This window comes from Porphyromonas sp. COT-108 OH1349 (assembly GCF_000768755.1).
Taxonomy (GTDB): domain Bacteria; phylum Bacteroidota; class Bacteroidia; order Bacteroidales; family Porphyromonadaceae; genus Porphyromonas_A; species Porphyromonas_A canoris.
Genome location: NZ_JRAH01000020.1, coordinates 1 through 57671, shown reverse-complemented (window position 1 = coordinate 57671; position 57671 = coordinate 1). Strand labels below are relative to the sequence as shown.

The window sequence follows — 57671 nt, the reverse complement described above, 5'->3', positions numbered from 1 at the left end:
TCTTCGCTTTCTCTACACCATCGGCGTAAATCTTATCAGCCAAAGATTGAACTTTATTGTCTATAGAAGTCATAAACGGATATGTAATAGTTCGTAATGTTTGGTTTTCCCTAAGGCGCAAATTTAGCTTTTTCTTCTTGAAAGTAAAAATATTTTATTCGCTATTTTGAAAAACCTTAAAGAGCCTGTCTCACAAGAGGATTTTAACATCTGTTTTTCCTGTTATTCGTTCTTTTTCCGCTCCTTCTTGCCTGCTTTTTTTATTTTCAAACTCTTAGGATAGAGCCGTTTGTTACTTTGGAAGGTCTCTTTATGTCGTTTTGTCCCGGTGTGCGAAAAGAGGGAATGAAAAGGAGTGAAGTGATAGAAAATCGGGCTGAATCTGTTCGGAAGTTGTACTGAATATGTTCAGAAATTATATTGTTCACGTTCAATGGTTGAAATCGGGTTTTGGTTTGTGGCATTCAAGCCTCGATTTGCAGGGGGCAAACGCCGATCTCTGCCATTCAAGTCTTGAAGCTCATTTTTGAACCTGTTAAGAGTGAGAAATAAACGTGTTTAAGACCTTTCTTATAAGGGTTAATTTCGGGATTCTCTTTCGTTTATGGAGATTTCGCCACAGACTCCATTAAAATTTATTACCTTTGCCTTGCTACAATTGCCCTTGCGCACACATCACACAGGCATAATAAAATAAAAATATAGAGATGTTATCCATAAAATATCTTCACGAAAACAGAGAAGAAGCTATCCGAAGACTTGCCGTTAAAGGCTTTAAGGGAGAGCAGATTATAGACGAACTTTTGGGTCTGGACAACGACCGACGCGACTCTCAACGCCGATTGGATGAAAATCTTGCCGAACAAAACAGGATCTCAAAATCCATAGGCTTGCTCATGAAAGAGGGTAAGCGAGATGAGGCGGAAGCAGCCAAAGCACAGATCGCTTCTCTAAAAGAGGGCAGCAAGCAGATGGAAAGCAGGAAGAAAGAGCTGGAAGACCGGATTCAGAACCTGATCATCCAGATCCCGAACCTGCCTGCGGACATCGTCCCGGAAGGTACAAAGGCAGAAGACAACGTATGCGTGAAAGAGGGTGGACGTATGCCCAACCTTACGGATGAGTGCAAACTGCCTCACTGGGAAGTGGTGAAGAACTACGACTTGATAGACTTCGAGGTGGGTGTAAAGATTACCGGTGCAGGATTTCCTCTCTATAAAGGATATGGCGCAAGGCTGCAAAGGGCTCTTATATCTTTCTTCCTCGACAGCGCAAGAGAGGCAGGATATTTGGAGGTAATGCCTCCTTATGTGGTGAATGAAGATTCTGCTTACGGGACAGGTCAGTTGCCCGACAAAGAGGGACAGATGTACCATGCCCAGACAGACAATCTCTACCTTATCCCTACGGCGGAAGTTCCGGTTACGAACATCTTCAGAGATGTTATCTTGGAAGAAAAGAGTCTGCCCGTATGCCTTACAGCCTATTCGGCATGCTTCCGCAGAGAAGCCGGTAGCTATGGAAAAGATGTGCGCGGACTCAACAGACTGCATCAGTTTGACAAGGTGGAGATCGTTCGGGTAGACAAACCGGAACACTCTTACACCTCTCTTCAAGAGATGGTGGACTATGTTCAGTCTTTGGTGGATAAGCTCGAATTGCCTTGGCGAATCCTTCGTCTGTGTGGCGGAGACATGAGCTTTACATCTGCTCTTACTTATGACTTCGAGGTCTTTTCCGCTGCACAGGAGCGTTGGCTGGAGGTGAGTTCGGTATCGAACTTCGAGAGTTTCCAGGCAAACAGACTCAAGTGCCGGTACAGAGACACCGAAGGCAAGGTGCAAGTGGCACATACACTCAATGGTAGCGCACTGGCTCTGCCACGAATCGTGGCAGCATTGTTGGAGAACAACCAGACTCCGGAAGGTATTCGCATTCCAAAAGCTCTGGTTCCGTACACCGGCTTCGATATTATTCCATTGCCGAAAGAGCCGTCTCCATTTTAACTAAACGGATTTGAATGACAACAAAACTATCACAACGCTTTATACTGCTGTTTATCCTCCTTTTTACCTCTTCTTTCGCCTTGGCGCAGGAGAAGAAGGGAGCGGATCACTACGGATTTTATAAGGGAGAACGCTTGGAGTATGAAGTGAGATTCAAGTGGGGGATCATAAACGGACGTGCCGGTCTTGCCTCTGTTTCTACAAGAGAACTGGGTGGAGGCAAGCAGTGGTTCCGGGAACTGCACTTTCAGACTACGGGCATGATATACTCGGTCTTCCCTATGAAAGATACGCTCTCCACGCTTTATAACTCCAACTATCAACCTCTTCGCTGGGAGAAAAGGGTGAGGGAAAACGGCTACTATCTGATAGATGAGATTCAGTACGACTATTCACCTCGCTTCACATCCATTCGCAGCAAGAGATATACACTCTCCGAAATGAAGGTGGACACACTCTTCAGCGTGCCTAAAGAGCGGATGGCTCTCGATATGGTTGCAGCTTTCGGATTTATTCGTTCGGAGGATATTCCTCTGCCCGATGGTGTTTCGGGAAAGTTCAGAGGCTACAACTTTTATGTCCCGATAGGTAAAGACCTCGTCCCGTGTAGGGTCGTGGTGGTGAGCCGAGAAGTGATCTCCATGCCGTGGTCTCCTAAAGTGCCTGCGATAAAGATGGTGCTCAGCATCAACGATGAAGCGTTCACCGGAAAGAATGATAACGTCGAGCTGTGGATTTCGGAAGATAAGTACCGAATACCGCTCATGGTAAAAGCCAAGCTGAAGCTGGGTGCGGCGCATTGTATATTGCAGAAACATCCTCATCTGTAACTTTATCCTGATAGATATGAATCCGATCCAAATGCCCCTTGTCGTAGCTCCGATATTTGAGCAATACTATCCGGAAGAGACGCTTTGCCGGCAGATCCTTGTGGAACATTCGTATAGAGTGGCACAGAAAGCTCTGGAAATAGCCGGGCTTCATCCGCATTGGGATCTCAACTTGGAGTTCATAGAAGAAGCCGCATGGCTGCACGACATTGGCGTGGATGCCTGTCACGCTCCCAAGATAGGCTGTCATGGCGAAAGACCTTACATTTATCATGGACTGGTTGGGGCGGAACGCCTTAGAGCCGCAGGCTTGGAAGCTCATGCGCTGGTGGCGGAAAGACATACGGGAACAGGCTTGTATTATCACACCATTCGGGAGCGAGGCTGGGAGTTTCCTGCTGATCGGGTTTATGTTCCTCAGAGTCTGGAGGAAATTATTGTCTGTGTGGCGGACAAGTTTTTCTCTAAAACGGAACCGACGGAAGAGAAGTCGTACGAACAGATTTTACATGGACTCTCTCGCTTTGGTGAGGATGATGTGATAAGATTTAAGGCTTGGTATAAGATGTTGTTCGATACCGGAACTTCTGCCGAGGCGGTAGAGGTGTGAGACTGCTGCCGGTAAGATGAACTTCTATCTTCTCGAAAGAGATAGATAATATCCCGAAAGATAAAGTGTTGAGGCTTATCTTTCGGGATATTATTTTTATTTCTTCTGTTCTTGTATAAATCTTTTCTCCCAACGTGAAAACTTTGACATGAAAAAATAGGCAGAAGGAATGCTCAAAATCATTCCAACGAATCCTATGACAGAGTAGATAATGAGTTCTTGCACAGAGAGAAAGTTGCTATCTGAAAATATGATAAATGTATAGATGCAGTATGGAAGAGTGAGTAGGGAAGTAGTGACCACCGGAATATATCGTCGGTAGATAATCCATTGGGCTATGTGGATAAGGATATGGATGAAATATGCCATAAATCCGATAAACCAGAGTTCGGGAAGATTGAAATACAGCCCAAAGAATGTCGTGCAAGAGAGAAATAGAAACTCGTGAAAGACACCCACGGCAAAGGTTGAAGTGGAAAGCTCTGTGTAACCACGTGAATGGAGATAGCGGTAAGGTTTGTTGAAATGTTGCTTTAACACCTCTCTATTCTTATCTATCCATGATCTGAATAGAATTATTTCCTCAAAGTCGTGAATCATAAAGACTATGGGAAGCAGTGCCATGAGTAGTTGGAGTTGAGTGAACATATTTTTTCGCAGTTTATGGAGGCTTAAAAGTCTTGGCTATTAGCTTTGTCTCTCTTGTTTTGATGGTGCTTGTCATGTAAAGTTAGCCTTTATATTTTATACTTTAAGAGCTGTGTCTTAAAAGGTATAAAAGTGCCGTAAGAGGGAGTATATTCTTCTTTTTCTTCGACAGAGTGGGGGTAATGTGTTGCCGAATTAAGGAAAAGTTGTTACCTTTGTCCGGCAATTGAGTGCGGGGTGTAGCTCAGCCCGGTTAGAGTACACGTCTGGGGGGCGTGTGGTCGCTGGTTCGAATCCAGTCACCCCGACATAAAAGCATCGAAGATAGTATCTGCTACTCTTCGATGCTTTGTTTGTATGCAAATCTGTAAGGCGTAGACTTAAGAATATTTGCAATAGCCGTGTCAGCTAACGGCTATTGATATAGAAGCCAAAAGGTAATCCGAAGCAGTGTTCGCACTACTTCGGATTACCTTTTGGCAGAAAATGAGGATGGAAAGAGTTTTGATTACTTGGAGAGTAGCTTATCCACAGCTCTTTTTATCTGCCTCATGGCTTGCTCCAATCTCTTTCTTGTTGTGCCTATATTGAGTCGCATCCAGCCCTCACCGCCTGTCCCGAATGTGATACCGGGGTTGAGCATCACGCCTGCATCTTCAAGAAGGAAGCGGTTAAGCTCCTCGTCCGAAAGGTTCAGTGCCTTAAAGTTGATAAAGATCAGGAATGAAGCCTCCGGTTCGATCATCTCCAGCATCGGGAGTTGGGAGGATAAGAACTCACGGACATAAGCTATATTCTCTTGTATATAGCGTAGTGTGTCGTTGAGCCACTCCTTACCATTATTATAGGCGGAAGCGATTGCCGGAAAAGCACAAGAGTTTCCGATCTGAAGCCCACTATTCTCAAGATAAGGGAACAGACGCTGTCTCAGCTCCGGCTCAAGCACTATAAGCTGAGAGCCAACAACGCCCGGCATGTTGAATGCCTTGGATGGAGCTTGCAGGGTAATAACGCATTGGGCAGCTTCCGGGCAGGAAAGAACCATCGGTTGATGTTTTTTCGGGGCAAATGTAAGGTCTGCATGGATTTCATCGCAGATGATCATGACATTATGCTTACGGCATAGCTTCACGACTTTGGCGCACTCTTCCTGACTCCAGACACGGCCTCCGGGATTGTGCGGATGGCACCAGATCATCACTTTGGCAGATTTCAACTTTTCATCCAACAAGTCAAAATCTACCTCAAATCTGTTGTTCTCAAGCTTTAAAGGTGCTTCCACGAGAGTGCGTTCGGTGTTTCGGATGACTGCCGAAAAGGGAGGATAAACAGGCGGACAGATAAGCACGCCGTCCGTTTTATCTGTCAAGAACTGCAATAGCTTGTATATCCCTGACACAATACCCGGAGTATAGCAAAACTCTTCAGGCGATACCTCCATGTTGTATTGGTTTTTCATCCAGTTGATGATCGCATTTTTATACTCATCTGTCGGGATAGAGTAGCCGAGAACTGGGTGTTCCAGCCTTTTCCTTATAGCATCCAGTACAAAAGGAGGAGTGGCAAAGTCCATGTCCGCAATCCATAGAGGGATCACTTCATGCCCTTTCGGAATGAATGGTGCAATAGTATCATATTTTGTACATCCGCTGTTTTTGCGGCAGATGTCTGCATCTATATTGTAGGTTTTCATTTTTTAGAATATTGAATAGTAAGATTTTTTGGGAAAGTAAAGATACAATAACTCCCTCGCTTTTCCAATTACGGCCCCTCGTAACCCCTTCTCTCTTTGGAAGAATATAAAAAAACATCTATATTTGCACCAAACAACACAAAATGTGCAATATTGAATCATGATTCAGCAGAACTTTATAGAGCTATATGAGAGTAGCTTCAAAAAATACTGGAATCTTCCTGCGATAACCAACTATAATAATGCCACCACATATACTTATGCGAATGTCGCCAAGACCATAGCTAAAGTACATCTGTTGTTAAAGGAGGCAGGCGTTCAGAAAGGAGATAAGATCTCACTGATCGGAAAAGACTCGGCGGAGTGGTGTATGGTATATCTCGGAGTGATTACCTACGGTGCGATCATAGTGCCTATCCTTCAAGACTTTCATGCGAATGATATTCTGCATATCATCGAGCACTCAGACTCCAGAGTGGTATTCGTTTCGCAGTCTCACTACAAGGTTATGGAGCCGTTCCGGATGGGGGCAGTCAGTGTCGTTATAGATATAGACAGCTTGAAACCATTGGAGCAGTTTTCCATCAACAAGAGCTTGGTCTCTCTCGATGTCGAGGCTCTTTTCCAAGCGAGATACCCTAACGACTTTACAAAAGAAGATATAGCGTATCCGCACATCAGCAACGATGAGGTGATGTTGATCAACTATACTTCCGGCACAACGGGTTACAGCAAAGGTGTGATTCTTACTGCGAACAATCTTGCGGGCAATGTAACGTATGCCAACTACCTTAAGCTGATGTTCGAGCAAGAGAGAGTGCTCTGCTTTTTGCCTATGGCTCATGCTTACAGCTGTGCTTTCAACTTTCTTACACCCATGCAATGCGGTACTCACATCTATGTTCTCGGTACGACTCCAACGCCATCCATCCTGGTTAAAGCCCTGAAAGAGGTGAAGCCTCATCTTATTATCAGCGTTCCGCTAATCCTTGAAAAGATATACAAGAACGTTATCACGCCGAAGATCAGTAAGGGAGCAGCAAAATTTCTTATCAAGACTCCGCTGTTGTCCTCTGTCGTTTACAAGAAGGTCAGAGACACGTTGTTTGAAAACATGGGAGGCAATTTCCGCGAGTTTATAGTAGGGGGAGCGGCCTTGAACGAAGAGGTCGTTGATTTCTTGAAAAAGGCTAAGTTTCCATTCACGGTAGGATACGGCATGACGGAGTGCGCTCCTCTTATCTCTTACGAACATCACCAGAAGTACGTGGCAAACTCTTGCGGCAAGCCGTTGAAGGAGATTATGGAGGTGCGTATATTTGAACCGGACTCTACCACAGGCATTGGAGAGATACAGGTAAGAGGTGAGAATGTGTGCAAGGGCTACTACAAAAATGCGGAGGAGACAGAAAAACTCTTTACTGCAGACGGATGGTTGCGTACGGGAGACCTCGGATACATGGACAGACAGAAGAATATCTTTATCAAAGGACGGAGTAAAACGATGCTTTTGGGGCCGAGCGGACAAAACATATACACGGAAGGCATCGAAGCCAAACTCACCATGATGGAGTACGTAGGCGAGACGGTGATCGTGATGAACAGCTCTCAAAAGCTTGTCGCTCTTATCTATCCCGATGTGGAAAGAGTGCAAAAGGAAAAGCTTACCACCGAACAGCTGGAGCAGATCATGAAGCAAAATATCGCTCATCTGAACGAACAGCTTGCTTCATACGAGCAAGTGGCAAGCTTTGTACTGCGTGACGAGGAGTTTGAAAAGACTCCGAAGCGTAGCATCAAGCGATTTCTATACACAGATATACTAACTAACCCATAAACCGTCAAAATCTTTTCTTTTTCGTAGATCGTTCTACGAATTTACATGAACAAATCTATGTTGTTTTTCAAGAGCATCTAACAGGTCTGTGAAGAGTGTTAGGTGCTCTTTTTTGATGGGAGCTTTTATATAAAAACGGGTGATCAGGGTCGGAACTCGACACTCTCATTTTCTTCTCCATTTCCGGATGAAAATCTTGAATTGATGCTGTAATCTTCTTGTTTTCAGACTTATATGGAATATCTCGAATTCAGAAATTTTTCCCTCCCGGACGGATTGAGGGGCTAAATTATGGTTAAAAAACAGCCCTTTTGAGCGGTTTGATTGTTAATGAAAATCAATGCAAAAATCTGCCTGAAAACAGCCAAAAATAGAGAAGAATGGGTAATATACTAATATTCAGCGTTATAAGTGAAAATTCTAAACACGTTAATCGAATCCGGTAAACGTGTTCAATGAAATCGGTAAACGTGTTCATTGAAAAATTAAACACGTTAAGCCGAAACAATATGCTCGTTTAGCGTTTTGAGTGAACCTGTATCGAAATTAGTGTTAATGAAATGGGGCTGTTTTAACACTCTGTCCACCCTCTGAAAGCAAGGGGTCTGATCAAAATAGAGAGCGGAAATTTTGGAGTGGTCGGACGGGATGAAATATATAAAAACAGAGCTTTGTCCGAAGCGATATTCCGAGCAGTTTTACCTCCGAACTTTAAGGCGGGAATGGGCGAAAGCGAAGATCACCATGAAGCAGACCGCCGGCACCACAAAAGATACCCTTACAGCCCACTCTCCGATGCTGTTTTGGAGATCTATTATGGCGGCTTGGAGTGGAGGGATTAAAGCACCACCCCCTATTGCCATCACCAAAAGAGCTCCGGCTAAGCTTTTATCTCTATTCACCTCTTCCATGGAGACGGAGAAGATTGTGGGGTACATCAGAGACATACAAGGCGATATGGCTACGATCGCAAACAGCCCGAATGGGAATGGCAGAAGCATTGCTCCGATGAGCAGAGGGATGGCAAGAGCCGCATAGAAACGGAGTAGAGCCGGGGCGGAATACCTTTTCATCAGAGAGGTATTGACAAACCGGAACAGGCAGAAAAGGATCATTGCTCCGATGTTGTAGCCTTGCGCCCGTTGCTCTGCCACGGATCGTGGAAGACCTTCTTCCATAAAGAAGAAGCTGCCGTAGTGAATGATGTAGGTCCAGACCATTATCTGTGCTCCCACGTAGAAGAATTGAGCCACAACGCCTCTCCTGTAACTTGGGATGGATAGCAGTGTCCGGATGCGTTTGAAGAGCGGTTCACCCCTCTCTCTGCTCCTTGTTTGCCCCTCTATCTTAGGGAGTTTGGCTACATAAAAGAGTAGCAGCATCACCAGCACGGCAACGGTAACACCCAGGTAAGGCTTCACTACAATCCACAGCTCCGGATGGGTCAAGGTCTCGGTGGAAGTGCTTACTTCTGCCAGCCTGCCCTGAATAAAGTAGATTGCCACAAACATTCCCGTCAGCGAACCTACGGGATTGAAGCTCTGAGCGAGGTTGAGTCTTCGGGACGCACTACGGCTCTCTCCCAACAAAAGGATGTACGGATTGCACGAGGTTTCCAGAAAGGAGAGTCCGCAGGTGAGAACAAAGTAGGCAAGTAAAAAGATATAGAAGTTTTCCGAAAAGGCGGCAGGCAGGAAGAGAAGTCCGCCGAGAAGATATATCCAAAGCCCCATCCGTATGCCGGAAGCGAAGTCCCGCTTGCGGATATAAAAGGCTGCCGGAAGTGCCGCCACCATATAGCCCATGTAGAAAGCTACCTGAATGAGCGAGCCATGCAGGGTGGAGATGGAGAAGATATTGGAAAAGACCTTCACCATAGGGTGGGTAAGGTCATTGGCAAATCCCCATAAGGCAAAGCAGAGAGTAACGATGAGAAAAGGGATGAAATAGGATTGTCCCTCTTTTCGGAAGATAGAGCCTGCTTTCATGACCGCTTACATTTCGGAGAGCTTAAAGAATAGCTCCGTCATTTTCCACTTTTCGGCAGATGAGCTGCCGGGGTTGCACTCTTGGAACTGTCCCATCAGAGCCTCCCACTCTTCCTGTCTCGGCATGGTGGCAAGCGTGGCAAAAGCCTCGTCCCAACAGAATCCTTCTTCGGCTTCTACTATCATCACGAGCCGATTGTCGGCTATGTATATCTCCATCTCCTCTATCCCGATGGCTCTAAGCCCCTCCACCACTTCGGGGAATATCTTTCCCTTGGTGTGCCACTGCTTATAGGTGCGGATGAGGTCGGGATCGGGCTTTAATGTTAATATCTGTACGTATCTCCGGGTATGCTTCATGGTGGTTTCGGGATTCAGAATAGTTTTAGAATGATCAGCTCGTAAGGAGAGATCGTAAGGTTTTTCAGAGCGGAGTCGGCATATAGAGAGGTTTCACTCTCTATCTCATACACTTCAAACTGCGGGGTTTGCGGGACGGACTCCGGGTGTTTGTGCCGAAATCTTGTGATGTGCAGATGCTTGTACTCTCGCTTTGTGTTCTTGAGGTTGATCTTATAGATGAGTTCGTGACGAGTGGTATTCACCGCCTTTATATAGCACTCTCCATCATCGGCAGAGGATGTACAGGAGAGATGGAGGTCGTCTATGGTGTCGGGTATCACCTTTTTCTTGGCAGAGGGATGCAGTTTGCTTCCGCTGTTTGTGCTTGTCCGGAGAAGCAGTTCATACAGACTGCTGCCCTTGGAAACCCCTCCGTGCGTGTAGAATAACGGAAGCGTATCCCAGCGAAATCTGTCCGCAAAGAGAGGAGAAAAGGCTATTCCTTTGACCTGCTCTCTTCTTTTTTCAAGCTCGATTATCAACAACATTCTGTCTACAAGCTGAGGCCACCGAACCTGTTCGTTTTCCAGAACGGAGGGAAAGGAGATCTCTCCGTAAAGTTCCGGCTGTCTCATATAGACCAAAGAGTCTCGTTCCGGAGGGAGAGAGGCTATAAAGCTGTCGGTATGCTGTATCTCCTGTGTGGTGTGGGCGAATGAGAAGTTGGGTGTAGGCCATATCTCCAACACTCCACCCGGTATAAGCTCCACGCCGGTCGAGTCCGGTGAGAAAGCATTGTGCATCAAAAGGAATCTTCGAGTGTACTCCTCTCCCCGCATACCGCTACCAAAAACGATCTTCGGCAGTAGTGTTTTGGAGAAAAGGGTGGTGTCGGACGGAGTGGGAAGAGTGGTATTCTTGGAAATATACCCTATTGCTTTCCTCAGCTTTTCGGTTCTGTTGGGCAGTTCGGATACACTCTCATGTCGGGGTAATGCCTTTATGGAGGTGATACCGGAGTTGGCAACGTACAGAGGCATGCTCTTTATTTCCTTGCTTAAAGAGAGGAAGTGAGGGAGCAGAAACTGTTGGGTGAACTCGTTGCCCTGCAATGTCCAAAGAGAACGGGATGAAGAGTCGGACGCCCAATCGTAATAAGTCTCTTCATAATAGCCGTCTGCCAAACCTCCTCCGGGGAATGAAGTGAAAGAGGGATTGAGTTGCTTGAGCAGCTCTAACGAGCCTTTCGGGAGAGCGTACTCCTGCTCTTTGTTGTACCCGAAGGCAAAGAGAGATACATCATCAAGCTCTACCGCACCGGTTGTCTCTATTACAAGGTATGCACTATCTGCCGAAAGATCTGCTTTAAGCTCTTTGGAGAACGTGCCGAACTTATCCCCCCCTTCGCACATAGCTTCTATGGGAGAAGAGATGCGCAGTGAGTCTCTATGCTCTATGTAGCAACGCAGTGTCACGGGGCTGTTCAACCCACGAGCTTTGAACCGAAGTGTCATCCGGTCATCAGCGGCAACGGAAAACTTTGTATCGGCTCTGTTGGAGAGGATACGGCAAACACTCTTAACGGAATCAGAGGCTATCGGAACCGCTCTCATAAGATGATTTTGCTCTTTATCCGATACAAGGTCGAGCCTGCCCTTTTCTACTTCCCAGCCCGTACACACTCCCTGCTCCGGGTAGGGCAGTGTGTAGCCGTTGGGAGTAGTCAAACTCTTTTCCACCGAGCTGTATCGGCAAAGGGGAGGAACGTATGCTCCGAGATTGAAAGAGGAGTTGTAGATGAGATTGTAATCCAGTGCCGCTCTCTCTCCATTGCCTTCATTGGTAAATACAACACCGTAAGAAAGTGCTGTGGCAGCGGCAATGGGGGAGTTGAAGTCTATTTCGATTTCTCCCGTAACCTTTGGAGAGGTTTTACAAGAGATGAGCAGAGCACAACAAATAAAGAGAACCGCCGATCCCTTTACGGCTATGGTCTTCAGAGCCATAACCAAAGATTGTCGGCGGTTCTCTTTTATCTTCATTGTCAGAAGAGATAGGTCGGATTATATAGCGAGTTCGGACTTTATCCTTTCCACCTTGGCACGAGCCTCTTGGCGGATAACTTCAAGATCTGATCCTTCTTTTACCTTCAAGTGTACCTCTATGTAGTACTTGATCTTCGGTTCTGTTCCGGAAGGACGTATGGATAGCTTTGTGCCGTCAGCCGTTCTATATTGTAGAACATTGCTTGTGGTCGGCATATCGAGAGTGAATTCCTCGTTTTGTTGGAGCAGTCTTCCTTTCAGATCGACATAGTCCAGCATTTCGGTTACAGGCGATCCGTCTATGGTGTTCATAGGTCTCTCTCTGTATCCCTTCATCATTCCTTCTATCTCCTCAGCACCGGATTTACCTTTGCGGACAATGGAAACGCCCACTTCGTAAGAGAATCCGTAAGTGGTATAGATGTGATCCAGAAGTTGGTAGACAGTCATACCTTTCTCCTTTGCCCACGCTGCTATTTCGGCAAGGATGGCACAAGCAGAGACGGAGTTCTTGTCCCGGCAGAAGTCTTCCCACAGATAGCCGTAGCTCTCTTCGCCTCCGCCGAGGTACTCTTTCTTGCCCTCGTTTTGTCTTATGATGTCTGCTATCCACTTGAAACCGGTATAGCTGTCGTACAGTTCCACATTATTTGCTTCGGCAATAGTGCGGATAAGATCGGTTGTAACTATCGTCTTTACGATGTATTGGTCATCCTTGAGCTGTCCGCTCTCTCTTCGTTTCTCTATTGCATAGTAAGCATAGAGCAGACAAGTCTGGTTACCATTGACCAGTATCCACTCTCCGTTGTTGTCCTTAATAGCGGAGCCTATGCGGTCTGCATCCGGATCCGATGCCAAAACAAGCTCGGCATCCACCTCTCTTGCTTTGTCCAATGCCATCTTCAAAGCGGCAGGCTCTTCCGGATTGGGAGATACAACGGTAGGGAAATCTCCGCTGATAACTTCTTGTTCAGGTACCGAGATGATGTTTTTGAAGCCGAAAGCACGAAGCGCAGCCGGTACAAGTTTCTGTCCGCAACCATGGATAGGAGTGTAGACAATCTTCATGTCGCTGTGCGCTCTTACCGCATCGGGAGAGAGAGAAAGAGATGCGATGGCATTCAGGAACTGCTTGTCCATATCTTCTCCCAATATCTCTATCATGTCGGCAGGACCATCAAACTTTATCCCTTTCACGTCTCGTATCTGATTGACCTCTGCTATCGTGTTCTTGTCATGCGGAGGAATCATCTGCGCACCATCGCTCCAGTATGCCTTGTAGCCGTTGTACTCTTTCGGGTTGTGCGATGCCGTGATCATCACGCCGCTTTGACAGCCGAGTGTGCGAATGGCAAAAGAGACCTCCGGAGTAGGACGAAGATTTTCAAACAGGTAAACCCTTATGCCGTTTGCCGCAAATACCCCTGCCGCTATCTCTGCAAACTTACGAGAGTTGTTGCGGCAGTCGTGTCCTATGACCACCTTAATTTCGGGAAGAGATGCAAACTCTTTTTTCAGGTAGTTGGATAGCCCTTGTGTGGCAGCACCTACCGTATATCTGTTCATGCGATTGGAGCCTACGCCCATTATGCCTCGCAGCCCTCCCGTACCAAATTCGAGGTCTTTATAGAACGACTCTATGAGCAATGTTTTATCTTCTGACTCCATCATGCGGCGCACTTCTGCTTGTGTTACCGCATCGTATCCGTCCGTGAGCCATTGCTGAGCTTTACTCGTGACGAGTTGGAGTAGCTGTTCTGTTGCCATAATCTAAAGAAATTATTGTATGTGTTTCATGTTATGTCCGTCCTGCAAAGATAACGAAATAGAGAGAGCGTACCAAAATGAAGGTAGAGGATAGCCTCTCTTGTTGTCTATATTATCTGTTGGCTTGGATGAGTCTCTCCGGTGAAAGGAACCATTTCTTTAAGTCTTCCCAAAACTATGATAAAAAAGAGGCACCACTTCAATTCCGTTTGAAAAACAAGTCTCTCCAAAAAGAAGAATATTTCGGAAAAACAACGGCTGGTTTTCTCTCTTTTGGGGAACTCGAAAATGGGGAAACGGAGAGGCTATTTTTATATATTCCATCCCGTTGAAAACAGCTCTCTAATGGTCGCTCTCTATTTTGATCGGAGGGGTTGTTTTTAGAGCACGATCGAATTGTTAAATTCGCCTCATTTTATTAACTCTATTTTCGATACAGGTTCACTCAAAACGATAAAGCAGTATATTTTGTCGGCTTAAAGTATTTAACGAAACCGGTAAACGTATTTACCGATTTCATTTAATACGTTTACCGGATTCAATTAAAGTGTTTAGAAAATTTGGTTAGTTTGCTGATTATTAGTGATTTATCTGTTTTCTATGCTTTTTGGGCACTTTTTGAGTCATTTTGTCTTTATAGAATGTTTACAATGAATACTCCGAAAATTAAACTCTATTAACGCAAAAAAGGGGCTTGAATGAGACCAAGAGGAGGGTTGACTCCGTTTTTGAGATTTTCTGTATTAGTTTGTCTTTCAGATTATTGCTTTCAGAATAGAGATCTTTATCCTTATATTGCTCCTGGCATCGCTCTCTTTTTTTTCTCTTCCACGAGGTTGAAAATGAGGAGAAACGGCACTCCGTTTTTATATAAAAGTGCACGCTGAAATGACTCTGTTTTTTGCCGTTTCGAGATGAAAAATAAGGGCAAAAAATAGCTCTGTATGATGGGGTGGAGGAGTGTCCTCTTTTCCCAAAATCATACAGAGCCTTATCTCCGAAAATCCTATAAACCGGATCTTCTGATGCTATTTTATGTCTGCACTCTGACCGTTATAGATGGCGCTGATCTCCTTTTCGTACTTCTCTTGTACCACACGGCGTTTTACTTTGAGTGTATTGGTCAGCTCGCCTGTCTCTATCGAGAACGGCTGCGAAAGGATATGGAAGCGTTTGATACGCTCGAATGATGCAAGACCTTGTTGGGCTTGCTCTATGCGACCTTCGATAAGAGTGTGTACCTCTTCCATCTTTGCAAGATCTGTTTCTGACAGATCTTTGTTCGGCACTTGGCGCTTGTCCAGTGCCGTGCGTACCGCACTCCAGTTGGGATACACCAATGCGCTCACATAGGGTCGGTTATCCGCAATCACGGTTATCTGCTCTATGTATCTGTCCGATGATAGCAAGCCCTCTATCTGTTGAGGGGATATGTACTTGCCATTGGCAGTCTTGAAGAGGTCTTTGAGCCGTTCTTCAAAGAATATGGTCTGCCCTTCCATGCGTCCTTTATCTCCTGTTTTGAACCATCCGTCGGCTGTAAAGGCGGCTTCTGTTGCTTCCGGGTTTTTATAATATCCGGGTGTTATGGTGCCTCCCTTTACTAAGATTTCTCCCGTATCGGGGTCTATCTTTACCGAAACACCGGGCAGTGTCTCGCCGATAGAGTCCAGAATGTATCTCTTTTGAGGGTAGAAGCAGACGGTAGCCGAGGTCTCACTGAGCCCGTAACCCACTACGATCGGAATGCCCATGGATTGAAGATATTCGTTGATCTTGATAGGGAGAGCCGCTCCCGCCGTTGGGAAAAGTTTTCCATGCGAGAGACCTATTGCTTTTCTTACTGCACTAAAGCCGGTTTTATTGAAGAAAGCATACTTGATGGCAAGCAATGGAGGAGGAGTGAGCCCGTGTATCTTGTATTTCAGATTGTACTCTTTACCTATCTCAAGCCCTCTTCTCAAGATTTTTTGGACAAATGGAGAGGCAGTCTCTATCTTTTCCTGTACTCCCATATACACCTTTTCCCAGAATCGTGGAACGTTGCAGAGAAAGTGCGGTTCTACTTCTTTGAGGTAGGTCAGAATCTCTTTCGGTTTGTCGCAAATGGCTATGCGTACTCCACGTTGCAGGCAGAGATAACTCCAGAGCTTCTCGAAGATGTGAGACATCGGTAAAAAGTTGATAGACCAATGAGAGTGTCCCATATCCGGTATGCGGATGATGTGCCCTTCGAGAGCTATTATGATGTTGTTGTGAGTAATGATTACTCCTTTGCTTAGTCCGGTTGTTCCGGAGGTGTATATAAGGGTCGCAATATCCGATCGAAGTGCTTTGGATCTTCTTACCTTGACTTCAGCAGCTGCATTGATGGTATCTCCGAGCTTCAGGAAGTCCGAAAAATAGAGTGATGAACTATCTTCCGGATGAAGGCGCACACTGGTTTCAAACACCACAATCTGCTTTAGAGAGTCTATCTCTTTCAGCATCTTGTAAGCAATGTTATACTGCATTTGGTCACCGACAAAGAGTATCTTGACTCCGGTTTGGTCAAGTATAAACCGAAGTTGCTCCGGAGCGGATGTAGCATATACGGGTACACATATTCCACGTATGCTGTATATTGCCAAATCTGCGTAGACAACCTTGTCTTTGTTCTCGGAAAAGACTCCCACGCAATCTTGAGGAGCGACTCCAAACTCTATGAGACTTTGTGCCGTTCTCTGTACATAATCGCTAAGAGTAACCCAGCTGATCTTGCTCCATTTCCCATCTTCCGAACGTACTTTTAGGGCTGCATCCGAACCATATTTCTGTGCCTGTATGGGAGCTAACTCTGCTAAATGGTGTATCTTTTCCTGTGCCATGTTTCTTATTTCTTGTCTTTATTGGGAGGTCTCTTTTCTGTTTTTAGTCCGAAAAGCCTTTATTTCTTACGAAAGATATTGGCTACAATCAGAATGATGCAAGCTCCGATGAAAGACATAACGAACTGTCCCCAATTGCTATCGCCCACTTGAATATCCAACAGACTGTAAACCAAACTTCCGACAGCTCCACCCACGAGGCCGAGCAGAGTGTTTATAAATACTCCGAAAGAACGATCACGGAACAACTTGCCTGCTAAAAATCCGGCAACACAACCAATAATAAGTGATAAAATAAAACTCATAACCTGTAATGTTTTTGTGTGTTTTTAATAATAAGATAGCTCCAATCGGAGACCTCTACTATACAAATATAATATAAAATAGTGAGATATCGGGGATTATTTAAGGATTGCAGAGATCGTTCCTTGCGATGTATCCACAATCTTGAACCCGAATTTTTCTGAAATTGTCTCCAATTTTTTTAGGTTGTCAGGCGTACCATTCCAATGGATGGGTGCAAAATATCGGGTGGTGGTTACCGTTTGGAGAAACTCTTCCAACCCTTGAAGATAGTTGGGACCCAGGCGAAGATCGGTAGGGAACAGGAGCAGATCCATAGGATAAAGCTTATCGGCAGAGAGGTTTGCAAGCTCTTCTTTATATGCAGCCGCATACAGAGAGCGATAGTATTCGTTGGCTTCTTGATCCCAATGCCAATGGTTGAGATCGCCGGCGTAGAAAATTGTAAATCCATCCCGTAATCGGAGGTAAAAAGAGCCACCTTCGTCTGTCGATCCATACACCTTCAGGGATAATCCAACCCTTTTCAATGCATACTCTTCAAGGATAGAAAGGAATATCACATCGTCTATCCGATCTGCAGGAACACTCTCTCGTACCTGTTCGCAAAAGATATAAGTGGGATGAAAAGGCGTTAGCAGATCGAATATATCCCGGCTATAATGGTCGTGATGCGAGTGTGTGCAGAAAACAACAAGAGGCTTCTCATGAGAGAGAAGCCTCATTAGCGTGGGAGTTGTTTGGGATGAGCTGTAGAAGTCGAAGAGCAGAAAGCTCTCGTCTGTCTCTATCAAACAGGTGCTGTGAGCTATAAAGTGAAGAGTCTTCATCTTAAAAATGTGTTGTTACTTCTCGTTTGCCACTTTCCATGCACCGTCTATGTCCAAAGGATAAGGCGCGGTAATCGCTACCTCCTTGCCGGATATCGGATGCGTGAATGAGATTGTGCGTGCATGGAGACCGATACTCCCTTTTGGTCCGGATCGCTTCGCTCCATACTTCAGATCGCCTCTTATGGAAGATCCGATGGATGAAAGCTGGCAGCGGATCTGGTGATGTCTGCCGGTGAATAACTTTACTTCCAACAGCGTAAAGTGTGTACCCTGCTTCAATGTCCGGTAAGCAAGAACAGCTTCCCTGGCTCCGGGGCTGTTCTTACTTACGACATAGGATTTGTTTTGCTCTTCGTTCTTTTTGAGATAATGTACAAGCTTGGGATTCTCTTCCTGAACGGGAGGTTGCTCTACCAGTGCATGGTAAACTTTGCAAACCTTATCCTCTCTGAAAAGTTGATTGAAACGAGAAAGTCCTTTAGAGGTTTTGGCAAACAGCACAACACCGGAAGTGGGTCTGTCCAATCTGTGAATCACCCCCAAGAAAACGTTTCCCGGCTTATTGTCTCTCTTTTTGATGAAGTCCATTATGATATCCGGAAGAGTGGTATCTCCCGTTTTGTCGCCCTGAGTAATATCTCCGGGCTTTTTGTTTACCGCAATGATATGGTTGTCTTCGTAGAGAATCTCAAGCTTCATTACACTTATCTTTTAGATCAGATCTCCATCCCTCCGCAAACGGGAAGCACTTGACCTGTAACGTATGAGGATAGATCGGACGCGAAGAATACTACTGCGCCTGCAATATCTTCGGGTTGACCGGCTCTCTTAAGAGGCAATCCTGCAACCCATTGCTTCTTTGATTCTTCCGGAAGTTCGGCTGTCATGTCTGTCTCTATAAAGCCTGGTGCGATGACATTGACGCGGATGCCTCTTGAGCCCAACTCTTTTGCCACACTCTTGGAAAAGCCTATCAAGCCTGCTTTAGAGGCTGCATAGTTGGCTTGTCCTGTATTCCCGGAAATTCCCACTACGGATCCGAGGTTGATGATACTGCCTTGACGCGCTCTCATCATAATGGGAGTAACGGCATGGGTAAGGTTGAAAGCGGATTTCAGGTTCACATTCAGAACATCGTCCCACTGAGATTCTGTCATTCTCATGAGCAGTCCGTCTTGAGTGATGCCGGCATTATTGACCAGAATATCTATCTTACCGAAGTCTTTCATAACCTCTTCCACCAGCTGGTGAGCCGCTGTAAAGTCTGCTGCATCCGAGGCATAAGCTTTTCCTTTTACGCCAAGATTTGCTATTTCTTGCTCTACCGCTTCGGTATTGGCGTTAAGGCTTCTACCTGTAAAAGCGACACTTGCTCCATGTTTAGCCAGTTCGATTGCAATACCTTTACCTATACCTCTACTGCCACCGGTAACTAAAGCTACTTTTCCTTCTAAAAGTTTCATCTGTTTATTGGTTTTATTGTTGTGTTATTTCTGTTACTTGTAGTTGCCACACAGCCCATTCATGAAGAGTTTGCGTAGATCGATGAGATGGTTTTTCATCTCTTCGTTGTCCAGACTAATGAATCCTTTTATAAAAGGAACCTCTAACCCCTTGAAAGCACCCTGTATAATGTATGCCATGTACTTTACATCCCGTACCACATATATCTTTTTATCCACACCCTCTTGCAGGATCTTCTCTATCAGTCTGCGCTCTTTGATGTCGAACTTCAAGCGAGTACGCTCCACAAGCATGATGTCACGAAAGAAGTCTGCATCCAAAGAGCCGTTTCGCTTGACGATATTATCTATCGCCTGAAAGCGACGAAGAGCAAACCGGACCAGCTTATCTTGGGGAGGAAGATCTATCTCCGAAAACTCTCTAAGCTCTTCGTAAAGGGTGTCCAACTCTGTCTGCACCACAGCTGCAAATATCTCCTCCTTACTTCTAAAGTAGGTATAGAGAGTTCTTCTTCCTTTTTTTGCCGCTTGAGCTATGTCGTTCATGGTCGTTGCCTCTACTCCAATCTTCGCAAAAAGCTGGCGAGCTGTTTCTACAAATATCTTTCGTGTCTTTGATAATGCCATATCGGGAGCTGTTTAAGATAGATTAGAATTGTTGCATTTTGCATAATCTTGAGTAATGACCCTCAAGAGCAAGAAGCTGTTGATGCGTGCCCTGCTCCACGATTTTTCCTTCACTCAAAACGCATATAATATCGGCTTTCACAATTGTAGAGAGACGGTGAGCGATCACTACGGCTGTACGTCCTTTCATTAAGTTTTCCAATGCTTCCTGCACCTGCTTTTCGGAGGCGGTGTCAAGGGCGGAAGTGGCTTCATCCAGTATCAGCAGTTGCGGATTTTGAAGCACCGCTCTGGCTATGCTCAAGCGTTGCCGCTGCCCGCCGGACAGCTTTCCTCCTCTGTCGCCGATATTGGTGTGATACCCTTCTGCCATTTGAGAGATAAACTCATGGGCATTGGCAATCTTTGCAGCCCGCTCCACCTCTTCCTGTGTCGCATTAGGCACACCGAACGAAATGTTATTGAAGACGGTATCATTGAACAGAATAGCCTCCTGATTCACATTCCCCATTATCGAACGCAGGTCTGCCACCCGGAGCTGACGTATATCCTTGCCATCTATCTTTATGGAGCCTTCCGTTACATCGTAAAAGCGTGGTAGAAGATCCACGAGCGTACTCTTTCCGGAGCCGCTTTCGCCGACGAGGGCTATGGTTTTCCCTTTCGGTATCTCCAGGTTTATGTCTTGAAGCACCCACGATTGCCCGTAGCGGAACCAGACCTTATCAAACTTGATACTCCTGTCAAACGTAATCTCTTCCGGAGTTGCAGGGTCTTGTATAGGGTTTTCTGCGTTGAGGATAGAGTCTATCCGCTCTAAGGATGCCATGCCTCGCTGTACGGCATAAGCTCCTTTTGAAAGTTCTTTTGCCGGATTGATAAGATTATAGAAGATGATAAGATAGTAGATGAATGTCGCTGCTTCAAGAGAGTCGCTGCCTTCAAGAATAAGCGTACCACCATACCACAATACGATGGCTATCGTTGCCGTGCCGAGAAATTCGCTCATCGGATGAGCCAATATCTGGCGACGAGTAATGCGTATAGAGGTTCTCCGGAAAGTGTTATTAAATTCACCGAAACGTCTGTCCATCTTATCTTCTGCACGGAAAGCCTTAATAATGCGTAAGCCGCTCAGCATTTCTTCAACCATGCTCATGAGGAGTCCCCACTGTTGTTGTCCTAATAGGGAGGTGCGTTTCAGCTTCTTGCCTATTCGTCCCATGATATATCCGGCAATGGGAAGAAGTATGAACACGAAGAGGGTAAGCTGAGGAGAGATCACGATCATGCCTACGAGGAATATCGTGATCATTATCGGGTTCTTCAGCAACATATCCAAAGAGCTCATCACAGACACTTCCACTTCGTTCACATCACCTGCCACGCGTGCAATGATGTCTCCTTTGCGCTCTTCGCTGAAAAAGGAGAGCGGAAGAGAGAGCATCTTTCGGTAGAGTTGGTTTCTGATGTCCCGTACCACACCGGTGCGGATTGGAAGAAGTGCATACCCTGCAAGATAGGAGGTGCCAACCTTTAGAGCCGTCATTACCACAAGAGCCACTCCGAGAACTATCAGCGTATAGGAGCCGCCTTGGGTCTCTATCATTTGGGTCAGATAGTAGTTGAAGTTGTGTTTAAGTATTTCTGCCCCCTCTTTCAGACCACTCATAGAGCCAAGGCTAAGCTCGCTCCATGATCTCATGTCATACACTCCGGCGTCCAGCTTAAAGAGTATGCGCAGGATGGGCATGATGAGTGCAAAGGTGAAAAGATTGAGGATGGCGGATATGATATTAAGAAGAATACTCATCACCAAGTACCACTTATAGGGTGGCACAAAGCGTTTTATGAGTCCGATAAATTTCTTCATCTCTGCTGTTTTGTGGATATGAATAACAAAGATAACGATTTTTATCGTTAGGGATGTCCCTACACAGGACCATTTCAAAAGGATAGAATACGAAAAAAACTCAATCTCCTTGATGCGGAAATTGAGCTTCTCGATTTGTCGGGGTACCAGGATTCGAACCTGGGACCCCCTGCTCCCAAAGCAGGTGCGCTAACCGGACTGCGCTACACCCCGATAAGACAAGATCGTGAGACCCTTTTGTCTTTTGCTCTGCAAAGGTAAGACAACTTTTTTATTCTCGCAAGAGTCGGAGCGAAAAATCTCTTCTTCTCTCTCCGCTTTCTTCAATATCGCTATCTTTGAAGCGTAAGAAGAGGCAATTTCCCCTTGATAAACAGAAATTAAACGGCAATTATCATGAATACGATAGGCACACATTTTCGTCTTACGACCTTTGGAGAGAGTCACGGCGCAGCCATTGGAGGCGTTATAGATGGCTGTCCGGCAGGAGTGGCACTGCGCTTGGATGAAGTGCAGGAAGCTTTGGACAGGAGAAGACCGGGCAGTTCGGATCTTACCACGCCCCGTAAAGAAGAGGATCGGATAGAGTTTCTTTCCGGACTCATGGACGGCATCACCACAGGAGCGCCTATCGCTTTTCTTATCAGAAATTCGGATCAACGTTCCGGTGACTACTCTTCTCTCGAACAGGTTTACCGCCCTTCTCATGCCGACTATACCTACACAGCCAAGTATGGTGTACGGGATCATCGTGGCGGAGGACGCTCTTCCGCACGAGAGACAGCCGTTCGGGTTGCTGCCGGAGCCATTGCAATGCAGATCCTTAACGATATGGGGATAGAGATAGTAGCCTATACAGCTTCTGTCGGAAAGGTCTCCATGCCTCAGATTTACTTGGATTTTGTGATGAAAGAAGAGGTGGAGGCTCATGCCGTGAGAACGCCCCTCTCCCAAACTGCCCGTGAAATGGAAGAGGAGATAAAGGCTGCAAGAGAGGAGGGAGACAGCGTTGGAGGTACTATTGTCTGCATTATTCGGGGAGTTCCTCCCGGATGGGGAGCACCTTTGTATGATAAATTGAGTGCAAAACTCTCTTCTGCGATGCTCAGCATAAACGCTTGCAAGGCATTCGAGCTGGGAGACGGCTTTGCCGGATGCCATGCCAGAGGAAGCGAGCAGAACGACTCCTTTGTGCCGTGTCCGCACTCTCCTCGTGGCATAGCCACGCTTTCCAATCACTCCGGAGGTATTCAGGGAGGTATTTCCAATGGAGAAGTGATCCGTTTCAGAGTAGGATTCAAACCGGTTTCAAGTATTTCAAAGAAACAGCAGAGCGTGAATAAGGCCGGAGAACAGGTGGAGATCGAAATTGCCGGACGGCACGATCCGTGCGTCTTGCCTCGTGCCGTCCCTATCGTGGAGGCTATGGCTGCTCTGGTTTTGGCGGATTCTTATCTCGCTTCTTTGGGAGACAGACGAGGGGGATAACGTCTTGATGCACCTTTTTCCCACTTTAACTCTTTTGGGGAGGATATTAGTAGCAGCATGGTCTCAAGGTAAAAAAGAGTGAGGAATAGGTCGTCAATACAGAACCGTCTGTATCGTAACGGATGCGGAACAGGCAGAGATTCAAATTCTAAACATTGCCGTAAATGACAGATCACTTCTCGAATATGGCTGTTGCAGAGAAAAAATAGGGAATTGGTGTTGTGAGTTCAAATCTTTTGACTTATCTTTGCACAGCAAACGGCGAGATAGCTCAGATGGTTAGAGCGCATGATTCATAATCATGAGGTCCCGAGTTCAATTCTCGGTCTCGCTACTTCTTTAGAAGGTGTCGGAGAACATCCCGGTGGATGACGCTTCGACACCTTTTTTGTTACCCTCTTTCTGCTCCTCCGAATAGGTCGTCCGAATGCGATAAACAGCTCTTACGGAGGGTTTTGAAGTGTCTGGCTTCTCCTGATTTCTGTTTCCTTTTTTCTCTTTACGGCAAGAGGGTCGGGTATGATGCTTGATGAGAAAAGAGGTAAAAGGGTTCGGAAGTTTTGCCGATAAGGTTCAATAAAAGGTGTAAAGAGGTTAAAATTTTCAGATCAAGGTTCGAGTTCTACAAAACAAGGCTTGGTCTCCAAAAATTGTGGTTTGGTTTTTGGAGACCAAGCCTTGTTTTTATCCCTTGTATCTGTTTAGCGAAACTTTTGAACGGGTTTAGCCCTTTTCCAAAAAAGGATAAAAGAAGTTTGCATACAGCTTTGATGCCTATCGTCTCTGCTTATCCACTATCATGGTTTCGCCTTTCACGTTTTGGCAGACGGGAACGACGTCCCAAATGCTCTGCTTCAGGCAGTAGGCGGCATCTTCTTCCAGTCCGATAGCTTCGAGCCGAGCGTAGTGGTCGGTAGTGGAGAGATAGAGAGCCAACTCCTCATTGTGGTCGTTCCAAATGGTGTTCATGGATCTTATGGAGTCCGATAGCGGAGTGAGGTCGGCAAGTCTGCTCAGAGAGCTGTACAGCGCACCGGCAAACAGGGAGTCTTCCAAGCTCATCTTGTCTCGCCATCCGGCTGCAAGGATCAGTACCGTTCCGGTGTGCCGGGCAAGGTAGCGGGCGAGGGCTTCGATGTTGATAAATGCTCCGACCAGTACTTCTTCTTTTGCTATCTTCATCGCTTCCGCCAAGGCGTGAGTGCCATTGGTGGTCGTGAAATATATGAATCTGCCTGCCACCCAATGGGGCTGATACTCGCAGGGAGAGTTGCCGCACCGGGCAAAAGAGCATCTGCGTGCGTCTCTCTCCGCGCCTACAATCTCTCCCATTGCGGCTTTGGCTTCTGCCTTTTCAAGAGAGTCGAGCGGATAGACCGCTTTTGCACCATTACCCAGCATCGTTACGATGGTGCTGCTTGCACGCCAAACATCCACGACAACCACTCTATCCACACCTTCCGAGTAGGGAGGGAGTAGAAGGGGAGAGATGCAGAGGTCTATTTTGATTTTGTTTCTCATCATTGGTTTTTGCAAGAAAAAGCCCGAAGCAACTCCATGGGAGAGTCTTCGGGCTTTGAATATAAGATCGGATCAGACCGATTTTAGTCGTTATCAATAGAGACAATCTCCACACGTCTGGCTTGTGCCGGAGAGGATGTTACACTGTCTATACCACCCATGTAAGCATCTATGCGAGACGGTGCTATGCCTTTATCCATGAGGTAGCGCTTTACGGCTTCCACTCTCTTTGCGGAGAGAGCATTGTTCTTAGCCAGATTTCCCTCAGGGGAAGCATATCCGTTGAGACGGATGCGTTGGTCGGGATAGGTTTCCAGGTAGACAATCACTTGCTTCAGAGCTGTCTCGTACTCTCCGGAAATCTTGTCCGAACCTACGGGGAAGAAGATCTTGTGAGAGATGCGAGGCGTTCTTGCCTGTGCCACTTGGATATACTCCACGATGGTATCCTTAGGAAGATTTTTGGCATCAATCGTAAGCTCTACCTTTGCGGCTCTCTGATCTTGAGGTGATGCAGGAGCAGAAACCCTCTCTTCCACCAACGGAAGAGCTGTTTGGGGTTTCATCCGGCTCTCTTCTCTGAGTATCGGAGGCTCCACTACCGAACGAGGAGGTTGCGGAGCAGTGTTTACGATAACAGGTGCCGATGACGGCAACACAGCAGGAGCAGCACCGGACTCCGGTAAGATAAGTGTCTGGAGGACTTGCGGAGGCAGCTTGCTGTTGTTGGCTACCATTAGAAGTAAGAGCCTTTCAAGGCGATCCAGGCGAGCCTCAAGGTGTCCGCTGTAACTCTTTGCCAACGCTTCGTCTATCATCTTGCGCTTGAGAGCCTCTATTTTGGTGCGCATCACAAGAGCATCCAACTCTCTTTGAGATTCGATGGAGTCTCTTTTGAGGGCGGCGGTTACAAGCTCCGTAACCAGGATTTCTGCCTGTTGGCGTGAGATCGGGATAAGCTTTTCTCCCTCTCCCGGACGTAGTACACTGGTCTTGCGAACCTTCTCTTTAGACTCTTTTTTGTGTACAACCTCCTTCTTCTGTGCCCATACAAAGCCGGGCACAGAGAGAAGAAGAATAGCTGTTATAAGTATTTTTCTCATAATCTAACATCGAATTTTGGGGTTAGAATACGAAGCGATATCCTACTGTAATCTGGTTGTTTTGGAATAAGTTGCGTGTAGAATAGTCCACGAAGATAGAGTTATCACCTACCTTAAGGTTGGTTCCGAGTATGATGTTACTACCGGCTCTCATCGTGTCGTATTGCTTAAACAGTCCCAATCCAAAGCCAATGTAAGGTTGGATAGGCGAATCTGCAGGAAGCGATATATTGTATATCACATTACCGGAAAGACCATAACCGGTCTTTTTGCCCAATGCTATGAACAGTTCGGGAACGAAGTCAAAGTTGGTATCGCTCACTTGCAAGTAAGCACGGAGACCAATATTGGCTGAAAGTTGTTCACCGAAGTTTACTCCGACGATAGGTGCCAAAGTGTTGTATCTGAGGAATGCGGTTTTGGTGGAAGTCTGATAAGCGTCTCCCTCCATCGACTTTGAAATCACTCGGCGTCCCTCTTTGGCATTTGGTTGTGTCGCATGTTCCGGATTGATGATCACCGGTTGGGCAGGAGCAACAAGCGGTGTGGACTGTCTTGGTTGTGTAGGCATGATAACCGTTGTAGAGGGTTGCGGCTGCACGTTGGAGCGGAGAAGTGTGTCGTAGTTTCTGTCCATCTTTTCTATGAGAGCCTTAAGCTCGGCTACCAAAGCATCGTTGGAAGATGGTGCCACACCTCTTTGATCTTGACGGAGAGCCGATAGAACCAAAGCAAAATCTGCGTCCGAAACAGCGTGGCTTCTACGTGATTTTCTTTGTGTAAGCACTTTCTCTACTACTCTGTCCACAAGCTCTTCAAACTCGCGAGCTGTCATTGTTTCACTGCTTCTCGGTTGAGATACGGTTTCTATCTTCTTGCTTGTAACGCTCTTTTCTTCCAAGACCTCTTTGCGTTGCTCCATAAGTGTTTCCACTTGTGCGTCATCTCCTGCCTTTAGAGCTTCTGCAAGCTGTCGGTTGATAGCGGCAAGCTTGTCTTCATACTCGGCACGAAGTGCATTGATCTCAGCATTGCTTCTCACTCTCTCTCTTTCCAAAGCAGAGCCGTAAAGCGTAGAAGCACTCTTGACAGGAGCACCAAGATTGATGCGTAAACCTGCTGTGTACATCATGTTGGCTTTTACTTGAGAAGGCGTAACGATCTTTTCGGGAGAAACATCCTGCTTGGACATCAAGATGGCATTGGCTGTACCGTAAAGAGCAAAGTAGCGAGAAAGAGGGATTTCTATACCTGCTCCTGCCTGTGCAAAGAGATTGTTTTTGTTGAAATCGGTTTGATTGATTTCCTTTTCATCTTTTCTTGCATCGAGATAGCCGGCACCAAACTGCAAGTAAGGTACAACGCCGCGAGGCTGATTGAGGCGTGCAATCACGTTAGCCCCGTACATGCGCAACTCTTTATTGAACTTCGTGGAGAGTTTGCCCGGTTCTTCTGTCGCCTGATAGTAGTAACCACGTATGCCGACAAGGGAAGAGAAGTCTATTCCGGCAGAACCTCCCACAAACCATTGGTCTTTATACGGGAAGTTTTCATTGAAGTCCATGAAGGCTACACCCGGTTCAAGAACAAATTTGAGTCCGCGTGCAAAACCTCCTGTATAACTGTCACGGACACGTCTGTCCAAGGATGTGTTCAATCTTGGATTGGATCCGCCAAGGTATATATCCAGAGATGCAAGAGCAGAATAGTTCTTCAAAAACTCGTTCTTGTTCTGTGTATGCGGATTCAGATACGCATTCGTCGGGTCCATATTGAACAGTAGCTGCTTCGCTTCTAAAGAGAAGACCACGCGCGGAGAGATATTCATCTTGAGACCTGCACCCAAAGAGGCATAGATCTGTTGCTCTTTATGCGCTCTGGCGTCCGTGCCTTCTGTCAATGGATTATAGTCGAAATACTGAATACCGGTCCCTGCCAATATATAAGGAGAGAACGATACGCCGGAGAATATATTGAGCTTGGCTTCTCCTCCAATGCGTGTGATATCCAACGAGTGATTAGGTAACTTTTCTGCAAGATTGTCTGCAACATTCCAGTTGAGACTTTTAAGTTTTCCTTTGAGGTCGAAAGATTTTTCGGCAATAGCTCTCAGCTCGAAATGCGGACCAAATCCAAATCCGGCACGAAGCCCATAGAACATATTGTTTTCAAGATTGATATTTTTATTCCACCATTGGTACTCGATCAAGGGAGAAACGGTTACGCTGACGTCTCTTACCTGAGCATTTGTAATTCCAAAAGCGGAAGCCCCAATCAGAAGGGCGGTCAGTAGATGTTTTCTTTTCATGGTTATAAAATTTAGAACATTACGAATGTGTTTATCGTAGTAGATAACTCCTTCAGTGTAGTACAAAGATAGTAAAAATATATAAAAGGAAAGCGGTATTCTGAAATTGAATACCGCTTTTCCTTCTTTTATATACAAAAACCACTCTCGGTTTTGAGCGTTTTATCAGATTCTTTCCAACACAATCCGGATAAGGTTTTGTAAAGATTGTTTATAGTCGACATTCATTTTTTGAGCCTTTCTTCCTGCTATTATACAACAGACTGTGAGGACATTGTGTCCCAGTACAGCCCCTATGCCGGCAAGGGCAGAAGACTCCATTTCAAAGTTTGTGATGATCCGGTTATTCCATGAAAATGCCTGAATCTTCCTGTTTAGATCCGGGTCTGCAAGTTCAAAGCGTAACTTTCTACCCTGTGGAGCATAAAATCCGTTTGCGGCAATGGTAACGCCTTTTAGTATATCATCTTTACAGATTCTGTCTACAAGCGGATCCGGAGCCTCTACAACGTATGGAAGAAGTCCTTTTATTTTCCAGTCCAACTGCTTCAGAAGCTCTTCCTCAAATGCCAAATCGCAAACCTGATCCCGACCTGCGTAGAAGTTCAATACGCCATCAAAACCTATTGCATACTTTGCCGCTACGTATGTCCCTATCGGAGAGATGTCCTGAAGCCCTCCGGATGTTCCGATACGTATAATATCGAGCTTGCGAAATTCCTCTTTAACCAAACGGGTATCAAAGTCCACATTAGCCAACATATCGAGTTCGTTCACTACGATCTCTATATTGTCTCCACCGATTCCATGGGACAAGACCGTGATGCGCTTGCCTTGATACTTTCCGGTAATCGAATGAAACTCCCGGCTGCTAATATTACACTCAATATCTGTAAGGAATGAAGCGATGTTGTCTACACGTGCCGGATCTCCGCAGACAATGACTTTATCTGCAAGATGTTCGGGTTTCATATGCAGATGGAATATGGATCCATCGCTGTTTATGATCAGTTCCGACGGCGGAATAGGCTGCTTACTGTTGTTAAGCATCTTTTTCGTGATTTTTGGGTTTAACATCAAGCGGTTTCGCTATACTCTCTCTCATGGAAGTGTCGGCCTGAATATTTTTCAAGTGATAATAGTCCATGATACCGAGATTTCCGCTTCTGAATGCTTCGGCGATAGCTTTAGGCACTTCTGCTTCTGCTTCTATCACCTTCGCTCTGGCTTGTTGGGCAAGAGCTTTCATCTCTTGTTCGCTTGCCACAGCCATGGCTCTGCGCTCTTCTGCCTTTGCTTGTGCGATGTTCTTGTCCGCTTGAGCTTGGTCCATTTGCAGTACCGCACCGATGTTTCGACCTATATCTATATCCGCTATATCTATGGAGAGGATTTCAAAAGCCGTTCCGGCATCGAGACCTTTACGAAGAACCAGTTTTGAGATAGAGTCCGGATTTTCGAGGACACTCTTATGGCTTTCGGATGAACCGATAGAAGAGACGATACCTTCGCCTACACGAGCCAAAACGGTCTCTTCTCCTGCTCCCCCTACAAGTTGTTTGATGCTTGCACGAACGGTTACACGAGCTTTGGCAATGAGTTGGATACCATCTTTAGCCACGGCTGTTACCGGAGGAGTATCTATCACTTTCGGATTTACAGACATCTGAACCGCTTGGAAGACATCTCTACCGGCAAGGTCTATTGCGGTAGCCATTTGGAACGGAAGGTCTATGTTTGCTTTGGAAGCAGATACCAGAGCATGTACCACCTGCTCTACGTGTCCTCCTGCAAGGTAGTGGGCTTCGAGTTCATCGCGTGTGAGTTGGAGGTCTGCCTTGTGCGACTCGATCATCGCTCTCGTTATCACATGAGGAGGAACATTTCTGATGCGCATCAGAAAGAGTTGCAACAGAGAAATTCTCACTCCCGACACACGTGCGGATATCCATAGCAGCACAGGGAAATAGATAAGAAAAATGGAAAGGAGGATGATAGCCACAAAGGCAACCCCTATCCAGAGATAAAATGTTTCTTGCATAGTTATATGATTTATATGTTGAGTTTTTAATGTTGATCGGCTATTCTCCTGACGAGGATCTTACCACTTTCGAGGCGAACAATCTCCACTCTTTCGTTTTCATCTATCAAACCTTCGAGCGATGTAGCCTCCACAATCTTTTCCGTATTGTCTAAGAGAATGTTTCCGGAGAGAGCAAGTCGGCTTGTGGTCTTGCCTGTCATTCCCACTGCAACGCTTCCTGCTTCATTCGGACTCTTACCTTCTATTTTAGAGCTAAGCCCTATCTTATCCAATGTTTTCGTTTTCGATATCCAGTATGCACCGATGAAGAAGAGCAGCAGGCTGAGAAACAGCAGCGATAAAGCCACTATCGGAGAGATGGTATAGGAAAAATAGAGCAACCATATAAGCAGTGCCACAGAGAGTGTCCCGGCAATGCCCCAGCCCGGAATAAAGAACAATTCTGCCAAAGCCAGTGCCACAGCAAGCAGTGCGAACAGTAGCAGAATAAGAATAGTGGTTACAGGAAGTATCATGATCTTTATATTTTGATATGGTGTTTATATTACGATTCTATGGAAGATATTATCATGTTCTTCAGGGATTTGAGTCTCTTTTGCAGCTCTTCCCTTTTCCCCTCCAGATGGAGGATGGATTGGCTCACGCTCTTATATCGGGGACTCTCTTTGGAGATCGTTTTATACTCGTCCCTCAAACGCTTTAGCCGTTCGGCATCGCTCTGCATCTCTCTCAATGTCCTGCTGTATTCTTGTGTCAGCTTAGAGTGTGAAATATATACCGCTCTTCCGGATGCAGTGTAAAACAGAGGTTGTTCGGACTTTGAAGTATCATCATAGCTCTCCCTCTTTTTGCCCGAAGCCTCTCTTAGCGATACTCTCCGGTCGCTCCAAGATATACGCTCCATCATTCGGTGTTCTCGGAGTGTTGCAAAATCTGTATCCGGAGAAGCCGACTTTGTTTCGGATGGTCTGAAAGCATATAATATATATGATGGTTCTCCTTCATCCTTCAAGGTGTTTCTGTTGGAGAGGAAGAATGCGAAGTCGTTCTCTTCATCATTCATGTAGGCAATGTCATCCGCATAGCTGCTAAACGGCATCGGGAGCTTTTGGGAGCGCAGGAAGCTGTTATCGCTTTCGCGGAACATGGTTACATACAGATTGCTTCTGCTCCCCGGAATGGTATCCTTATAGGAGTAGTAGAGTGTCTGTCCGTCAGGCATCAGGCACAGCCAGGAGATCTCTCCATCGGTAGGAAGACCTTCGGGTACAGAGCTGTATCCGGTGTCTCCACTCTCTTTGTCGGGAGACTCAAACCAGACCACCACTCGGTCTGTCCCCGTTTCGGGATTTCTTTCCACTTTCCAGGTCCGGTAGTCTCCGCGTATGTGGAAAGACTTTTCTCTGAACGAAACACTCTTTGCCCCTGTTTGGACAGCCGGTATTTCCGGCAAAACGTCTCCTATCTCCGAGGCAGAAAGATGCAGCGTGTCTATCAAAGAGAGTATCTTGATGCTTTGCAGCGCTCTCTTTTCCTGTTCGATCATCCGTTCTGTCTCTTGAATTTTCTTTTTGATGGCGTCGGAAGCTCTTCTGTTCTTCTTTATATCGGTCAGCTGAGCTTCTGCCTGTGCGAACAGATGACTTTTCACAAGAATCTGCACCACATCCAGACGCTCCATCGGTTTCCTTTTCAAGGAGGGCAGAAGCTTTAACCCTGCCTCTGCGGCTTCGTCTACCCGCCCTTGTTGGGCAAGAGAGCCGACCTGGTCAAGCGTTTGAGCATTCATGCTCATCGGAGTAAGAAATAGCAGCCCCGACAGCAAGAGCAATGCCCAAGCCTTTATACCTGTTTTGGCTGAAGCATTGCCTATGATATTTGTTTCTATATTTTGTCCTTTCATAGCATTCCAAAGTTAATTAAATCTTTTGAAGAATAGAGCTATTTTGCCTCTTCATTCGGATAGGTAAAAGCTCATGTCTGCTTTCTCTATCTCGTGCCTCCATATAGAGGAACGGGTACCGAAGACTGCTCTTCGATACCCGTTCCGGTTGTTTATGAGGGAAAAATCTTTTTCTTATCCCAAATAAGACTTCAGAAGGACACTTCTATTGCCCTGTCTTAGTCTGCGGATGGCTTTCTCTTTAATCTGCCTTACGCGTTCTCTTGTAAGCCCGAAACGAACACCGATTTCCTCCAATGTCATTTCCGGACAACCGCCTATTCCGAAGAACATCTTGATTATATCGCTCTCTCTTGGAGTGAGTGTCGAAAGAGCTCGTTCTATTTCCAACGATAGAGAGTCATTGATCAGAGTTCGGTCTGCATTAGGAGCATCATCATTCACAAGTACGTCCAGCAGGCTGTTATCCTCTCCTTCCACGAAAGGCGCATCTACAGAAAGCTGTCGTCCGTTTATTTTCATTGTCTCGTTTACCTTGTCTTCCGACATCTCCAGTGCTGCTGCAAGCTCTTCGGATGATGGTTTGCGCTCGTGCTCTTGCTCGAACTTCATCACCGCTTTCTGGATCTTGGAGATATTGCCGACCTGATTGAGAGGCAGACGAACTATTCTCGACTGTTCTGCCAATGCTTGAAGAATGGATTGGCGAATCCACCACACGGCATAAGATATAAACTTAAAACCTCTGGTTTCATCGAACTTCTCTGCTGCTTTGATCAAGCCTAAGTTCCCTTCGTTGATAAGGTCGGGAAGGCTCAATCCCTGGTTTTGGTACTGTTTTGCCACAGACACAACAAAACGAAGATTCGCTCTCGTTAGTTTTTCCAATGCGGCTTGGGAGTTTTCATCATTGCGATGAATGGCTTGCGCCAACTTTACCTCCTCTTCCACCGTGATAAGTTCTTCGCGTCCGATCTCTTGCAGATACTTATCCAAAGAAGCACTTTCACGATTGGTTATAGACTTCTGAATCTTGAGTTGTCTCATTATCTAATGATAGTTATACGTAGTAGGGGAAAATTACTGCAAAGGTAGTAAATAACGAACAATTAACCAAAAGCAAAATGGCAGTATGGATAAACCTCTTTTTCTACCGAACCGGAGCTTCGGATCATTGTGGAAAAAACATTCCGAACATTGGTTTCAAGCTCTTGCAATGAGGAAGAAGAGCCTTTTTGCACTCCTGAAAAAGATAAGCATGAACGGGGAAAACGCCTGTTTGAAGGGTGGCAAATTTCTGCCTGTGCCGTTTAAGAAAAGCTTTTATATCCGTTCGGAAACTGTTTTTAATCCGTTTACAAATCTGTCCGAACAGCTAAAGATCTTCTTTTCAAGGTTTGACTTGCAGAGGTCGTGTCTCTGTTTTTGGAAGTCAAGTCTTGTCTTGTGGAAACCAAGGCTCAATTTTCACGAATTTCGACGAGATTTCCGGAAAACAGCAGAAGATGGCAACATTTTGAAGCGTTTGGCAGAACCTCCGAACAGGGCAAACTACTTTTGTGATCGCATTAACCATAACTTCAAAAACAGAACAATCATGGCAGAGTACAGAATGAGAGAGATGCCCGACCTGGGCAAGACCGGCAAGCAAGTGAAATATCCCAAGATGGTCATCATACAACAGCTTGGATTGGAACATCTTGCAAAAGAGATCAGTGAGAGTTCGAGCTTCACTCCGGGAGATGTGAAAGGAATCGTTACCGCTCTTTCACAGAGCATTGCCCGCCTTATAGCGCAAGGCTTTTCCGTAAAGGTGGATGGTCTGGGTACATTTTCCGCTTCTTTGGGACTGAAAGAGGGAACAGAGCCGGAGAGTGTTGCCGGTAAACGAAATGCGACAAGCATAGAGATGAGGGGTGTTAATTATCGGGCAGATAAGGAACTTATACGGAGAGGAAACAATATCTGCTCCTTGAAACGAGGGCATAGCCGCATCTATACGGATGCTTCCACCGGAGAGGCAGAGCGTCTTGCGGTTGCTCTGAAACATATTCGGGAGGAGGGTTTTCTGAAAGTAAAAGTCTATGCCGTCCTTACCGGACTTTCGGCTTCTACCGCAGGACGGGAGCTGAAAGCCTTTGCGCTCTCCGGCAGACTGCGATGCCGAGGACAGGGGTCGCATATCTACTACCTCTCTCCTGCGGAAGAATAGGCCTCTAAGATGCGGATGCTTCTACATTTGTGCGTATAAAAAAGCTCTCTCACAAAGCCGGTGTCTACCATGGAGGTGGACAAACTTTGTGAGAGAGCCGTCTGTCTTGTCAAGGATCTCTCTTTCCTGAACCTCTAAAGGTTTAGGAGAGATCTATTGCAAAGTATTTTCTTTCGCCATTAGGCTGCAACCCTTTGATGAACAGTACTTTGTCCGAAGAAGATGAAGCGATTACCTCGTTCACGATACGCTCCATGTCTTCCGGTGTCTGCACTGCAACATTGTTCACGGAAAGGATGATGAAGCCTTTGCGAATGCCTGCCTTGCTGAGTCTGCCGTCGTCCACGCCGGCAACTTCCACGCCGAAATCTATGCCGAGGCTCTTTCTCTTTTCGGCAGAAAGTGCTCTGAACGCAGCACCAAGCGAGTCGAAAGAGGCTTTTCTTACCACTTCCGTGTTGCCTTTGCTGTTTTTAAGGGCAACATTCAGCTCCATACCCTTACCTTTTCTATCTATTCGGAGCTTCACCTGATCGCCCGGACGATATTTGGAGATCTGCTCTTGCAGTTCGGAGATACTGCGAATCTTGGCACCATTAACCTCTGTGATGACGTCCCCGACCTGAACACCTGCCGCTTTGGCCGGGCTGAAATCGGCAAACTCCTGCACTACCGCTCCCTCGGAAACCTTGAGACCGAACTTCTCTTTAGAGTCCGAATCTATATTGCTTCCGACCACTCCGAGTATCGCACGCTGTACCGCTCCATACTGCTTGAGGTCTGTAACCACCTTGGAGGCAATGGATACGGGAATAGCAAAGGAGTAGCCGGCAAACTGTCCGTTTTGAGAGTAAATCATGGTATTGATTCCTACCAATTCTCCTCGTGTATTGACGAGAGCGCCACCACTGTTACCGGAGTTTACCGCTGCATCCGTCTGGATGAACGAAGAGATTTGCTGAAGATTGCCGGAAGGCATACCGTTTCGTCCCTTCGCACTCACGATGCCGGCAGTTACCGTAGAGGTCAGATTGAAAGGGTTTCCGACAGCCAATACCCACTCTCCCACTTTCAGTGCTTCGGAGTCTCCGAACGGGATTACAGGCAGATCTTTGGCTTCTATCTTGAGAAGAGCCAAATCGGTAGCCTTGTCCGTTCCGATGATCGAAGCGTTGTACTCCTTGTTGTCATTGAGTGTGATGGTGAGCTTGTTCGAGCCTTCTACCACATGGTTATTGGTTATGATGTATCCATCGGAAGATATAATCACTCCCGATCCCATGGAATAAGAGGGTTGTGGCTGTATTCGACGAGAACCTTGTCCCGGACCGAAGAAAAACTCGAACGGGTCTATAAACTCTTCTTGTGCTCTGCGACCGGAACGAGAAGTGTTTCTGGAAAGTTCTGCACGGATATGCACTACTCCGTGCACACTCCTTTCTGCCGCTTCCACAAAGTCTTTGGGCAGTCCGGCAGGAGCGAGTGCCACCTGCTGCATATTACCTTCAAAAGCAGCTGAAGGCGTTCGGCTGTTTCCGATAGCGTGAGAGTCTCCCACGTGTGTCCCTCTCAGACCTGTATATCCCGCATATAAGCCCACTGCCAATACCGCACTGAGGCAGGAAGATCCGATGATGGCAAGAACAAATTTGGTGTTTGTCTTCATGATTAAAGCTTTTCTTAGTTATGTGTTTTTGTTGTATGTTATAGATTTCAACTCTTTCTTTTGATCGATTGGATGCAAAGTAAGCAAATAAAATGATAGATTTAACATAGTAAAGACCTGTTTTTAGCATTTAATAACTATGTTATCCCCATCTTTATGGTTGTTTAGCAAGGTACCTGATTCGTACCAATGAGATTAACAAAGAATAATATCGGCACTACTTTCAGAGGGGATAAAAGAGGAGTGAAAAGTGGATTCTATTCCATTTTTGTACCTTTGGAGACAAGTATGCTCTCGTAATATATTCTACATATAAGTAAAGATGATTCTCTGTATCGCCGAAAAACCCTCTGCCGCAAGGGATATTGCCGCCGTGCTTGGAGCCACACAAAGGCGTGATGGCTACCTTGAAGGGCAGGGCTATTGCGTTACGTGGACATTCGGACATCTGTGCACTCTCAAAGAACCACACGACTACAAGCCGGAATGGCAGCGGTGGTCTCTGGAGCAGCTGCCGATGATTCCGGAGAAGTTCGGTATCAAGCTGATAGAAGGAAGAGGGATAGAGGCACAGTTCAATGTCATCAAGCATCTTGTCTCACAGGCATCGGAGGTTGTAAACTGCGGTGATGCCGGACAGGAGGGAGAGCTTATACAGAGATGGGTGCTCCAGTTGGCAGAGTGTAAAGTCCCCGTAAAGAGACTTTGGCTTTCGTCCATGACGGAGGAGGCGATAAGGGAAGCGTTCAAAAACCTCAAGCCTGAGAGCGACTACCAGAATCTTTACATGGCAGGGCTAAGCCGGGCAGTGGGCGACTGGATACTGGGTCTCAATGCCACACGCCTGTACACCCAACGGTTCAAACCGGCTCACGAGAAAGGAATACTCTCCGTAGGACGAGTGCAGACGCCTACTCTTGCTCTGCTTGTGGAGCGTCATCTGGAGATTGAGCAGTTTGTCTCGAAGCCTTATTGGGAGATAAAGACAACATACAGAGATACTCTGTTCAACTCCACAAAAGGGAAGTACGAAGAAGCATCCGAGGCTCAGAAAGTGCTCGAACAGATCCTTTCCGAACCGCTTCGCGTAACCAAAGTGGAGAAAAAAGCTGCCAAAGAGGGACCTCCTCGCCTTTTCGACCTTACGTCTCTGCAGATAGAGTGTAACAAGAAATGGGGTTTGACGGCAGACGATACACTGAAATGCGCACAATCTTTGTACGAAAAGAGGCTGCTTACATACCCTCGTGTGGATACGACATACCTTACCGACGACATCTTTTCCAAGTGTCCGAACGTGCTTCAGAACCTTGCAAACATTCCGGATTTGAGAGATATTGTCGCTCCGCTATTGGGTAAAGCACTAAAGAAGAATAAGAAGTTTGTGGATAACAGTAAGGTAACAGACCACCATGCGATAATACCTACCGGAGAGACTCCACGCTTCTTGAATGAAAACGAAGAGCGTGTTTATTATCTTGTATCAAAGCGTTTCATCGCATCTTTTTACCCGGATGCAGAGATCAAAAATACCACTATATCGGCAGAGGTAGCCTCTATCCCATTCCGTGCGACAGGCAAAGAGATCACATCTTTAGGCTGGAGAGCGGTCTTTGCAGACTCTCCGGCAGATAAGGAGGAGTCTGTAAAAGATGAAGAGGAAACAGGTATCCTGCCCGTTTTTACTGAGGGAGAGTCAGGTCCTCATAAGCCGGACTTGCAGGAGAAACAGACTCAACCGCCAAAACCATATACGGAAGCAACTCTGCTGAATGCCATGGAGACAGCCGGAAAGCTGGTTGAAGACGAAGAGCTGAAAGAGGCCATGAAGCAGAAAGGTATCGGAAGACCTTCTACTCGATCTGCTATCATCGAAACCATTCAAAAGCGCGGCTATGTGGAGAAGAAGAGAAAGAATCTGATTCCGACGGCAAAAGGAATAGCCCTCATCCGGATCATCAAGAGCGATCTTCTGAAAAGCGTTCGTCTGACAGGCGAATGGGAGTACAAGCTGCAGCTTATAGACAAAGGGAAATACTCTCCTCATACTTTCATGGAAGAGATGAAAGTATTGGTAAAAGACCTTGTCCAAGAGGTGATCTACGGCTCTTCCATCATGAAGTCCGCCGATAATGCCTATAAAAGCATAGATACTTCGGTGGTCTGTCCGGCTTGTCTTTCCGGGACATTGCTGAGAGGGAATGGAGCTTATGGGTGTTCTCTTTTTCGGGAAGGGTGTTCTTTTCGGATCGGTTATGACTCTCTTCCTGCCACTGCTACCGTAGAGGAGATCCGGGAAGCGGTATCGAAATTGTACAACAAATAAGCCCCTTTCTCTTATGAAACTTATCTATCGGGTTGTTATAAGGCTATCTATCTCTTTGAGTATCATCCTTACGATATGGGCTGGACTCTTCTATGCTGCGATGATAGATGAGTTGAACGATGAGATTGATGACTCTTTGGACGACTATTCGGAGCTTATCATGGCTCGATTTCTCGCAGGAGAGAGTATTCCGACAGTGAGTACAAACTCGAACAATCAGTACTATTTGAAAGAGATTTCAAGGGAGGAAGCACTGAATAGACGGCGTGTGAGATATATAGATACGATGGTCTATCTTCCGCTTAAAAAGGAAACAGAACCTGCCAGAGTGCGTTCGGCTGTTTATCACAAGGGCATGGGAGAGAAATATTATCGTTTGGATGTTTATACCCCAACCGTGGAAAAGCACGACCTTAAAGAGTCCATACTTTCGTGGATCATATTCTTATATATATGTCTTCTGCTTACGATCATTGCCGTAAATATCTGGATCTATGAGCGAATCAATAGACCTTTGTACAGATTGCTCTCTTGGATGGATGGATATAAAGTAGGAGAGGCTAATCCGGCTCTTAACAATCCGACCATTATATTGGAATTTGATAAACTGAATAAGGCAGCAGTGCGTAACATGGAGAGGGCAGAGGAGCTGTTTGAGTCTCAAAAGCTGTTTATCGGAAATGCTTCACATGAGATGCAGACTCCTATTGCCGTTTGCCTTAATCGCATAGACACGCTGATGGAAGACGAGACACTCTCTGAAGAACAGCTGGCTGAACTTGCAAAGACTCAGCAGATGTTGGATTATCTTTCCAAGCTAAACAAAGCTCTTATGCTCTTGTTCAAGATAGACAATCATCAGTTTGTGGAGAAAAAAGAGCTGGACTTCAATACCCTTGTTCATCAAATGCTACCGAACTATTCGGATGCTTATGAACACATGAGTATATCTTTGAAGATTGTGGAGAGCGGTGTGTTTCGAACCGAAATGAATGAAACCTTGGGCTCTATCCTTATCGGCAACTTTATTAAGAACGGCTATGTGCACAACATACAGGCGGGGGAGTTTGTGGTTGAACTTTCGGATAATAAGATTGTGTTCCGTAATAGCGGAGTAGATACACCATTAGATCCTCTTCAGATCTTTAATAAATTCTATCAGGGTAGTAAGAAACAAGGCTCTTTAGGCTTGGGATTGGCTTTGGTTAAATCTATCTGCGAGGTAGAACATCTGCAAGTAATTTACTATTTTGACGCTCAAAGCAGACACTGTTTCGAGCTCTCTCGTCAGAATAAAGTATAGAAAGATCTCTTTCTGATGGGGAACAATGCAGGTGTAATCCTCTATATAGAATGAAAACAATATAAATCTCACTTTTTTATTTCATTCCAGATTCTTTTCAGGTTTCGTTTCGATATTTGCAGTACAATCATCAAAACTATATGCCATGAAGAAAGAAATGAAAAAGATTGGATTTATACTTTTTACTGCAACTCTTGGAGGAGCATTGGTATTCTCTTCTTGTACGAAGAATGAAGACATTAAGCAAGATCTTCCTATAGTTCAAGAAGAAACAGAAAGACTGCCTGAGAGTGCTTCTCAGTTTGTTTCCACTTACTTTGAAGACTATACCGTCGAGAAAGTGGTAAAGAGAGAGAAAGAGAATGAATTCGGTGCTCTTTATGCAGGAGTGTTGAAAAAGAAAAACAACACTATTGTTACAGATAATGTCAAGATCGAATTTGACAGAAATGGTCAGTGGATAGAGATTGAAAGTCTTATAGATGGTCGCCCTATTCCACGTAATCTACTCGGACTTCTACCTGCTGCTATCGTACAGTATGTAGATACAAACTATCCTAACATCGGTTTGCAGGAGATAGAAAGAAAGGCTTACGGCTTCAAGGTTGAGCTTGTGAATGACAAAGAGTTGCTCTTTGACAAAAGCGGAGCATTACTTAACGATAATTCTCAAGGAACGAATCCTAATCCGGGAGAAGGCGATACAAATACTACAATAGAGCAGTTTGTGAGCACTCACTTTCCAGGATACAGAATCGTTTATACCAAGATCGAACGTGAAAAAGGTCAGATCAGAAAGAAAGTTTATCTGAAGCAAGGATACTTCAAGAGCTATAAAGTTGTATTTGATCGACAAGATCGTTGGATCGAAGTAGAGGGAGATGACGATTACTATCTACCGGTTCCGGAGTCTATCATGAGACTTATCCCTGCAAGTATCTCTGAGTATGTCAAGAGAACTTACCCAAGAACTTTCATCGTAGAACTAAAGAAAAAGACTTACGGATTTGAATTGGAATTGGCGAATGATGTTGAACTTCGTTTCGATGTAAACGGTTCTTTGATAGGTCCGGATAATGATCAAGGCGGAAACAATCCGGGTAACGGAGGCGATGCTCCTATTGTAGACGACAGACTCCCTCGTATCGCAAACGACTTCCTTGCTACTCATTTCCCTAACGTACGTATCAAAGAGATCAAGATTAAGCGTCGCAGCAACAATCCTTACGTTACTATGTACGATGTAGATCTTGTAAATGGTGTTGACATTAACTTTAACAGCAATGGCGAGTGGATTGAAGTAGGCGGAGATGAGCGTGCATTGCCAAACTCATTCATCGAAACTCTTCCTGCCAATATCAGAAACTATATCAGTGCAAGGTTTCCAAGAGCTTATATTTCTACTGTTGAAAAGAAATCCAACGGATATAAGGTAGAAATCATGCACAGAGGTGATGATGTTGAAATCTATTTCGACAGAAACGGACAGTTTGTAAGAATCGATGACTAACCTTTAGAATTAAAACCAGAAAACACACAAAACACAGATCCGATATGGAAACCTTCCATATCGGATCTGTGTTTTTATACCATCAGCAAGCTTTTTGCTATTTGTTGCCGTGTCTGCTTTTTACCAGAATCAATATAAAGGCAGCTCCTCCAATGATACCGGTTATCACTCCGATAGGCAATTCATTGGGGGCTATTATCGTTCGGGCAACAACATCAGAGAGTATAAGGAATACGCTTCCTGCCAAATATGATGTCAAGAGCAGTTTACGATAATCCGTACCAACCCATAGTCGGACAATATGAGGAATAACCAATCCGACAAATCCAATCACTCCCGCAACAGCAATACAGGCACCGGTGAGGAGCGAAGTGGTTATAAAGAGAATACGTATAGTGGTATTGGCATTGATGCCGAGGTGCATTGCTTTCTCTTCTCCAAGCCTTAGAGCATTCAGGGGCGTGGTAAAAAGGTAGGTGATACCCAAAGAGAGGATGGACAGAATAAGCATTGAGACCCACAGCATCGCATTGCTTTCATTCAGAGATCCCATAATCCAGAACACTATCCCGTGGATGTTTTCCACATCCGTAACACTCATCAGGAACATCATTAGGGAAGAGGAGATAAAGCTGATCATGACACCGATCAGAAGCATCCTTGTAATGCTGAGGTAACCACGCTGCAAGCTGAGAGTATAGACAAGAAAGATTGTGAGCAGAGCACCGACAAATCCGGCAAGCGGTAAGAATAGTATCGTAACGGCATGCAGTCCGGAGACAATTGCAAAAGTTACTCCCAAAGATGCTCCCCCCGATATTCCTAAAGTGTAAGGCTCTACCAACGGATTCCTGTATATCCCTTGCAGCACCACTCCGGCGAGGGACAGGGCACCACCCACAGCCAATCCCAAGAGAGCGCGGGGCAGTCGGATATAAGTAAGAATGCCATACTCCATACTGTCCGGATCCTGCAATATCTCTTTCCATTTCCAAAAAGGAATGGAGATTTCCCCGATACTCAGAGAGAGTAGCAGTACTCCCACAAGACTTACAATAAGGATCGGGATGGCAAAGGTTGAGCCATACTTCGCTGTTCGCATACGGGTATTCAATATTCTATCCCTTTTCGAGAGCGTATCTTACTATCGAAAGGGTGTTTCACTTTCTTGCAGTAGGTAACATAGTGAGCAAGCTCCATGAGATTTTCCGTAGCACCTCTTCCGGTGAGTATCAGTTCAAGATGTTCGGGTTTAGAATTTATAAAGTCGAGCAGCAACTCTTCTTCTATGTAGTGATCTCGTACCGAAATGAGTATCTCATCCATGATAAGAAGGTCGAATATCTCGTGTCGGACAAGATCCTTAAGGAAGTTCACAGCTTCTTTTGCCTCTTGTGCAACGGCTCCGGGAGATATTGATTTATCCAAGTGTGGGTGTCCTTTGGCAAAGTTATAGACGGATGCTCCCAATTTTTTCAAGCTCTCCATTTCTGTGTATCCATACTTTTCGGGGCGCTTGTGAAAGGAGCAGTAGCACACCTTAAAGCCTCCGCCCAATGCGCGAGTAGCGAGTCCTATCGCTGCTGTTGTCTTACCTTTCCCGTCTCCGGTATATATGTGTATAAGTCCGAAATTGTTTTTCATCTTCTGTTATCTGATATACTTGTCCAAAACTTCGAGTGTCTTTTTGAATGCGATAGGGGATGGCTGACACGCTATTGTAGAGTCCACGATATATATATGTCCGTTTTTCGTGGCGGTCATGGTCTTATGTTTTAGCCATGTATCTCGCTCTTCTTCTCCCACTACTCCCATTGTTACCACTATGATATAGTCCGGATTCTTAGCCACAACAAACTCTCTCGTCAGAGTGCCTTTGGTCTCTTTTTCGGCTATATTCTCCACGCCGAGAAAAGAGAGGTAGTCTGCCATGAATGTATTCGGAAGAACCGCGAAGATCGGATTGGCTCCAATCTGCATGAGAACCTTAGAGCGCCTTGTTTTCTCCCTTTTTCTTTTCTCGCGGATCTCTTGGATCACCTTTTGGCTCTCCTTTACTATTTTTTCCGCCTGCTCCGTGTAGCCCAAGGTGCGTCCCAGTTGGAGAAACTGGCTGCAAATCTCTGCATAACTTTTCGGAGTGGGTTGCATCTGTATCTTTACTCCCATCCGTTTCAGCGTTTCCATATCTTTCGCATTGGTGAGCCCCGACACAAAGACAATGTCAGGCTTAAGACGAAGGATCTTCTCCACATTCATCTTTACGGCGGAAGATACCACTTCAGCCTTTACTCCCTTGGGAACATTGCAGTAAGAAGTGATTCCGACCAGATATTTTTCAGCCTTGAGGTCTACGATACTCTGGGTTACCGATGGGACGAGAGAGACTACTCTCACAGGCTTTTGAGCTATAACCGAGAGGAGAGAGCTGCATATTATGAACAATAGCAGTATCTGTTTGCGAAGCCGAATCATAAGAGTTGAAGTGTGTTAAAGTAGTGTTTATCGTTTTCGGTCTGACCTGTTATCCGGAAAGATAGTGGCTTTTGGAACAGAGGGCCGTCGTAAACAAAAGTGTGGTACTCTCCATTCTCTCCGCACGGATCTATTCCCGGCATGACCTTAAGCGTATCGAGGAGCGGATGAGAAAGATCTTTTCCCAAGAACTCTTCGGGCGAAAGCTTGCCTTTGCGTATGGATACGATGGTGGTTCTGAACTTTTCGTCTATCAGCGAACGCACCACCTCTTCGCTTTTCATCCCCCAAAGAGGGAATATGGGGGTGATGCCGCACTCTTGGCATACTCTTTCCACCCATGAGCGATGGGTTTCCAGATAGATGTCCCCAAAGACACCATGCGTAACGCCCTTGACCATCAGCTCGGCGACACCTTTTTTGAAAGAGGCTTCATACCCTCCGCCATCTCGTTGTACCGCTATTTGCAGAAGATGGAGACCCATTGCTTCTGCTTGCCTTTGCATAAGCAGAGCACTCAATCCATGCGAACGAGACATGGAACCATCCTCATCGCACATATTCAGCAGATAGACTTCCGATGGAGAGTGAGTCTGTATAGCTTTATGGAGAGCCAGCATACAATCTTTACCTCCACTCCAAGAAACCAGTATTTTCATTCTGTAACGTGTTGTCATTTATTACGACAGAAACAGAGTCTGCCACGCTTTGGCAAGAACTCTGTTTCTATTTTTCTTAGATAGGAGAGTACTTACACTTTGGTAACACCCTTTTTGCGCTTGTGATACTTTACGATCATTCTCTTGATGAAGAGGTAATATCCCGTAATAGGTAAGGTGGCACCAATGAGAGCAGCCAAGGCTGTGAGTACTCTTGTTATCGTTCCTCCCCAGCTTCCTACGTGTACGTTGTAGATGATGCTGCGGAACTTGTTCTGTTTGGGTACATCTTTGTAGAGGTTACGTTCCGTTATGGCTCCGCTCTCTCTGTCAAAACTGTATTTGTTGGCTGCGTTAGCATTCCCGAATTCTCCTATTATGGCAGAGACAGAACCATCGGATACGTTGATCTGCTTGTGCTTAGGATTTTCTGCCAATACAGACTTGTAAGCTTTTTCCCATGCAATGAATGGATTTTCCGGAGAGATTTCGGCATCTTTTTTATCACCTCTTGTTCCATGTCTGTTACCGCCCTGTTCCGACGGCTGTTGAGACATACCGAAAACGGCGTAAAATCCTTTCTTATACCACGAGTAGCTCCAATTCAGCCCCGTAAGAGCCATGGCAAGAAGGAAGATAAGGGCATACATCCCTGCTGCATTGTGAAACGAATACCAAAACTTCCATGCACCTTTCCCGACAACTATCTTTAGATTTTTTGCCAGATACTTCCTCGAACGAGGCCACCAGAGAACAATACCCGTAATAAGAGCTATGACAAACACGATGGTACTGATACCTACAAGTTCGTTGCCCCAGAAGATTTCATCTTTGCTCTCTACTTTATCCAGCAGTGTATAGTGAAGCTTCACCATGGTATAGAAGAAGGCCGGACGTTTTATAAGGCCCTTTATCTCTCCCGTATATTGATCTATAAACAGCAGAGTACGGCGAGGCTCCGAAATGGCAAGTTCGTAGCTTCTCTTCGGATTGGATGAGATGCGAAGCGAAGTGATTTTTACTCCTTCGGGCAGACTCTTTTGTGCCAGGTTCATAAGCGAATCCATAGGCAAAGTCTCTGCTTTCACTTCGGCTACTTTGCATATTTGCGGATTCGACCAGTCCGTAATCTCTCTTTCAAATACCAGCATAGCTCCGCTGAAACAAATGATTGAAATGATCACTCCGAACGGTAGCGAAAGCCAAAGGTGGGTCTCTTTGATTAGTTTTTTCAATGTCATGTTAGTCTATGATTTTAATTTTGAGACAAATATACAGAAAAAGTGTTTTCTTCGTTCATATAGCTTTCCAAGTTTGAGGAAGAGAGGTAGAGGAGCCGGTGAGAGTGCTCAAAAAATGGTGTGGATATTTTCTCTTTTCGGAGGAGCCCATACAGCTCTTTTTGAGAAGCCGATTTTTGTATATTCCATCCCGAAAAATGCCCGCTTTTTTTCTGCTCTCTATTTTGATCGGAGGGGGCGTTTTCAGAGCACGACCGAATTGTTAAATTCGAGCTGTTTTATTAACACAAATTCCGATAGCTGTTAAGCGAAAACACTAAACGAGCATATTGTTTCGGCTTAACGTGTTTAATTTTTCAATGAACACGTTTACCGATTTCATTTAATACGTTTACCGGATTCGATTAACGTGTTTAGAATTTTTGCTTATGGTGTTGATATGTAGTGTTTTATGCGTTTTTGGCTCTTTTTTGTCGTTTTTTGTCCCGAAAGTGCATTAGGATTTATTTACGATTGATGGTGTTAAAATTCACAGCTATTAACGCGAAAAAGCCCCATCAAATGGCTTGGAGAAAAATTTTTCCCAAAGATGGGCTGTTTTATATGCGCTTGATGGACAGTGTTTTATCTCTTATTGGAGATCTCTTTCTTTGGATTGGAGGTTTTTTGGGGAGCTGTCCGCTCCGATTTTTGACCATTCGTTTTTATATAAAAATTCCGCTTTGAAGCCGCTTTTTTTCTTTGACCGGGCATCGGGTAAAAACGGCTTTTTCTCCTTTTCGTCCCTCTATTTTCTCTTTTGAAATGGCTTGATCTTCTCCCTTTGGTATAGTGTGAGAAAAGTCGTATTTTTGTAGCCAACTTATTCATAGAATAGATATGATCAATCGTACACTGATACGTATAAAAGCCCTCCAAATACTGTACAGTTTTTACCTTTCCGGAGGCACAAAGGCTTCTGTGGCATCCAACAATCTGACCATGGCGTTGGACAAATCTTATCACTTATACAAGCTGATGGTACTGGTGCCATACTATGTGAAAGTAAAGGCTGAGAGGAGAAAGGAGATCGAACTGGAGAAGAGATCTTCGGATATGGAGCTGGTCAAAAAGCTGGATATTATCATCGCTTCCCCATACGTGGAAATCTTGGAAGCCGATCCCGACTTCATTGCAGAGTGTGAGACGCTGATTCCGGCAAGGGAAGAGTTTACGGACTACTTCTCTAACATTCTCTCTTTCCTGCTTCGAGAAGAAGAGGAGGATAGCATACCGCTTCCGGCAGAAGACTTCGACTCTCATAAAGAGTTCTGGAAGCGCATCTACAAACGCTTCATCTTGGATAACGATGAGTGGTTCGCTATCTTGCAAGACTCTTCTATCTTCTGGAACGATGATATTGAGATCGTGATGAGCTTTGTATTAAAGGTGGTGAATGGTATGAAAGAGGACACCGCTTTATCACGGCTTCTTCGTCCGCAATATAACGGCAACGAGGAGCGTGAGTTCGGTACACAGCTTGTCTCTCAGGCTATCCTGAACGAGGAAGAGTATAGAGCACTCATTAGCAAATACTTCCGCAACTGGGACAAGGAGCGTGTCGCCGAGATAGAATACCTTATCTTGCAACTCGCCATAACGGAAGCGATACACTTCCCAACCATAGCAACCAGCGTGACGATGAACGAGTACCTTAACCTCGTTAAGTATTATAGCAATCCGAACAACACGAACTACATCAACGGTATTCTGCATCAAGCCATAATGGATCTGAAAGCAGAGGGACGCATTCTCGGAGCATGATGAACCGTTTGGGACGTTCGGAATAAAAGAAAAACAATTTTAACTTTCAAATAACTTCAAACAACTATGAACATGGTATTTTTACAAACAGCACCTGCCGGCGGCTCATATATGCAGTTTATCTTTATAGGTGTGATGGTGCTCGTCTTCTGGCTCTTCATCATCCGTCCCAACAGCAAGCGTCAGAAAGAGGTACAGCGTCAGAGAGAGAGCCTTAAGACCGGAGACAAAGTGATCATTTCGGACGGCATCATGGGTACACTTAAGGAGATAAACAAAGAAAACGGATACGTTGTTGTGGAGATAGCCGAAGGCGTAAAGGTGCGTGTAACATTCTCCAGCATATTTCCTCTTGTGGTAGAAGAGAAGAAAAAATAAGCAATAAAGAGATCATCGGGAAAGAGTAATGTCTCGCAGGCAAAAGTTATCGAAGAAGATCAAATCCCTTCTTGGGCGCATAGGTATGCGTAAACTGATGGCATACCTCTTCTTTTTTGTGCTTAGTTTTGCTTTTTGGTTTATACGGGCAGTGCAGGACACCTATACGGATAATGTTACTTTCAAGCTCGTTGCTCCGGAAATACCTGCCGACATCTCTCTCTCGGAGCCTATTCCCGAAACCGTAACCGTAACCATCACGGACACGGGAAGTGCCTTCTTGAGATATATATGGCTTCAGAGAGCACGGGAGATCGTTTTGCCGATAGAGTTTTCCGAGAAAAGATATGGTGCTGTGGATATATCTGCCGAACAGTTGGAGAAGTTGATCTATTCGCAAGCACTGTCATCGTCCCGAATAGACCGCATTGTGCCTGCAAGCATCGGGTTCAGCTATACCGCAAAGGCTAAGAAGCAGCTTCCCATAAAGCTCTCCACGAAGATAGAACCGGAGATAGGAAGTATTTTGGACTCTGTCTCCATGAGTCAGACCTCGGCTATCGTCTATGGTGGAAAGCATCTTTTGGATCTCCTGACAGAGGTGGAAACAGATACGATCGTATTCAGCAATGTCAAAGACTCCACCATCTTTACGGTGCGACTCCTTTCTCGCAACGGAATCACCATTACTCCCAATGAGATAACGCTTTGTGCTCACACCCAGAAACTGGTTCAGAAAGAGTTTGAAGTGCCTATCTCCATGAATGATGAGGAGCTTCCTTTCTACGTGCGTACGTTTCCCTCTTTTATCCGTGTTACCTGTTTTATTCCGGAGAATATGTTCAAAGAGCTCTCTCCAAAGGATATCGTGGTAACGATAGACAAGGCAGAGCTGGGAGGCAGCAGGTCGGGAAAGGCGGATATAATCATACATCAGAAGCCGTTTTACGTGCAGATGATCCAGACCGACCCTACCACTGTGGAGTATCTTTTGGAAGAAAAAGAGGCACAAGAATGAAAAAAGAGACGCGTGTCCTCGGTATCTGTGGCGGCATAGGCAGTGGAAAAAGCATTCTAAGCAGGCTTGTTGCTCTTTATGGTATCCCTGTTTTCGATACCGATAGCGTTGCAAAAGCTGTTTATTTCGATTCCGGCGTTGCGGCTCAGCTGGAAAAACTACTCGGCAGATCCGTTTTGAACGAGCAGGAAGAGATAGACAGACCTTTTCTAAGCTCAATCATTTTCGGGACACCTTCTGTTAAAAAGATAGAAATGGAGCGGATCATCCATTCGGCAGTAGAGGAGAAGTTTCTCTCTTGGAAGGCACAATCTCCATGCGAATGGGTCGGGATGGAGTCCGGCATACTTTACTCCAGCAGAATGAACCGGTTTTGTGATGCCGTTATTCTGGTTGATGCTCCGGAAGCAGTAAGAACAGAGAGAGTGATGCTCCGCAATAAGATGCCGAAAGAAGAAGTAGAAAGACGTATCAGAACGCAAAGCGATGAAATAGAAACGGCAAAAGTTCGTGCCTTATACACAATAAAAAACTATTCCCCACACTCTGTTATAGAACAGTGGGAAGAGATATTCAACTTAATTATCACCTAATAAAACATTAAAAAGAAAGAATAATGTCACTGAAACAAATTCTCTCCATAAGCGGTAAACCGGGATTGTTCAAAATCTTGACCGGAAACAGAACTCCAATAGTCATTCAAGATCTTACCACTAAAGTGAAGCGTCAGCTTTTCCCAAAAGATAAAGTTGTTTCCCTGTACGATATTTCCATCTACACCGAAGAGGGCGATCTGCCTCTCAGAACACTGCTCACTACTATTTTTGAAAAGCAGAGCGGTAAAGAGTTGGACGCTGAAAACATCGCTGCAACACCCGAATCTCTCAAAAGTTTCATGGAAGAAGTGTTGCCCAGCTACGATAAGGAGAGAGTCTATCCCACAGATATCAGAAAGGTTGTACTTTGGTACAACACACTTGTAAAGGATGGATTCACCACGTTTGAAGAGCAGGAAGAGGAAAAAGAGGCTTAATGGATAGTCGGTTTTAGAGATTATATCTTTTTTACTCATTTGTTAGCATTGCGAGGGCAATCGGTATGGCGAAAAGAGTAGATAGATTGCGGACTACTATTTGAATAATCTGACTTATTTTCTTACATTTGTGAGTGTAAAAACCAAATTGAATAAGAACATGAAAAGAATCATCATTGCCATTACAGGACTACTTCTTGTTGGAGGTCTTACTTCTTGTAAACCTAAACAAAGTGCATATCGTGAAGCTTGGGAAAAAGCTAAACAGCGTGAAATGGCACAGGCCGGAAATCAGGGAGCTATGGATGATATCAAGCCGATAGCTCGTACGACCGAGCATGCTGCTGTGGTTCGTGAAAGAATTGTTCCTGCACAAGGAGAAGATGCAACAGGGCTTCGCGCTTTCAGTGTAGTGATTGGCAGCTTCCAAAATGTGACTAATGCAAAGTCATTGAAAGAGAGAATGACAGCTGAAGGATACAATGTTCTTCTTGCGCAAAACGAGATGGGCATGTATCGTGTTATTGTTGCGAGCTATGACACAAAGGAAGAAGCCGTGGCAACAAGAGAGTCTATCAAGAGACGTTACTCTCAGTTCAACGACGCTTGGATCCTGCACAAACAGTAATTTTGAGATAACATCGCTCCGGAGTACGCATGGTTAGGGCAGAGTCCCTGTCGGGCAGTTTTTTACCGGAAAGATGAGCCTCAATACATTTTAAGGTCATACCCTCACCGCATAGTCCCTTTTCTCTTAGAGTCCGGGGGTATATGCCGTGGGGGTTTGGTCTTTTTTATAAATATGAAGATACATACAGACTATAACGTAGAGCCTCTCAACACCTTTGGTGTGAGAGCACAGGTTTCGTACTATGTGGAGATAGAGTCGGAAGAAGATATTTCCACTCTGCTTCGTGACGAGTACTTCTGCCATGCCGACAAACATATCATCGGGGGAGGATCCAATCTCCTGTTTACGGCAAATGTGAACGGGGTTTTGATCAAGTACATCTCCGATGAGATACGACTGCTTTCCGAAGACGAGTCGAGCGTGCTTTTGCAGTTGGATGCAGGTGTGGAATGGGATCGCGCAGTAGCATACTGTTGTGAACGTAACTGGTGGGGAATAGAAAATCTTTCTCTTATACCGGGAGTGGCAGGTGCGGCTGCGGTACAGAATATCGGTGCTTACGGTGTTGAGATTGCCGATGTCCTTGTTTCTGTGGAAGGGTACGACCTTGTGGACGGAGAGCATCGGACTTATATGCAGAAAGAGTGCGACTACTCTTACAGGCACTCTCGCTTCAAGAGACCAGAGGAGATGGATCGTTTCCTTATCACCAAAGTTGTCCTTCGTTTGAGCAAGCAGCCGAATCCCATTCTCTCTTACAACGGATTGCAAGACCTGGAAACGGCAGCTGCTGCTCTTACTCCGTTGCAGGTGCGAGAGCGTGTCATCTCCATCAGAGAAAGCAAACTGCCGGATCCTAAAGTGCTTGGAAATGCCGGAAGTTACTTTATGAATCCGGTTGTGGACGCCGATAAACTTCAATCTTTACTGCAGGAATACCCGGACTTGTCGTATCACCTTCAAGATGACGGACGGGGAAAGCTATCTGCCGCATGGCTTATAGACCGCTGTGGTTACAAAGGATACCGCTCCGGAAATGTGGGAACGTACGAAAAGCATGCTCTTATCATTGTCAATTATGGAGGAGCATCGGGGAGAGAAGTGGCAAGGTTGGCGGAAGAGATACAGGAGAGCGTGTGGAAAAAGTATGGTGTTCGCCTCATCCCCGAAGTGAAATACGTTGCAGCTCCCACATACAATCATCCGCAAGAGTAATCGTATGAAAGGAAAGATTACATTCTTGGGAACCGGTACATCTACCGGTATTCCGGAGATTGGTTGCAGCTGCTCCACCTGTGTTTCGACAGATGTCAGAGATAAACGTTTAAGGGCTTCCATTCTTCTCTCTTTCGGGGAAAAGGAAGATGCCGATGCCGCTCATTATGTAATAGATTGCGGGCCCGACTTCAGAGAGCAAATGATACGAGAGAATGTCTCTTCCTTAGAAGGGATATTCCTTACGCACGAACATTACGATCACGTAGGCGGACTGGACGATATTCGTCCTCTGTTTCGAGGACAGACGGACTGCCCTCTATATACAGAGGAGTACCTTTCGACCATTCTTAAAGAGCGTATGCCGTATGCGTTCAGAGCCGTTGCCTATCCGGGTGTTCCGCATTATAGCTTCACGATAATAGAACCCAATGTTCCTTTTTCTCTGCCTAAACCGAAAGGGGTAGAGATACTGCCGCTCCGTGTGATCCACGGCAAACTGCCGATATTGGGTTTCAAAATGGGCAATGCAGCCTATCTTACGGATGTGAAAGTAGTACCGAAGGAGACACTGGAAGCCATTCAAGGGGTGGAACATCTGATCATAGATGGTCTGCGCTTCTATACTCATCCTACGCATTTTTGCGTTCAAGAGGCGATAGAGTTGGGCAACAGTATCGGGGCAAAGCAGATCTATCTCACCCACTTGGCACACACCATCGGCAGACATACAGAGGCGGAAGCGGTTCTGAAAGCCCTTGACACTCGCACCCATCTGGCTTACGACGGGATGAGTTTTGAGGTCAGTTTCTGATCTGCACTCTGCTTTTCGATGTTATAAGAACTTTCGAGCTGAAATATAAGCTGTGTTACGGAGCGGATCCGTGGCACAGCTTTCTTTTTGTATGCAAGTCTGCCGAAGAGAGCCGCCGTCGGTTCATTTTTACGGATGCTCTTTCCCATCTTTGATTATACCTGTTCGGAAAAGGAGTTATAAGTGAATAAAACTTCCTTTTATCCTGAAAAGAATTGGTTTTCAAGCCTTGTTTTGAGGGAATCGAAGGCTGACTTCCACAAACCAAGCCTTGTTGTTTGCAAATCAAGGCTTGATTGCAAGATTTTAATCCGTTAAGACTTGAAATTTAATCCGTTCAGAGACAATTTTATACAGGTTCAGACGAGAAAAGAGAGCCTCCGGGCAAGATGCTCCTATGCAGGGAGCAGAACAGATACCATGCTTCCCTCCACGGTTATAGTGCCGTTGGCTATCAGCCGAAGCTCCATGGAGACTTTCCTTGCCGTTGTCTCCACGACACGTGCTCTCAGCTCCAGATCCACGCCCATAGGGGTAGGCTTTTTGTAGTTGAGGTTCAGATTGGCGGTTACATACCTCAGAGCCGGCAGAGTATCCATGGCTCTCATCTCTCTTTTATAGCCTGCCGCAGCGGCAGTTCCGTTGCCATGGCAGTCGAGTATCGCGGCAATAAGACCTCCGTAAACGAATCCCGGAAATCCTCCGGTATGATGACCTTCCGGTCGGTAATATGCTACGCTTTCGTTTTCTGTACCGTCCACCCAATAGCTTTTTACGTGAAGACCCTGTTCGTTTGCCGTTCCGCAGCCGAAGCAGTGGCTGAACTCCGGAGCATAATATTCCTGAAAAGATTTTTTGTTCATTCTGTCAAGTGTCTATTTTGGAGTAAATATACGACTTTATGAGAGAAATTTTTCGGAACTTTGAGCCATGAAACAGTTAGAAAGAGACGATTTGGTGCTTTCCGTCATTACGGTCTGCTACAATGCCGCACCCTTGCTCGAACGCACCATTAAGAGCGTCGAGGAGCAGCGCTATAAGCATATAGAGTACATCGTGATAGATGGTGCCTCTAAGGATGATACCGCAAAACTTGTCCGAGAGCATGGAGATGCGATTTCGGTTTTCGTATCCGAAAGAGACAATGGTATCTATGATGCAATGAACAAAGGGCTGAAAAGAGCATCCGGCGACTATGTCCTCTTCATGAATGCAGGGGATACGTTTTATGATTCGGATACCGTTTCCCGTGTGATGGATAAAGCAGCGGAGTATCTCAGAGAGCCTGTGAATGCGGGCAGACTACCTGCTGTGCTGTACGGACATACGGAGATCGTCGATTATGATGGACGCAGTATGGGTCCGAGAAAACTCTCTCCACCACGAAAGCTGACTTGGAAAAGCTTCAAGAACGGTATGCTTGTGTGTCATCAGTCATTCTATGCCGGTCGAGAACTTGTACCTTTTTATAATGATGAGAAGTACAGGCTCTCTGCCGATTTTGACTGGTGCATACGTATCCTTCGCCGTGCCGAAGAGGTGGGGGCAGAGTGTCTGAAAGTGGAGGGTTTCCTTACAAAGTATCTCCATGAGGGTGCCACAACCAAGTATCATAAAGCCTCTTTGAAGGAGCGATTCATGATCATGAGTGCCTATTATGGTACCATCCCCACGCTGTTTCGGCATCTCCACTTCCTATTTTTCAAGAAGAGATGAGAGTTTAAGTCTAAGAGTTTTTTTATTTTTCAAATACAGATTGTCGTGTACAAAAGATTACTTCCTGTTTTTATGTCGCTCTCTTTCTTGCTTCTGCTCTCCTGCGGAGTGAGAAAGCCTTATAAGAGTTCTCAACCCGTTACTCTCACGCTGGAGGAGTATGGCGGTCGTTCGGAAAAAGATTTTGACAACTCTCCCGCTCTTCGCCGCTTGCTTCAAACATCGCACCGGATGGCTCAGGAGGGTAAGAGTGTGAAGATCTCGTTGAAGAACGGTTCTTATCACTTCTATCCGGACAGTCTGCCGAGTTATGAGCTGTTTATCTCCAATCATGACCACGTAAAGGATAGAAAGGTGGCGTTTATGTTTGAGGGAATAACAGGCGGAAAGGTTGTGGTGGAAGGTGGCGGACAGACCAAGCTGCTCTTTCACGGCAGACAGATACCGTTTGTGGTGAAAGGATGTTCCGGGGTTGTCCTGCAAGGTTTTTCCATAGACGATCCTCGTCCGGCACTGATGCAGATAGAGGTGTTGGAGATGAGAGATGAAGATAAGTCGATGCTTGTAAGAGTTCCGGAGGAGACCCGGTTTGAGGTAAGAGAGAACAAGATAGTCTTGCAAGGAGAAGACTTTGAAGTTACACCCTTTGTAGCCATGCCGTTTGAGGAGGACAGAAGAATGGTTTGGGGCAGAGCAGATGTCGCTTTTAACCCGGCTCAGATAATACGTCAAAGCGAACGAAACCTGATCTTGAAAGGGTGGGGCGAGTATCCCTATGCTTCTCAGCATAACAGATATGTGCTGAGGTCGTATTACAGACCTGCTCCGGGTATCGTGGTGATGGATAGCAAGAATATCGAACTTAAGGATGTCGTTGTGCATTATGCAGAAGGAATGGGGCTTATAGCACAAGACACCGAGAATATATCGTTGGATGGCTTTAAGGTGGAAGTGGCACAAGGCTCTGAACGTTACTTTACACTACAAGCCGATGCCACACATTTCTCGGGTTGCAGAGGGTATATCTCTTCGGTTAATGGGTTATACGAGCAGATGGCAGATGATGCCATCAATGTGCATGGAACCTATTTGAGGGTGGACTCCGTGCTGAATGCTTCCGAAGTGCAAGCCTCTTTTGCGCACGGGCAGAGCTTTGGGCTTCGCTGGTATGAGAGTGGAGACTCTATCCGTTTCATTGATCGTAAAACGCTTTTGCCGGTACATACATCTAAAATACAATCATTTTTCCCTCTCTCTGAAGGAGATCAGAAAAGAAGGATGATCGCTTTTGAAGATCCGCTTCCATTGGATAAAATAGAGGGTAAACAGCTTGCAGTGGAGAATCTTTCTGCCTATCCTACGGTGCTGTTCAGTAAGAATATTGTGAGGAACAATAGGGCGAGGGGAGCTTTATTCTCTACAATCAAAAAGGTGGTCTGCGAAGAAAATCTGTTCGACCACACTCATGGTAGCGCCATACTCCTTTGCGGAGACTCCAATGGCTGGTACGAGAGTGGTCCGTGCGAGGAGGTGATCATCTCTAAAAACCGTTTTGTGAATCCGCTTACGGGGATGTATCAGTTTACCAATGGTATCATTTCTGTAGATCCGGTAATTCGGGAACTTGACTCGAAAGATCAGTACTATCACGGGAGAATAGTGGTGGAGGACAATCTCTTTGAGACATTCGACTCTCCCCTCTATTATGCCAAGAGTGTCAGGGAGTTTGTTTTCAGAAGAAACAGAGTGATCCCGAATAACGCCTATCGCCCCCTGTTTGAGGATACGAGAAGCAAGTGCATCCATGTCGGGAACGTTGTAGAGGAGTAATGCCTTCTCTGAAAGTTTGCAATGCGCTCTTTTATAGATCAATAATTATTTCTAACTTTGCCGTCAAAATATATTATTGTAAATGGATAAAATAAGCTATGCGTTAGGCCTGAGCATCGGGCATAATTTTACAGCAACAGGAATTAAAGAACTTAATACAGAAGAGTTTGTGAAAGGATTGGACGTGGCATTGAAAGGTGCTACTCCACAAATCTCAATAGAGGAAGCACAAAAACTTCTTAAAGAATATTTTGAGAAATTGCAGGAGGATAAATTTACTCTCAATAAGGAAGCCGGAGAAGAGTTCTTGCGTATCAACAAAGAGAAAGCAGGAGTCGTAACGCTGCCTTCAGGGGCTCAATATCAGATTTTGACCAAAGGAGAGGGCGAGAAACCTAAGGCAACGGATAAGGTAAAGTGTCATTATCATGGTACACTCATCAATGGAACGGTCTTTGACTCTTCTTATCAGAGAGGCGAACCGGCTACATTCCCATTGAATGGTGTCATCAAGGGCTGGACGGAAGTGGTACAACTGATGCCCGTAGGCTCTAAGTGGAGAGTGTTTCTTCCTTATCAGCTCGCTTACGGAGAGCAAGGAGCCGGTCAAAGCATCGAGCCTTACAGCACCCTTATATTTGATATAGAGCTTCTAAGTATAGAGAAGTAAAAGCGTCTTGACGAGAATATAGGATATAATTATTAAATAAACGGAAATGAAAAAGATTCTTCTTACAGCAGCTCTTATAGGAGGTGCATTTGCCTTTACTGCTTGTAACGGCACAAAGAACTCTGTGCCTCTAAGCGCACAAAAGACAACAAAAGACTCTATGGCATACCTTATCGGTTTCTACCAAGGTCAGCAAATGAAGTTCCAAATAGATATGATGAAGGGCCAAGTAGGTTCTGTCATACCTGGAGACTCTCTTGATGTGGCACTCTTTACAGCAGGTCTTGAAACAGCTTTGAAGGGTGATACTATCGAAATGAATAGCATGGCTGTTCAAGAGTTCTTGGAAACTGCTTTTGAAAAACTTCGCAAGGTGGCTGCTGATGCAAATAAGGCAAAAGGCGAAGAGTTCATGGTTAAGAATGCAAAAGAAGAAGGTGTTATAACAACCGAGTCCGGTCTTCAGTATAAGATCGAAACAGAAGGTGAAGGTGCTATGCCAACCGCAGAAGATATGGTAGTAGTACACTATAAGGGAACACTTCTTAACGGTGAAGTGTTCGACTCTTCTTACGATCGTGGAGAGCCTGCTACTTTCCCATTGAACGGTGTTATCAAGGGATGGACAGAAGGTCTTCAACTTGTAAAGGTTGGATCTAAGTTTACTCTTTGGGTCCCGGCTGAACTTGCTTACGGAGAAAATGGCTCAGGTAACAAGATCGGTCCTAACGAAACACTAAGATTCGATTGCGAGCTTATTGAAATCAAAGCAAAAGAACAATAAGAACGTAGCTTTAGCATAAATTGAAAGGCTGTATCAGGATTGAATTCCCGATACAGCCTTTTTGCTTTCCCTTTCTACTTTTAATGAAGAAAATAAAAGGGTGATACATTAGTAATATATATAGGTGAGGGCTGTTCGGAAGGACAAAGAATGCTTTTCGATAAAATATTTCTTTGTCTTCAGTCTTGATAACAAGCGGATTAAGTGCTGTTTTGGGAGTGCTGTTTGATATGATTCCATATCTTTTGTTAGTAAAGTTTGGTAGAATGAAAAACTCTTTCTAACTTT

General features: G+C 45.5%; 51 protein-coding genes and 3 tRNA genes (1 of these 54 running past the window's edge). 23 read left to right on the top strand and 31 right to left on the bottom strand.

Features of this window, described 5'->3' with window-relative positions; all coding sequences use genetic code 11:
* On the bottom strand, positions 1–73 hold the 5' end (the start) of the coding sequence (locus JT26_RS05370; protein ID WP_052079501.1) for a hypothetical protein. It extends 539 nt beyond the left edge of the window; the window shows 73 of its 612 coding nt (coding positions 1–73); it begins with the start codon at positions 71–73; the stop codon falls past the left edge of the window.
* A gap of 634 nt (positions 74–707) precedes the next feature.
* Between JT26_RS05370 and serS the strand changes: the two genes are divergently transcribed.
* The 3 genes from serS to JT26_RS05355 are packed head-to-tail and all read left to right on the top strand — an operon-like array spanning position 708 to position 3446.
* Positions 708–2006: a serine--tRNA ligase gene (gene serS / locus JT26_RS05365; protein ID WP_036847277.1), complete on the top strand. Its 1299-nt coding sequence runs from the start codon at positions 708–710 to the stop codon at positions 2004–2006.
* A 14-nt stretch (positions 2007–2020) separates the two neighbouring features.
* Positions 2021–2836: a DUF3108 domain-containing protein gene (locus JT26_RS05360; protein ID WP_036847274.1), complete on the top strand. Its 816-nt coding sequence runs from the start codon at positions 2021–2023 to the stop codon at positions 2834–2836.
* Positions 2837–2852: 16 nt separating this feature from the next.
* Positions 2853–3446 carry an HD domain-containing protein gene (locus tag JT26_RS05355; protein ID WP_052110376.1) on the top strand — a complete coding sequence of 198 codons (594 nt, stop codon included), beginning with the start codon at positions 2853–2855 and terminating at the stop codon, positions 3444–3446.
* A gap of 96 nt (positions 3447–3542) precedes the next feature.
* On the opposite strand, the gene JT26_RS05350 is transcribed toward JT26_RS05355, so the two are convergent.
* A complete protein-coding gene (locus tag JT26_RS05350; RefSeq protein WP_036847271.1) occupies positions 3543–4094 on the bottom strand; it encodes an HXXEE domain-containing protein in 552 nt (183 codons plus the stop codon).
* Positions 4095–4327: 233 nt separating this feature from the next.
* On the opposite strand from JT26_RS05350, the gene JT26_RS05345 reads away from it, so the two are divergent.
* Positions 4328–4402 (top strand) — tRNA-Pro (locus tag JT26_RS05345).
* Positions 4403–4602: 200 nt separating this feature from the next.
* On the opposite strand, the gene JT26_RS05340 is transcribed toward JT26_RS05345, so the two are convergent.
* Positions 4603–5787: a MalY/PatB family protein gene (locus JT26_RS05340; protein WP_036847268.1), complete on the bottom strand. Its 1185-nt coding sequence runs from the start codon at positions 5785–5787 to the stop codon at positions 4603–4605.
* Positions 5788–5947: 160 nt separating this feature from the next.
* On the opposite strand from JT26_RS05340, the gene JT26_RS05335 reads away from it, so the two are divergent.
* Positions 5948–7624 (top strand): AMP-binding protein, encoded by a 1677-nt coding sequence (locus tag JT26_RS05335; protein ID WP_036847265.1) that lies wholly within the window; start codon positions 5948–5950, stop codon positions 7622–7624.
* 698 nt (positions 7625–8322) lie between these two features.
* Here JT26_RS05335 and fucP read toward each other — a convergent pair.
* The 12 genes from fucP to JT26_RS05270 form a co-directional block, all read right to left on the bottom strand.
* Positions 8323–9612 carry an L-fucose:H+ symporter permease gene (fucP, locus tag JT26_RS05330; protein ID WP_036847262.1) on the bottom strand — a complete coding sequence of 430 codons (1290 nt, stop codon included), beginning with the start codon at positions 9610–9612 and terminating at the stop codon, positions 8323–8325.
* Between the two features lie 6 nt (positions 9613–9618).
* The gene (locus JT26_RS05325) at positions 9619–9972 is read right to left on the bottom strand and encodes an L-rhamnose mutarotase (protein WP_036847258.1); all 354 of its coding nucleotides are present in this window, start codon (positions 9970–9972) and stop codon (positions 9619–9621) included.
* Between the two features lie 14 nt (positions 9973–9986).
* Positions 9987–11996, bottom strand: coding sequence for a hypothetical protein (locus JT26_RS05320; protein ID WP_152566997.1), 2010 nt, complete (start codon positions 11994–11996; stop codon positions 9987–9989).
* Positions 11997–12017: 21 nt separating this feature from the next.
* Positions 12018–13766, bottom strand: coding sequence for a phospho-sugar mutase (locus JT26_RS05315; RefSeq protein WP_036847252.1), 1749 nt, complete (start codon positions 13764–13766; stop codon positions 12018–12020).
* 1028 nt (positions 13767–14794) lie between these two features.
* Entirely contained in the window at positions 14795–16633 is a 1839-nt protein-coding gene (locus JT26_RS05305) for a long-chain fatty acid--CoA ligase (protein ID WP_036790336.1), read from the bottom strand.
* A 59-nt stretch (positions 16634–16692) separates the two neighbouring features.
* Complete coding sequence (locus JT26_RS05300) at positions 16693–16938, bottom strand: GlsB/YeaQ/YmgE family stress response membrane protein (RefSeq protein ID WP_036790334.1); 246 nt, start codon at positions 16936–16938, stop codon at positions 16693–16695.
* A 96-nt stretch (positions 16939–17034) separates the two neighbouring features.
* Complete coding sequence (locus tag JT26_RS05295; protein ID WP_052110375.1) at positions 17035–17766, bottom strand: MBL fold metallo-hydrolase; 732 nt, start codon at positions 17764–17766, stop codon at positions 17035–17037.
* Between the two features lie 15 nt (positions 17767–17781).
* On the bottom strand, positions 17782–18468 hold the full coding sequence (locus JT26_RS05290) for an RluA family pseudouridine synthase (RefSeq protein WP_152566996.1): 687 nt from the start codon (positions 18466–18468) through the stop codon (positions 17782–17784).
* A 17-nt stretch (positions 18469–18485) separates the two neighbouring features.
* On the bottom strand, positions 18486–19232 hold the full coding sequence (gene fabG / locus JT26_RS05285; protein ID WP_036790328.1) for a 3-oxoacyl-[acyl-carrier-protein] reductase: 747 nt from the start codon (positions 19230–19232) through the stop codon (positions 18486–18488).
* 33 nt (positions 19233–19265) lie between these two features.
* Positions 19266–19859 carry a TetR/AcrR family transcriptional regulator gene (locus tag JT26_RS05280; protein WP_052110374.1) on the bottom strand — a complete coding sequence of 198 codons (594 nt, stop codon included), beginning with the start codon at positions 19857–19859 and terminating at the stop codon, positions 19266–19268.
* A 22-nt stretch (positions 19860–19881) separates the two neighbouring features.
* Positions 19882–21732: an ABC transporter ATP-binding protein gene (locus tag JT26_RS05275; RefSeq protein WP_036847400.1), complete on the bottom strand. Its 1851-nt coding sequence runs from the start codon at positions 21730–21732 to the stop codon at positions 19882–19884.
* A 138-nt stretch (positions 21733–21870) separates the two neighbouring features.
* A tRNA-Pro gene (locus JT26_RS05270) sits at positions 21871–21945 on the bottom strand.
* 183 nt (positions 21946–22128) lie between these two features.
* Here JT26_RS05270 and aroC point away from each other — a divergent pair.
* Complete coding sequence (gene aroC / locus JT26_RS05265) at positions 22129–23220, top strand: chorismate synthase (protein ID WP_036847243.1); 1092 nt, start codon at positions 22129–22131, stop codon at positions 23218–23220.
* Positions 23221–23480: 260 nt separating this feature from the next.
* A tRNA-Met gene (locus tag JT26_RS05260) sits at positions 23481–23554 on the top strand.
* A 440-nt stretch (positions 23555–23994) separates the two neighbouring features.
* Here JT26_RS05260 and JT26_RS05255 read toward each other — a convergent pair.
* The 8 genes from JT26_RS05255 to JT26_RS05220 all read right to left on the bottom strand — a co-directional run bounded on the left by JT26_RS05255 (position 23995) and on the right by JT26_RS05220 (position 33146).
* Positions 23995–24744 carry a 2-phosphosulfolactate phosphatase gene (locus JT26_RS05255; protein ID WP_081966391.1) on the bottom strand — a complete coding sequence of 250 codons (750 nt, stop codon included), beginning with the start codon at positions 24742–24744 and terminating at the stop codon, positions 23995–23997.
* Between the two features lie 80 nt (positions 24745–24824).
* A complete protein-coding gene (locus JT26_RS05250) occupies positions 24825–25844 on the bottom strand; it encodes an OmpA family protein (protein WP_036847240.1) in 1020 nt (339 codons plus the stop codon).
* Positions 25845–25866: 22 nt separating this feature from the next.
* Positions 25867–28152: an outer membrane beta-barrel protein gene (locus JT26_RS05245; protein WP_036847394.1), complete on the bottom strand. Its 2286-nt coding sequence runs from the start codon at positions 28150–28152 to the stop codon at positions 25867–25869.
* A 165-nt stretch (positions 28153–28317) separates the two neighbouring features.
* Positions 28318–29202: a nucleoside phosphorylase gene (locus JT26_RS05240; protein ID WP_036847237.1), complete on the bottom strand. Its 885-nt coding sequence runs from the start codon at positions 29200–29202 to the stop codon at positions 28318–28320.
* Complete coding sequence (gene floA / locus JT26_RS05235; RefSeq protein ID WP_036847235.1) at positions 29195–30193, bottom strand: flotillin-like protein FloA; 999 nt, start codon at positions 30191–30193, stop codon at positions 29195–29197. Before floA ends, JT26_RS05240 begins: the two co-directional genes overlap by 8 nt.
* A 26-nt stretch (positions 30194–30219) precedes the next feature.
* On the bottom strand, positions 30220–30711 hold the full coding sequence (locus tag JT26_RS05230) for an NfeD family protein (RefSeq protein WP_036847232.1): 492 nt from the start codon (positions 30709–30711) through the stop codon (positions 30220–30222).
* A 29-nt stretch (positions 30712–30740) separates the two neighbouring features.
* Complete coding sequence (locus JT26_RS05225; protein WP_036847229.1) at positions 30741–32099, bottom strand: hypothetical protein; 1359 nt, start codon at positions 32097–32099, stop codon at positions 30741–30743.
* A 174-nt stretch (positions 32100–32273) separates the two neighbouring features.
* Complete coding sequence (locus JT26_RS05220) at positions 32274–33146, bottom strand: RNA polymerase sigma factor RpoD/SigA (protein ID WP_036790302.1); 873 nt, start codon at positions 33144–33146, stop codon at positions 32274–32276.
* 550 nt (positions 33147–33696) lie between these two features.
* Between JT26_RS05220 and JT26_RS10825 the strand changes: the two genes are divergently transcribed.
* Positions 33697–34311: an HU family DNA-binding protein gene (locus tag JT26_RS10825; RefSeq protein ID WP_036847391.1), complete on the top strand. Its 615-nt coding sequence runs from the start codon at positions 33697–33699 to the stop codon at positions 34309–34311.
* 142 nt (positions 34312–34453) lie between these two features.
* Here JT26_RS10825 and JT26_RS05210 read toward each other — a convergent pair whose 3' ends face one another.
* Entirely contained in the window at positions 34454–35977 is a 1524-nt protein-coding gene (locus JT26_RS05210) for a Do family serine endopeptidase (protein WP_036847226.1), read from the bottom strand.
* Positions 35978–36299: 322 nt separating this feature from the next.
* On the opposite strand from JT26_RS05210, the gene JT26_RS05205 reads away from it, so the two are divergent.
* From JT26_RS05205 to JT26_RS05195, 3 genes are all read left to right on the top strand, one after another.
* Positions 36300–38303 carry a DNA topoisomerase 3 gene (locus JT26_RS05205; RefSeq protein ID WP_036847223.1) on the top strand — a complete coding sequence of 668 codons (2004 nt, stop codon included), beginning with the start codon at positions 36300–36302 and terminating at the stop codon, positions 38301–38303.
* Positions 38304–38316: 13 nt separating this feature from the next.
* Positions 38317–39606 (top strand): HAMP domain-containing sensor histidine kinase, encoded by a 1290-nt coding sequence (locus JT26_RS05200; protein ID WP_036847220.1) that lies wholly within the window; start codon positions 38317–38319, stop codon positions 39604–39606.
* Between the two features lie 157 nt (positions 39607–39763).
* Positions 39764–41116, top strand: coding sequence for a PepSY-like domain-containing protein (locus JT26_RS05195; protein WP_036847216.1), 1353 nt, complete (start codon positions 39764–39766; stop codon positions 41114–41116).
* Between the two features lie 97 nt (positions 41117–41213).
* On the opposite strand, the gene JT26_RS05190 is transcribed toward JT26_RS05195, so the two are convergent.
* The 5 genes from JT26_RS05190 to JT26_RS05170 form a co-directional block, all read right to left on the bottom strand.
* A complete protein-coding gene (locus tag JT26_RS05190; protein WP_036847213.1) occupies positions 41214–42218 on the bottom strand; it encodes an iron ABC transporter permease in 1005 nt (334 codons plus the stop codon).
* An 8-nt stretch (positions 42219–42226) separates the two neighbouring features.
* A complete protein-coding gene (locus JT26_RS05185) occupies positions 42227–42760 on the bottom strand; it encodes a cob(I)yrinic acid a,c-diamide adenosyltransferase (RefSeq protein WP_036847210.1) in 534 nt (177 codons plus the stop codon).
* Positions 42761–42766: 6 nt separating this feature from the next.
* The gene (locus tag JT26_RS05180) at positions 42767–43591 is read right to left on the bottom strand and encodes an ABC transporter substrate-binding protein (protein WP_036847207.1); all 825 of its coding nucleotides are present in this window, start codon (positions 43589–43591) and stop codon (positions 42767–42769) included.
* A complete protein-coding gene (locus tag JT26_RS05175; protein WP_052103074.1) occupies positions 43588–44250 on the bottom strand; it encodes a diphthine--ammonia ligase in 663 nt (220 codons plus the stop codon). Before JT26_RS05175 ends, JT26_RS05180 begins: the two co-directional genes overlap by 4 nt.
* A gap of 92 nt (positions 44251–44342) precedes the next feature.
* A complete protein-coding gene (locus JT26_RS05170; RefSeq protein ID WP_152566995.1) occupies positions 44343–45491 on the bottom strand; it encodes a PepSY domain-containing protein in 1149 nt (382 codons plus the stop codon).
* 879 nt (positions 45492–46370) lie between these two features.
* Here JT26_RS05170 and JT26_RS05160 point away from each other — a divergent pair.
* The 8 genes from JT26_RS05160 to JT26_RS05125 all read left to right on the top strand — a co-directional run bounded on the left by JT26_RS05160 (position 46371) and on the right by JT26_RS05125 (position 52383).
* The gene (locus JT26_RS05160; RefSeq protein ID WP_036847201.1) at positions 46371–47294 is read left to right on the top strand and encodes a transcription antitermination factor NusB; all 924 of its coding nucleotides are present in this window, start codon (positions 46371–46373) and stop codon (positions 47292–47294) included.
* 72 nt (positions 47295–47366) lie between these two features.
* On the top strand, positions 47367–47672 hold the full coding sequence (gene yajC / locus JT26_RS05155) for a preprotein translocase subunit YajC (RefSeq protein ID WP_235300025.1): 306 nt from the start codon (positions 47367–47369) through the stop codon (positions 47670–47672).
* Positions 47673–47700: 28 nt separating this feature from the next.
* Positions 47701–48690, top strand: a complete 990-nt coding sequence (locus JT26_RS05150) for a hypothetical protein (protein ID WP_036847195.1) — start codon at positions 47701–47703, stop codon at positions 48688–48690.
* Entirely contained in the window at positions 48687–49283 is a 597-nt protein-coding gene (coaE, locus tag JT26_RS05145) for a dephospho-CoA kinase (RefSeq protein ID WP_036847192.1), read from the top strand. Before JT26_RS05150 ends, coaE begins: the two co-directional genes overlap by 4 nt.
* Before the next feature lie 23 nt (positions 49284–49306).
* Entirely contained in the window at positions 49307–49723 is a 417-nt protein-coding gene (locus JT26_RS05140; RefSeq protein ID WP_036790259.1) for a DUF5606 domain-containing protein, read from the top strand.
* 160 nt (positions 49724–49883) lie between these two features.
* Positions 49884–50351, top strand: a complete 468-nt coding sequence (locus tag JT26_RS05135) for an SPOR domain-containing protein (protein WP_036847385.1) — start codon at positions 49884–49886, stop codon at positions 50349–50351.
* Between the two features lie 174 nt (positions 50352–50525).
* On the top strand, positions 50526–51569 hold the full coding sequence (gene murB / locus JT26_RS05130; RefSeq protein ID WP_036847188.1) for a UDP-N-acetylmuramate dehydrogenase: 1044 nt from the start codon (positions 50526–50528) through the stop codon (positions 51567–51569).
* Between the two features lie 4 nt (positions 51570–51573).
* Positions 51574–52383, top strand: a complete 810-nt coding sequence (locus JT26_RS05125; RefSeq protein WP_036847185.1) for an MBL fold metallo-hydrolase — start codon at positions 51574–51576, stop codon at positions 52381–52383.
* Here JT26_RS05125 and JT26_RS05120 read toward each other — a convergent pair.
* Together JT26_RS05120 and JT26_RS05115 are read right to left on the bottom strand one after the other, a co-directional pair.
* Positions 52350–52532: a hypothetical protein gene (locus JT26_RS05120; RefSeq protein WP_036790249.1), complete on the bottom strand. Its 183-nt coding sequence runs from the start codon at positions 52530–52532 to the stop codon at positions 52350–52352. The two genes, JT26_RS05125 and JT26_RS05120, sit on opposite strands and share 34 nt — an antisense overlap.
* A 246-nt stretch (positions 52533–52778) precedes the next feature.
* Positions 52779–53246, bottom strand: coding sequence for a PaaI family thioesterase (locus JT26_RS05115; RefSeq protein WP_036790246.1), 468 nt, complete (start codon positions 53244–53246; stop codon positions 52779–52781).
* Between the two features lie 67 nt (positions 53247–53313).
* On the opposite strand from JT26_RS05115, the gene JT26_RS05110 reads away from it, so the two are divergent.
* The 4 genes from JT26_RS05110 to JT26_RS05095 all read left to right on the top strand — a co-directional run bounded on the left by JT26_RS05110 (position 53314) and on the right by JT26_RS05095 (position 57383).
* The gene (locus JT26_RS05110) at positions 53314–54099 is read left to right on the top strand and encodes a glycosyltransferase family 2 protein (protein ID WP_036847181.1); all 786 of its coding nucleotides are present in this window, start codon (positions 53314–53316) and stop codon (positions 54097–54099) included.
* 45 nt (positions 54100–54144) lie between these two features.
* On the top strand, positions 54145–55929 hold the full coding sequence (locus tag JT26_RS05105) for an alpha-1,3-galactosidase B (RefSeq protein WP_152566994.1): 1785 nt from the start codon (positions 54145–54147) through the stop codon (positions 55927–55929).
* A gap of 82 nt (positions 55930–56011) precedes the next feature.
* Complete coding sequence (locus JT26_RS05100) at positions 56012–56599, top strand: FKBP-type peptidyl-prolyl cis-trans isomerase (protein WP_036790241.1); 588 nt, start codon at positions 56012–56014, stop codon at positions 56597–56599.
* A gap of 46 nt (positions 56600–56645) precedes the next feature.
* Entirely contained in the window at positions 56646–57383 is a 738-nt protein-coding gene (locus JT26_RS05095) for an FKBP-type peptidyl-prolyl cis-trans isomerase (protein WP_036847179.1), read from the top strand.
* The last annotated feature ends 288 nt before the right edge of the window (positions 57384–57671 follow it).

Bases quoted from the DNA above. Each gene is read 5' to 3' on its own strand.
- floA (WP_036847235.1), bottom strand. From the start codon at position 30,193: ATGCAAGAAACATTTTATCTCTGGATAGGGGTTGCCTTTGTGGCTATC.
- JT26_RS05115 (WP_036790246.1), bottom strand. From the start codon at position 53,246: ATGAACAAAAAATCTTTTCAGGAATATTATGCTCCGGAGTTCAGCCAC.
- JT26_RS05240 (WP_036847237.1), bottom strand. From the start codon at position 29,202: ATGCTTAACAACAGTAAGCAGCCTATTCCGCCGTCGGAACTGATCATA.
- JT26_RS05195 (WP_036847216.1), top strand. From the start codon at position 39,764: ATGAAAAAGATTGGATTTATACTTTTTACTGCAACTCTTGGAGGAGCA.
- JT26_RS05355 (WP_052110376.1), top strand. From the start codon at position 2,853: ATGAATCCGATCCAAATGCCCCTTGTCGTAGCTCCGATATTTGAGCAA.
- JT26_RS05305 (WP_036790336.1), bottom strand. From the start codon at position 16,633: ATGGCACAGGAAAAGATACACCATTTAGCAGAGTTAGCTCCCATACAG.
- JT26_RS05295 (WP_052110375.1), bottom strand. From the start codon at position 17,766: ATGAAGACTCTTCACTTTATAGCTCACAGCACCTGTTTGATAGAGACA.
- aroC (WP_036847243.1), top strand. From the start codon at position 22,129: ATGAATACGATAGGCACACATTTTCGTCTTACGACCTTTGGAGAGAGT.
- JT26_RS05140 (WP_036790259.1), top strand. From the start codon at position 49,307: ATGTCACTGAAACAAATTCTCTCCATAAGCGGTAAACCGGGATTGTTC.
- JT26_RS05160 (WP_036847201.1), top strand. From the start codon at position 46,371: ATGATCAATCGTACACTGATACGTATAAAAGCCCTCCAAATACTGTAC.
- JT26_RS05325 (WP_036847258.1), bottom strand. From the start codon at position 9,972: ATGAAGCATACCCGGAGATACGTACAGATATTAACATTAAAGCCCGAT.
- JT26_RS05255 (WP_081966391.1), bottom strand. From the start codon at position 24,744: ATGATGAGAAACAAAATCAAAATAGACCTCTGCATCTCTCCCCTTCTA.
- JT26_RS05220 (WP_036790302.1), bottom strand. From the start codon at position 33,146: ATGAGACAACTCAAGATTCAGAAGTCTATAACCAATCGTGAAAGTGCT.
- JT26_RS05135 (WP_036847385.1), top strand. From the start codon at position 49,884: ATGAAAAGAATCATCATTGCCATTACAGGACTACTTCTTGTTGGAGGT.
- JT26_RS05100 (WP_036790241.1), top strand. From the start codon at position 56,012: ATGGATAAAATAAGCTATGCGTTAGGCCTGAGCATCGGGCATAATTTT.
- JT26_RS05360 (WP_036847274.1), top strand. From the start codon at position 2,021: ATGACAACAAAACTATCACAACGCTTTATACTGCTGTTTATCCTCCTT.
- JT26_RS05190 (WP_036847213.1), bottom strand. From the start codon at position 42,218: ATGCGAACAGCGAAGTATGGCTCAACCTTTGCCATCCCGATCCTTATT.
- JT26_RS05205 (WP_036847223.1), top strand. From the start codon at position 36,300: ATGATTCTCTGTATCGCCGAAAAACCCTCTGCCGCAAGGGATATTGCC.
- JT26_RS05150 (WP_036847195.1), top strand. From the start codon at position 47,701: ATGTCTCGCAGGCAAAAGTTATCGAAGAAGATCAAATCCCTTCTTGGG.
- JT26_RS05120 (WP_036790249.1), bottom strand. From the start codon at position 52,532: ATGGGAAAGAGCATCCGTAAAAATGAACCGACGGCGGCTCTCTTCGGC.
- JT26_RS05280 (WP_052110374.1), bottom strand. From the start codon at position 19,859: ATGGCATTATCAAAGACACGAAAGATATTTGTAGAAACAGCTCGCCAG.
- JT26_RS05095 (WP_036847179.1), top strand. From the start codon at position 56,646: ATGAAAAAGATTCTTCTTACAGCAGCTCTTATAGGAGGTGCATTTGCC.
- JT26_RS05300 (WP_036790334.1), bottom strand. From the start codon at position 16,938: ATGAGTTTTATTTTATCACTTATTATTGGTTGTGTTGCCGGATTTTTA.
- JT26_RS05275 (WP_036847400.1), bottom strand. From the start codon at position 21,732: ATGAAGAAATTTATCGGACTCATAAAACGCTTTGTGCCACCCTATAAG.
- JT26_RS05350 (WP_036847271.1), bottom strand. From the start codon at position 4,094: ATGTTCACTCAACTCCAACTACTCATGGCACTGCTTCCCATAGTCTTT.
- JT26_RS05170 (WP_152566995.1), bottom strand. From the start codon at position 45,491: ATGACATTGAAAAAACTAATCAAAGAGACCCACCTTTGGCTTTCGCTA.
- JT26_RS05230 (WP_036847232.1), bottom strand. From the start codon at position 30,711: ATGATACTTCCTGTAACCACTATTCTTATTCTGCTACTGTTCGCACTG.
- JT26_RS05125 (WP_036847185.1), top strand. From the start codon at position 51,574: ATGAAAGGAAAGATTACATTCTTGGGAACCGGTACATCTACCGGTATT.
- JT26_RS05110 (WP_036847181.1), top strand. From the start codon at position 53,314: ATGAAACAGTTAGAAAGAGACGATTTGGTGCTTTCCGTCATTACGGTC.
- murB (WP_036847188.1), top strand. From the start codon at position 50,526: ATGAAGATACATACAGACTATAACGTAGAGCCTCTCAACACCTTTGGT.
- JT26_RS05180 (WP_036847207.1), bottom strand. From the start codon at position 43,591: ATGATTCGGCTTCGCAAACAGATACTGCTATTGTTCATAATATGCAGC.
- JT26_RS05290 (WP_152566996.1), bottom strand. From the start codon at position 18,468: ATGAAGCTTGAGATTCTCTACGAAGACAACCATATCATTGCGGTAAAC.
- JT26_RS05335 (WP_036847265.1), top strand. From the start codon at position 5,948: ATGATTCAGCAGAACTTTATAGAGCTATATGAGAGTAGCTTCAAAAAA.
- JT26_RS10825 (WP_036847391.1), top strand. From the start codon at position 33,697: ATGGCAGAGTACAGAATGAGAGAGATGCCCGACCTGGGCAAGACCGGC.
- fucP (WP_036847262.1), bottom strand. From the start codon at position 9,612: ATGAAAGCAGGCTCTATCTTCCGAAAAGAGGGACAATCCTATTTCATC.
- JT26_RS05175 (WP_052103074.1), bottom strand. From the start codon at position 44,250: ATGAAAATACTGGTTTCTTGGAGTGGAGGTAAAGATTGTATGCTGGCT.
- JT26_RS05250 (WP_036847240.1), bottom strand. From the start codon at position 25,844: ATGAGAAAAATACTTATAACAGCTATTCTTCTTCTCTCTGTGCCCGGC.
- JT26_RS05185 (WP_036847210.1), bottom strand. From the start codon at position 42,760: ATGAAAAACAATTTCGGACTTATACACATATATACCGGAGACGGGAAA.
- JT26_RS05225 (WP_036847229.1), bottom strand. From the start codon at position 32,099: ATGAAAGGACAAAATATAGAAACAAATATCATAGGCAATGCTTCAGCC.
- JT26_RS05340 (WP_036847268.1), bottom strand. From the start codon at position 5,787: ATGAAAACCTACAATATAGATGCAGACATCTGCCGCAAAAACAGCGGA.
- coaE (WP_036847192.1), top strand. From the start codon at position 48,687: ATGAAAAAAGAGACGCGTGTCCTCGGTATCTGTGGCGGCATAGGCAGT.
- serS (WP_036847277.1), top strand. From the start codon at position 708: ATGTTATCCATAAAATATCTTCACGAAAACAGAGAAGAAGCTATCCGA.
- JT26_RS05320 (WP_152566997.1), bottom strand. From the start codon at position 11,996: ATGAAGATAAAAGAGAACCGCCGACAATCTTTGGTTATGGCTCTGAAG.
- JT26_RS05200 (WP_036847220.1), top strand. From the start codon at position 38,317: ATGAAACTTATCTATCGGGTTGTTATAAGGCTATCTATCTCTTTGAGT.
- JT26_RS05210 (WP_036847226.1), bottom strand. From the start codon at position 35,977: ATGAAGACAAACACCAAATTTGTTCTTGCCATCATCGGATCTTCCTGC.
- fabG (WP_036790328.1), bottom strand. From the start codon at position 19,232: ATGAAACTTTTAGAAGGAAAAGTAGCTTTAGTTACCGGTGGCAGTAGA.
- JT26_RS05245 (WP_036847394.1), bottom strand. From the start codon at position 28,152: ATGAAAAGAAAACATCTACTGACCGCCCTTCTGATTGGGGCTTCCGCT.
- JT26_RS05315 (WP_036847252.1), bottom strand. From the start codon at position 13,766: ATGGCAACAGAACAGCTACTCCAACTCGTCACGAGTAAAGCTCAGCAA.
- yajC (WP_235300025.1), top strand. From the start codon at position 47,367: ATGGTATTTTTACAAACAGCACCTGCCGGCGGCTCATATATGCAGTTT.